This window comes from Pseudomonas sp. AL03 (genome assembly GCF_029960815.1).
Lineage (GTDB): Bacteria > Pseudomonadota > Gammaproteobacteria > Pseudomonadales > Pseudomonadaceae > Aquipseudomonas.
On sequence record NZ_JASBRE010000006.1, the window covers coordinates 57,672 to 115,342 of the forward strand.

Annotated in this window: 48 protein-coding genes, 2 tRNA genes and 1 pseudogene (2 of these 51 cut by a window edge); 31 read left to right on the top strand and 20 right to left on the bottom strand. The window is 59.1% G+C overall.

The window, feature by feature from the left end; all coding sequences use genetic code 11:
- The 3 genes from QK293_RS08285 to QK293_RS08295 all read right to left on the bottom strand — a co-directional run.
- Positions 1-582, bottom strand: partial view of an extracellular solute-binding protein gene (locus QK293_RS08285; RefSeq protein ID WP_282376699.1) — the 5' portion only. Its footprint begins 429 nt before the window's first position; 582 of the gene's 1,011 nt are visible here — the first part of the coding sequence; its start codon is at positions 580-582; its stop codon lies off the left edge, out of view.
- 191 nt (positions 583-773) lie between these two features.
- Positions 774-860, bottom strand: a tRNA-Leu gene (locus QK293_RS08290).
- A gap of 166 nt (positions 861-1,026) precedes the next feature.
- A tRNA-Leu gene (locus tag QK293_RS08295) sits at positions 1,027-1,113 on the bottom strand.
- A 224-nt stretch (positions 1,114-1,337) separates the two neighbouring features.
- On the opposite strand from QK293_RS08295, the gene rnr reads away from it, so the two are divergent.
- The 13 genes from rnr (at position 1,338) to QK293_RS08360 (ending at position 19,506) form a co-directional block, all read left to right on the top strand.
- Positions 1,338-3,977 carry a ribonuclease R gene (rnr, locus tag QK293_RS08300; protein WP_282376700.1) on the top strand — a complete coding sequence of 880 codons (2,640 nt, stop codon included), beginning with the start codon at positions 1,338-1,340 and terminating at the stop codon, positions 3,975-3,977.
- Complete coding sequence (gene rlmB, locus QK293_RS08305; protein ID WP_282376701.1) at positions 3,974-4,741, top strand: 23S rRNA (guanosine(2251)-2'-O)-methyltransferase RlmB; 768 nt, start codon at positions 3,974-3,976, stop codon at positions 4,739-4,741. The genes rnr and rlmB overlap by 4 nt, the downstream gene beginning before the upstream one ends.
- 245 nt (positions 4,742-4,986) lie before the next feature.
- On the top strand, positions 4,987-5,409 hold the full coding sequence (gene rpsF, locus QK293_RS08310) for a 30S ribosomal protein S6 (RefSeq protein ID WP_003217491.1): 423 nt from the start codon (positions 4,987-4,989) through the stop codon (positions 5,407-5,409).
- 28 nt (positions 5,410-5,437) lie between these two features.
- Positions 5,438-5,668: a 30S ribosomal protein S18 gene (gene rpsR, locus QK293_RS08315; RefSeq protein WP_002551829.1), complete on the top strand. Its 231-nt coding sequence runs from the start codon at positions 5,438-5,440 to the stop codon at positions 5,666-5,668.
- Between the two features lie 36 nt (positions 5,669-5,704).
- Entirely contained in the window at positions 5,705-6,598 is an 894-nt protein-coding gene (locus tag QK293_RS08320) for a hypothetical protein (protein ID WP_282376702.1), read from the top strand.
- Positions 6,599-6,617: 19 nt separating this feature from the next.
- A complete protein-coding gene (rplI, locus tag QK293_RS08325; protein ID WP_003197251.1) occupies positions 6,618-7,064 on the top strand; it encodes a 50S ribosomal protein L9 in 447 nt (148 codons plus the stop codon).
- Positions 7,065-7,184: 120 nt separating this feature from the next.
- Complete coding sequence (gene dnaB / locus QK293_RS08330; RefSeq protein ID WP_282376703.1) at positions 7,185-8,579, top strand: replicative DNA helicase; 1,395 nt, start codon at positions 7,185-7,187, stop codon at positions 8,577-8,579.
- A 101-nt stretch (positions 8,580-8,680) separates the two neighbouring features.
- Positions 8,681-10,996: a YgiQ family radical SAM protein gene (locus QK293_RS08335; protein WP_282376704.1), complete on the top strand. Its 2,316-nt coding sequence runs from the start codon at positions 8,681-8,683 to the stop codon at positions 10,994-10,996.
- Between the two features lie 215 nt (positions 10,997-11,211).
- Positions 11,212-12,132 carry an NAD synthetase gene (locus tag QK293_RS08340; RefSeq protein ID WP_282376705.1) on the top strand — a complete coding sequence of 307 codons (921 nt, stop codon included), beginning with the start codon at positions 11,212-11,214 and terminating at the stop codon, positions 12,130-12,132.
- Positions 12,129-12,590, top strand: a complete 462-nt coding sequence (locus QK293_RS08345; RefSeq protein ID WP_282376706.1) for a hypothetical protein — start codon at positions 12,129-12,131, stop codon at positions 12,588-12,590. Before QK293_RS08340 ends, QK293_RS08345 begins: the two co-directional genes overlap by 4 nt.
- A 175-nt stretch (positions 12,591-12,765) precedes the next feature.
- A complete protein-coding gene (locus tag QK293_RS08350) occupies positions 12,766-16,041 on the top strand; it encodes a transglutaminase family protein (RefSeq protein ID WP_282376707.1) in 3,276 nt (1,091 codons plus the stop codon).
- Between the two features lie 88 nt (positions 16,042-16,129).
- Positions 16,130-18,616 (top strand): circularly permuted type 2 ATP-grasp protein, encoded by a 2,487-nt coding sequence (locus tag QK293_RS08355; protein WP_282376708.1) that lies wholly within the window; start codon positions 16,130-16,132, stop codon positions 18,614-18,616.
- Positions 18,616-19,506: a transglutaminase family protein gene (locus tag QK293_RS08360; RefSeq protein ID WP_282376709.1), complete on the top strand. Its 891-nt coding sequence runs from the start codon at positions 18,616-18,618 to the stop codon at positions 19,504-19,506. Before QK293_RS08355 ends, QK293_RS08360 begins: the two co-directional genes overlap by 1 nt.
- Positions 19,507-19,632: 126 nt before the next feature.
- Here the strand turns inward: QK293_RS08360 and QK293_RS08365 are convergent, their stop codons facing one another.
- Positions 19,633-19,824: a hypothetical protein gene (locus QK293_RS08365; RefSeq protein WP_046044817.1), complete on the bottom strand. Its 192-nt coding sequence runs from the start codon at positions 19,822-19,824 to the stop codon at positions 19,633-19,635.
- Positions 19,825-19,892: 68 nt separating this feature from the next.
- Entirely contained in the window at positions 19,893-20,480 is a 588-nt protein-coding gene (locus QK293_RS08370) for a TIGR00730 family Rossman fold protein (protein WP_282376710.1), read from the bottom strand.
- Between the two features lie 340 nt (positions 20,481-20,820).
- On the opposite strand from QK293_RS08370, the gene azu reads away from it, so the two are divergent.
- Entirely contained in the window at positions 20,821-21,267 is a 447-nt protein-coding gene (azu, locus tag QK293_RS08375; RefSeq protein ID WP_282376711.1) for an azurin, read from the top strand.
- A 63-nt stretch (positions 21,268-21,330) separates the two neighbouring features.
- On the opposite strand, the gene nadE is transcribed toward azu, so the two are convergent.
- From nadE to QK293_RS08390, 3 genes are all read right to left on the bottom strand, one after another.
- Complete coding sequence (gene nadE, locus QK293_RS08380) at positions 21,331-22,158, bottom strand: ammonia-dependent NAD(+) synthetase (protein WP_282376712.1); 828 nt, start codon at positions 22,156-22,158, stop codon at positions 21,331-21,333.
- Between the two features lie 4 nt (positions 22,159-22,162).
- Positions 22,163-23,398 (bottom strand): nicotinate phosphoribosyltransferase, encoded by a 1,236-nt coding sequence (gene pncB, locus QK293_RS08385; protein ID WP_282376713.1) that lies wholly within the window; start codon positions 23,396-23,398, stop codon positions 22,163-22,165.
- Positions 23,399-23,677: 279 nt separating this feature from the next.
- Entirely contained in the window at positions 23,678-24,583 is a 906-nt protein-coding gene (locus QK293_RS08390) for a LysR substrate-binding domain-containing protein (RefSeq protein WP_282376714.1), read from the bottom strand.
- A gap of 174 nt (positions 24,584-24,757) precedes the next feature.
- On the opposite strand from QK293_RS08390, the gene QK293_RS08395 reads away from it, so the two are divergent.
- The 8 genes from QK293_RS08395 to QK293_RS08430 all read left to right on the top strand — a co-directional run bounded on the left by QK293_RS08395 (position 24,758) and on the right by QK293_RS08430 (position 34,617).
- Complete coding sequence (locus QK293_RS08395) at positions 24,758-26,248, top strand: aldehyde dehydrogenase family protein (protein WP_282376715.1); 1,491 nt, start codon at positions 24,758-24,760, stop codon at positions 26,246-26,248.
- 132 nt (positions 26,249-26,380) lie between these two features.
- A complete protein-coding gene (locus QK293_RS08400) occupies positions 26,381-27,664 on the top strand; it encodes an FAD-binding oxidoreductase (protein WP_282376716.1) in 1,284 nt (427 codons plus the stop codon).
- Positions 27,665-28,029: 365 nt separating this feature from the next.
- A complete protein-coding gene (locus QK293_RS08405; RefSeq protein WP_282376717.1) occupies positions 28,030-29,163 on the top strand; it encodes an ABC transporter substrate-binding protein in 1,134 nt (377 codons plus the stop codon).
- 170 nt (positions 29,164-29,333) lie between these two features.
- On the top strand, positions 29,334-30,248 hold the full coding sequence (locus QK293_RS08410; RefSeq protein WP_282376718.1) for a branched-chain amino acid ABC transporter permease LivH: 915 nt from the start codon (positions 29,334-29,336) through the stop codon (positions 30,246-30,248).
- A gap of 3 nt (positions 30,249-30,251) precedes the next feature.
- The gene (livM, locus tag QK293_RS08415; RefSeq protein ID WP_282376719.1) at positions 30,252-31,535 is read left to right on the top strand and encodes a high-affinity branched-chain amino acid ABC transporter permease LivM; all 1,284 of its coding nucleotides are present in this window, start codon (positions 30,252-30,254) and stop codon (positions 31,533-31,535) included.
- Positions 31,532-32,407, top strand: a complete 876-nt coding sequence (locus tag QK293_RS08420) for an ATP-binding cassette domain-containing protein (protein WP_282376720.1) — start codon at positions 31,532-31,534, stop codon at positions 32,405-32,407. Before livM ends, QK293_RS08420 begins: the two co-directional genes overlap by 4 nt.
- A complete protein-coding gene (locus QK293_RS08425) occupies positions 32,404-33,120 on the top strand; it encodes an ABC transporter ATP-binding protein (RefSeq protein ID WP_282376721.1) in 717 nt (238 codons plus the stop codon). Before QK293_RS08420 ends, QK293_RS08425 begins: the two co-directional genes overlap by 4 nt.
- A gap of 729 nt (positions 33,121-33,849) precedes the next feature.
- Entirely contained in the window at positions 33,850-34,617 is a 768-nt protein-coding gene (locus tag QK293_RS08430; RefSeq protein WP_282376722.1) for an SDR family oxidoreductase, read from the top strand.
- A 93-nt stretch (positions 34,618-34,710) separates the two neighbouring features.
- On the opposite strand, the gene QK293_RS08435 is transcribed toward QK293_RS08430, so the two are convergent.
- The 7 genes from QK293_RS08435 to QK293_RS08465 form a co-directional block, all read right to left on the bottom strand.
- Complete coding sequence (locus tag QK293_RS08435) at positions 34,711-35,838, bottom strand: AGE family epimerase/isomerase (protein ID WP_282376723.1); 1,128 nt, start codon at positions 35,836-35,838, stop codon at positions 34,711-34,713.
- Positions 35,839-36,028: 190 nt separating this feature from the next.
- Positions 36,029-36,601 (bottom strand): HupE/UreJ family protein, encoded by a 573-nt coding sequence (locus QK293_RS08440; protein ID WP_282376724.1) that lies wholly within the window; start codon positions 36,599-36,601, stop codon positions 36,029-36,031.
- Positions 36,602-36,636: 35 nt separating this feature from the next.
- Complete coding sequence (gene ureG / locus QK293_RS08445; RefSeq protein ID WP_282376725.1) at positions 36,637-37,251, bottom strand: urease accessory protein UreG; 615 nt, start codon at positions 37,249-37,251, stop codon at positions 36,637-36,639.
- Positions 37,252-37,274: 23 nt separating this feature from the next.
- Positions 37,275-37,949, bottom strand: coding sequence for an urease accessory protein UreF (locus QK293_RS08450; RefSeq protein WP_282376726.1), 675 nt, complete (start codon positions 37,947-37,949; stop codon positions 37,275-37,277).
- Positions 37,946-38,446, bottom strand: a complete 501-nt coding sequence (ureE, locus tag QK293_RS08455) for an urease accessory protein UreE (RefSeq protein WP_282376727.1) — start codon at positions 38,444-38,446, stop codon at positions 37,946-37,948. The genes QK293_RS08450 and ureE overlap by 4 nt, the downstream gene beginning before the upstream one ends.
- A gap of 301 nt (positions 38,447-38,747) precedes the next feature.
- Positions 38,748-39,380, bottom strand: a complete 633-nt coding sequence (locus tag QK293_RS08460) for a TetR family transcriptional regulator (protein WP_046044801.1) — start codon at positions 39,378-39,380, stop codon at positions 38,748-38,750.
- A 157-nt stretch (positions 39,381-39,537) separates the two neighbouring features.
- A complete protein-coding gene (locus tag QK293_RS08465; protein ID WP_282376729.1) occupies positions 39,538-39,966 on the bottom strand; it encodes a hypothetical protein in 429 nt (142 codons plus the stop codon).
- 386 nt (positions 39,967-40,352) lie between these two features.
- On the opposite strand from QK293_RS08465, the gene QK293_RS08470 reads away from it, so the two are divergent.
- Positions 40,353-42,428: an AsmA family protein gene (locus QK293_RS08470; protein ID WP_282376730.1), complete on the top strand. Its 2,076-nt coding sequence runs from the start codon at positions 40,353-40,355 to the stop codon at positions 42,426-42,428.
- 130 nt (positions 42,429-42,558) lie between these two features.
- Here the strand turns inward: QK293_RS08470 and QK293_RS08475 are convergent, their stop codons facing one another.
- Both QK293_RS08475 and QK293_RS08480 read right to left on the bottom strand, forming a co-directional pair.
- On the bottom strand, positions 42,559-43,089 hold the full coding sequence (locus QK293_RS08475; protein ID WP_282376731.1) for a ferritin-like domain-containing protein: 531 nt from the start codon (positions 43,087-43,089) through the stop codon (positions 42,559-42,561).
- 128 nt (positions 43,090-43,217) lie between these two features.
- Positions 43,218-44,120, bottom strand: coding sequence for a LysR substrate-binding domain-containing protein (locus QK293_RS08480; protein ID WP_282376732.1), 903 nt, complete (start codon positions 44,118-44,120; stop codon positions 43,218-43,220).
- Positions 44,121-44,167: 47 nt separating this feature from the next.
- Here QK293_RS08480 and QK293_RS08485 point away from each other — a divergent pair.
- Both QK293_RS08485 and QK293_RS08490 read left to right on the top strand, forming a co-directional pair.
- Positions 44,168-44,359, top strand: a pseudogene (locus QK293_RS08485) (FMN-dependent NADH-azoreductase); the annotation flags it as partial.
- A gap of 135 nt (positions 44,360-44,494) precedes the next feature.
- Positions 44,495-45,385: a triacylglycerol lipase gene (locus tag QK293_RS08490; RefSeq protein WP_282376733.1), complete on the top strand. Its 891-nt coding sequence runs from the start codon at positions 44,495-44,497 to the stop codon at positions 45,383-45,385.
- 91 nt (positions 45,386-45,476) lie between these two features.
- Here the strand turns inward: QK293_RS08490 and QK293_RS08495 are convergent, their stop codons facing one another.
- Positions 45,477-46,364 (bottom strand): DMT family transporter, encoded by an 888-nt coding sequence (locus tag QK293_RS08495; protein ID WP_282376734.1) that lies wholly within the window; start codon positions 46,362-46,364, stop codon positions 45,477-45,479.
- A gap of 95 nt (positions 46,365-46,459) precedes the next feature.
- On the opposite strand from QK293_RS08495, the gene QK293_RS08500 reads away from it, so the two are divergent.
- The 3 genes from QK293_RS08500 to QK293_RS08510 all read left to right on the top strand — a co-directional run bounded on the left by QK293_RS08500 (position 46,460) and on the right by QK293_RS08510 (position 48,730).
- Entirely contained in the window at positions 46,460-47,254 is a 795-nt protein-coding gene (locus QK293_RS08500; RefSeq protein WP_282376735.1) for a helix-turn-helix transcriptional regulator, read from the top strand.
- A gap of 64 nt (positions 47,255-47,318) precedes the next feature.
- Positions 47,319-47,624: a PsiF family protein gene (locus tag QK293_RS08505; protein WP_282376736.1), complete on the top strand. Its 306-nt coding sequence runs from the start codon at positions 47,319-47,321 to the stop codon at positions 47,622-47,624.
- 92 nt (positions 47,625-47,716) lie between these two features.
- Complete coding sequence (locus tag QK293_RS08510) at positions 47,717-48,730, top strand: hypothetical protein (RefSeq protein ID WP_282376737.1); 1,014 nt, start codon at positions 47,717-47,719, stop codon at positions 48,728-48,730.
- A 55-nt stretch (positions 48,731-48,785) separates the two neighbouring features.
- Here the strand turns inward: QK293_RS08510 and QK293_RS08515 are convergent, their stop codons facing one another.
- A complete protein-coding gene (locus tag QK293_RS08515; RefSeq protein WP_282376739.1) occupies positions 48,786-50,060 on the bottom strand; it encodes an Hsp70 family protein in 1,275 nt (424 codons plus the stop codon).
- Between the two features lie 297 nt (positions 50,061-50,357).
- Here QK293_RS08515 and QK293_RS08520 point away from each other — a divergent pair, with 297 nt between their 5' ends.
- Together QK293_RS08520 and QK293_RS08525 are read left to right on the top strand one after the other, a co-directional pair.
- Positions 50,358-51,305 carry a DnaJ C-terminal domain-containing protein gene (locus QK293_RS08520; protein WP_282376740.1) on the top strand — a complete coding sequence of 316 codons (948 nt, stop codon included), beginning with the start codon at positions 50,358-50,360 and terminating at the stop codon, positions 51,303-51,305.
- 23 nt (positions 51,306-51,328) lie between these two features.
- A complete protein-coding gene (locus QK293_RS08525) occupies positions 51,329-51,637 on the top strand; it encodes a chaperone modulator CbpM (RefSeq protein WP_282376741.1) in 309 nt (102 codons plus the stop codon).
- 11 nt (positions 51,638-51,648) lie between these two features.
- On the opposite strand, the gene QK293_RS08530 is transcribed toward QK293_RS08525, so the two are convergent.
- Positions 51,649-52,776 (bottom strand): HAMP domain-containing sensor histidine kinase, encoded by a 1,128-nt coding sequence (locus QK293_RS08530; RefSeq protein ID WP_282376742.1) that lies wholly within the window; start codon positions 52,774-52,776, stop codon positions 51,649-51,651.
- Positions 52,777-53,025: 249 nt separating this feature from the next.
- Between QK293_RS08530 and QK293_RS08535 the strand changes: the two genes are divergently transcribed.
- Positions 53,026-57,671, top strand: the 5' portion of a protein-coding gene (locus QK293_RS08535; RefSeq protein WP_282376743.1) for a DUF6543 domain-containing protein. It continues 457 nt past the right edge of the window; only the first 4,646 of its 5,103 coding nucleotides appear in the window; its start codon is at positions 53,026-53,028; the stop codon falls past the right edge of the window.

Below are 57,671 nucleotides of genomic sequence, written 5' to 3' on the forward strand. Positions count from 1 at the left end.
CAGGCCGGTCAGCCATTCTTCCGCAGCGTCCATGCCGTGTACTTTGATGATTGCCACAGCCTGTTCCTGGAAGGCGCCGCTGGTAGGCACAAAGCCGACCTTGCCTTGCCATTTCGGGTCGGAGAACTCCATCACCGACTTCGGCAGATCTTTCTCGTCAATCAGCTTGGGGTTGTAGGCGACGACGCGGACTCGCGCGGTGATGCCGATCCAGGTGCCATTGCCAGCGACATAGTCTTTCGGCAGAACGGCGAGGGTGGCGACATCGGTCTGGGCCAGCAGGCCTTGTTCGCCGAGTTTGTTCAGTGGGGGCGACTCTTCGGTATAAATCATGTCGGCGGGCGAGCGATCACCTTCTTCGACGACCTGGCTGGCGAGCTGGTTGCTGCTGCCTTTACGCACATTGACGTGAATGCCGGTCTTGGCTTCGAAGGCTTTGGCAATTGCGTCGCCGACTTCCTTGTGTTGGCCGTTATAGAGTGTCAGGGAAACGGCATCGGCGGCCTGGGTGAGGGGAGTAGCGAGTGCCAGGCCGAGCAGGGTGAAGGTCAGGCCGCGGCGCAGGGTATTTCGAAACATCATTCGCAGGGTTCCTCACTGTCGCATTGCAAAATCTTGCAACAATGATAAACGATATTACTTCTCAAGTGCGCCTTGCGGGGCGGAGAAGGGTTTGCTAGAACGTTCAGGACTTACTTTTCAAACCCCGGAAACGCAAAAACCCGCTTTCGCGGGTTTCTGTGAAATTCAAGATCGTGATCTTGAATTTGAATTGGTGCCCAGAAGAAGACTCGAACTTCCACGACCTTGCGGTCACCAGCACCTGAAGCTGGCGTGTCTACCAATTTCACCATCTGGGCATCATCGCAAGCGTTGCCGCTGTTGATGTGGCGCACTATACGGAGAGCTTTTTGATCTGTAAACCCCTGATTTAGTATTAATAAATCAGAAGCTTAGAATGCAAAAAACCCGCTTTCGCGGGGTTTTGTGTGAGCCTTGAAATTGATCTAATCTCAAGCTCGAAATTGGTGCCCAGAAGAAGACTCGAACTTCCACGACCTTGCGGTCACCAGCACCTGAAGCTGGCGTGTCTACCAATTTCACCATCTGGGCAGTATCGGCAACGTCTCCGTCGTCGATGGCGCGCACTATACGGAGCGTCTTTTTAACTGTAAACCCCTGACATCAAAAAAACCTGGAAAATTTTACCAGTGGCATTCAAATCAGCTTTGCAGTGTCGATAAAGGGCTTTAGATCGGCTGTCATAGCCTGAAATTTCCCGTTTCATTACGCCTATGCCAAACTAACCCGCATATAGACAAGGTGAAAACTCTCTAATGGCCGATTGGCAGTCCCTCGATCCCGAGGCCGCTCGTGAAGCGGAAAAATATGAAAACCCTATTCCTAGCCGCGAACTGATCCTTCAGCACCTTGCTGATCGGGGTTCGCCTGCTAACCGCGAGCAACTGGTCGAAGAGTTTGGTCTGACCACAGAAGACCAGATCGAAGCCCTGCGTCGCCGCCTGCGCGCCATGGAACGCGACGCTCAGCTCATCTATACCCGTCGCGGCACCTATGCGCCGGTGGACAAGCTCGACCTGATCCTGGGCCGCATCAGCGGTCACCGTGACGGCTTTGGCTTCCTGGTCCCGGACGACGGCAGTGACGACCTGTTCATGAGCCCGGCGCAAATGCGTCTGGTGTTCGATGGCGACCGTGCGCTGGCCCGTGTTTCCGGCCTCGACCGTCGCGGTCGCCGCGAAGGCATGATCGTCGAAGTGGTGTCCCGTGCCCACGAGACCATCGTCGGTCGTTACTTCGAAGAGGGCGGTATCGGCTTCGTCGTCGCGGACAATCCGAAGATCCAGCAAGAAGTGCTGGTCACGCCGGGCCGTAACGCCAACGCCAAAATCGGTCAGTTCGTCGAAGTGAAGATTACTCACTGGCCGACGCCACGCTTCCAGCCGCAAGGCGACGTGGTCGAAGTCGTGGGCAACTATATGGCGCCGGGCATGGAAATCGATGTCGCCCTGCGTACCTACGATATTCCTCACGTCTGGCCTGAGGCGGTGCTGAAAGAAGCCGCCAAGCTCAAGCCTGAAGTCGAAGAGAAAGACAAAGAGAAGCGCATCGACCTGCGCCATCTGCCGTTCGTGACCATTGACGGCGAAGATGCTCGCGACTTCGATGACGCGGTCTACTGCGAAGCCAAACCGGGCAAGCTGCGCCTGTTCTCCGGCGGCTGGAAGTTGTACGTGGCCATTGCCGACGTCTCCAGCTACGTGAAAATCGGTTCGGCGCTGGACAATGAATCTCAGGTTCGCGGCAACTCGGTGTACTTCCCCGAGCGCGTGGTGCCGATGCTGCCTGAGCAACTGTCCAACGGCCTGTGCTCGCTGAACCCTCACGTCGATCGCCTGGCCATGGTTTGCGAGATGACCATCTCCAAATCCGGCGAGATGACCGACTACTGTTTCTACGAAGCGGTGATTCACTCCCACGCTCGCCTGACCTACAACAAGGTCAGCGCCATGCTGGAGACGCCGAAAGTCACCGAAGCGCGTCAGCTTCGTGGCGAATACAACGACGTTCTGCCGCACCTCAAACAGCTGTACGCGTTGTACAAGGTTCTGCTGGCGGCCCGTCACGTGCGCGGCGCAATCGATTTCGAAACGCAGGAAACCCGGATCATCTTCGGGACCGAGCGCAAGATTGCCGAAATCCGTCCGACCGTTCGTAACGACGCTCACAAGCTGATCGAGGAATGCATGCTGGCGGCCAACGTGGCCACCGCTGAATTCCTGAAAAAGCACGAAATCCCTGCGCTGTATCGCGTCCACGATGGCCCGCCACCGGAGCGTCTGGAAAAACTGCGCGCCTTCCTCGGTGAGCTCGGCCTGTCCCTGCACAAAGGCAAGGACGGTCCGTCGCCGAAGGATTACCAGGCACTGCTGGCCAGCATCAAGGACCGTCCGGATTTCCACCTGATCCAGACCGTTATGCTGCGTTCGTTGAGCCAGGCGGTGTACAGCGCCGATAACCAGGGCCACTTCGGCCTGAATTACGAAGCCTATACCCACTTCACCTCGCCGATCCGCCGCTACCCGGACTTGCTCACGCACCGGGCGATTCGCAGCGTCATCCATTCGAAAATGGACACGCCGCACGTTCGCCGTGCTGGCGCGATGACCATTCCGAAAGCGCGCATCTATCCGTACGACGAAGCGATCCTGGAACAGCTCGGCGAGCAGTGCTCGATGAGTGAGCGCCGTGCCGACGAAGCAACCCGTGACGTTGTGAACTGGCTCAAGTGCGAGTTCATGAAGGATCGCGTGGGCGAGTCGTTCCCGGGTGTGATCACCGCCGTGACCGGTTTTGGTCTGTTCGTCGAGCTTACAGACATTTATGTCGAAGGCCTGGTGCACGTCACCGCGCTGCCGGGCGATTACTACCACTTCGACCCTGTACATCACCGCTTGGCCGGTGAGCGTACCGGTCGCAGTTTCCGTCTTGGCGATACCGTTGAGGTGCGCGTGATGCGCGTCGACCTCGACGAACGCAAGATCGACTTCGAGATGGCTGAAAAAACCATCAGCGCGCCGATCGGTCGCAAGAAGCGCGGGACTGAAGCGACTGTACCGGCTGCCGCTTCTACAAAAACAGCGGCAGAACCGGTCCCGGCTAAAACCGGTCGTCGTCCTGCCAAGGAAAAGGCTGTCGAAGCCTATCGCCCGAGCGATGCCGCGGCGAAAAATGCCGAGCTGCGTAAAAGCCGCGAAATGAAGCAGGCGTTGCTGTCCGAAGCGAAAAGCGGCGGTAAAGCGGCGTCTGGGGGAAAGGCCGGACGGTCGGCGCCTGACAAGGCTCCCGGCGGCAAGCCAGCCAAACCGAGTAAACACCGTAAAGGCCCGCCAAAAGCGGGTTCCGCTCCTGCTGCCAAAAGTGGCGGGGCGCGTAAACCTAAGGCCAAGTCATGAGTCAGTTGGAAAAGATCTACGGCGTGCACGCAGTAGAAGCGTTGCTGCGTCACCACCCGAAACGCGTCAAGCAGATCTGGCTGGCTGAAGGCCGCAGCGATCCGCGGGTCCAGACGCTGATCCAGCTGGCGAACGAAAATCGCGTAGCCGTCGGCAACGCCGAGCGTCGCGAGCTGGATGCCTGGGTCGAAGGCGTGCACCAGGGCGTGGTTGCGGAGGTGAGTCCGAGCCAGGTCTGGGGCGAAGCAATGCTCGACGAGCTGCTCGATCGAACCGAAGGCGCGCCGCTGCTGCTGGTGCTCGACGGCGTGACCGATCCGCACAACCTCGGTGCCTGCCTGCGTTCTGCCGATGCGGCGGGTGCACTGGCGGTGATCGTTCCGAAGGACAAGTCAGCCACGCTGACCCCGACGGTACGGAAAGTTGCCTGTGGCGCAGCGGAAGTGATTCCGTTGGTCGCCGTGACCAACCTGGCGCGCACCCTGGAAAAACTCAAGCAGCGTGGCTTGTGGGTCGTCGGCACGGCGGGCGAGGCTGAGCAGAGTCTGTATCAGCAAGACATGACCGGCCCGACCATCCTGATCATGGGTGCAGAAGGCAGCGGCATGCGTCGCCTGACTCGCGATCTGTGCGACTACCTGGTGCACCTGCCGATGACCGGCAGCGTCAGCAGTCTCAACGTCTCCGTGGCGACCGGCGTGTGCTTGTTCGAGGCTCAGCGCCAACGCAGCGTCAAGGCTGCCGGAACCGCCAAAAAGTCCTGATCCTGCTCAATAGATCGTTCCCACGCTCCGCGTGGGAATGCATCCATCGACGCTCCGCGTCATCCAATGGCTGATTGTTCAAATAATCACCAATTGCCTTGCACCTCTTCTGTCCCTTCTCTACAATTGCGCCCCTTGCTGTGACGGCAGGCACGCATGTGTCTATCGCAAGCAAGTCCATAAGTGTCATTCACTCCTTGTCTGACCGCTTTTGAGCGGCAGGCTACAACCCGTAAGGAGCATTCATGCGTCATTACGAAATCATCTTTTTGGTCCACCCGGATCAAAGCGAGCAAGTCGGCGGCATGGTAGAGCGTTACACCAAGCTGATCGAAGAAGACGGCGGCAAAATCCACCGTCTGGAAGATTGGGGCCGTCGTCAACTGGCCTACGCAATCAACAATGTTCACAAGGCTCACTACGTGATGCTGAACGTTGAGTGCACTGGCAAGGCCCTGGCCGAGCTGGAAGACAACTTCCGCTACAACGATGCAGTGATCCGTAACCTGGTCATCCGTCGCGAAGAAGCCGTTACTGGCCAATCCGAGATGCTCAAGGCTGAAGAAAACCGCAGTGAGCGCCGTGAGCGTCGCGACCGTCCTGAGCACGAAGGCGCTGAAAGCGCTGATAGTGATGACAGCGACAACAGCGATAACGCTGACGAGTAATCCACGGACCTTTTAAGGAGCCTATCAAATGGCACGTTTCTTCCGTCGTCGTAAATTCTGCCGCTTCACCGCTGAAGACGTGAAAGAGATCGATTACAAAGATCTCAACACTCTGAAAGCTTATGTATCCGAGACCGGCAAAATCGTTCCAAGCCGCATCACCGGTACCAAAGCACGTTATCAGCGTCAGCTGGCCACCGCTATCAAGCGCGCCCGCTTCCTGGCCCTGCTGGCCTACACCGACAGCCACGGCCGCTGAGATCGGGCAGTCGACACGTAGCAAAGGATTGAATGCATGCGAGCCATAGCTGAGTTCATCATGCGCGGCCGTATGCAGGCCACTCTGGTAGTGGCTGGATGCGCGGCATTGCCGTTGTTGTATTGGTTGGGTGCTGCCGCTGGATGCTTTGTGCTCCTGCGGCGCGGATTGAAGGACGCCTCGAGCGTTCTTGCTCTGGGACTGCTGCCGGCATTGATCTGGTGGCTTTACGCCGATGACCCACGCTCACTTCTGGTGTTGCTGGGGTCTTGGAGCCTTGCGTTGGTTTTGCGCGCAAGTGAGTCCTGGAACCGCGTGCTGCTGGTCAGCATAGCGATGGGAGTGGTGTTTGCAGTGGTGCTGGGGACAGTTTTTGCTCCCCAAATCGAGATGCTGGCGCAGGCTTTGATAAAAGTCATGCCGTCGCTACTCGGTGATGTCTACCAGAAGTTGTCGGTAGACGAGCAAGCGCATTTTGCGTCCCTGATTGCACCGGTCCTGACCGGCCTGATTGCGGCCTTGTTGCAAATCGTCAGTGTGCTGAGCCTGCTTGTCGGGCGCTACTGGCAGGCGTTGTTGTACAACCCGGGTGGTTTTGGTCGCGAGTTTCGCGCCATCCGACTCCCGCTTCTACCAGCGATGTTGCTGCTGGCGTGCATGCTTCTGGGGCCGAACATCGGTCCACAGATGGCCATGTTGACGCCGTTGTGCAGTGTACCGCTGGTGTTCGCCGGGCTGGCCCTGATTCACGGGCTGGTGGCGCAAAAGCGACTGGCCAGATTCTGGCTGGTGGGGTTGTACGTGACGCTGTTGCTGTTCATGCAGCTGATCTATCCGTTGCTGGTGGTCTTGGCCATCGTCGACAGCCTGATTGATTTTCGCGGTCGTTCGGCGCCGAAAGACGCCGATAGCGCGAACGGTGAAGGTTAAAAGTTAAGAGGATTTTCACATGCAACTGATCCTTCTGGAAAAAGTCACCAACCTGGGCAACCTGGGTGACAAAGTGAACGTTAAGGCTGGTTACGGTCGTAACTACCTGCTGCCTTACGGCAAAGCTACCGCTGCGACCGCTGCCAACCTGGCTGCGTTCGAAGAGCGTCGCGCTGAGCTGGAAAAAGCCGCAGCAGACCGTAAAACTTCGGCTGAAAGCCGTGCCGCCCAACTGGCTGAGCTGGAAGTGACTATCACTGCCACTGCCGGTGACGAAGGCAAGCTGTTCGGTTCGATCGGCACCCACGACATCGCTGATGCACTGACCGCCTCTGGCGTTGAAGTCGCAAAAAGCGAAGTTCGTCTGCCGAACGGCACCATCCGCAACGTAGGCGAATTCGACGTAGCCGTGCACCTGCACGCCGAAGTTGAAGCCACCGTACGCGTTGTCGTGGTAGCAGCTTAAGCAGCACTTGTCGGCTGGTACCCTCGGGTGCTTGCCGGTAACATCGGGCACGATCCTGTTTACAGGTCGTGCCCTTTGTCTTTCTGTAACCCCTGCTTTTCTTAAATAAACCAAGTGGCCATGAACGATATCTCCGCTCCCGAGCAATACGATCTGCAAACCGCTTCCCTGAAGGTGCCGCCGCATTCCATCGAGGCCGAACAGGCCGTGCTCGGTGGTCTGATGCTGGACAACAACGCCTGGGAACGCGTGCTCGATCAAGTCTCCGACGGCGATTTCTATCGGCATGACCACCGTCTGATCTTCCGCGCGATCGCCAAGCTCGCGGACCAGAACTCGCCGATCGACGTCGTGACCCTTGCCGAGCAATTGGACAAGGAAGGTCAGACCTCGCAGGTCGGCGGCCTTGGTTACCTGGGTGAACTGGCGAAAAACACGCCGTCCGTCGCCAACATCAAGGCCTATGCGCAGATCGTTCGCGCACGAGCAACGTTGCGGCAGTTGATCGGCATCGCCACCGAAATCGCCGACAGCGCCTTCAACCCGGAAGGCCGCTCGGCTGAAGAGATTCTCGACGAAGCCGAACGCCAGATTTTCCAGATCGCCGAGGCCCGGCCAAAAACCGGCGGCCCGGTGAGCGTGAATGACCTGTTGACCAAGGCCATCGACCGTATCGATACGCTGTTCAACACTGACAACGCGATTACGGGCCTCTCCACCGGTTATACCGATCTCGACGGCATGACCAGCGGCTTGCAGCCGTCCGACCTGATCATCGTCGCCGGCCGTCCATCCATGGGTAAAACCACCTTTGCGATGAACCTGGTGGAAAACGCCGTATTACGCAGCGACAAGTGCGTACTGGTTTATTCGCTGGAGATGCCAGGCGAATCGCTGATCATGCGTATGTTGTCGTCCCTCGGTCGGATCGATCAAACCAAGGTTCGTGCCGGCCGCCTGGACGACGACGATTGGCCGCGCCTGACCTCGGCGGTCAACTTGCTCAACGATCGCAAGCTGTTCATCGACGATACGGCCGGTATCAGCCCCTCGGAAATGCGAGCGCGGACTCGGCGTCTGGTGCGTGAGCACGGCGATGTCGGCCTGATCATGATCGACTACCTGCAATTGATGCAGATCCCGGGTTCGAGCGGCGACAACCGGACCAACGAGATTTCTGAAATCTCCCGTTCCTTGAAGGCCCTGGCCAAGGAATTCAACTGCCCGGTGGTGGCGCTGTCCCAGCTCAACCGCTCCCTGGAGCAACGTCCGAACAAACGCCCGATCAACTCCGACTTGCGTGAATCCGGAGCGATCGAGCAGGATGCTGACGTGATCATGTTCGTGTACCGGGACGAGGTTTACCACCCGGAAACCGAGCACAAAGGCATCGCCGAGATCATCATCGGCAAGCAGCGGAACGGCCCGATCGGTACGTCACGACTGGCGTTCATCGGTAAGTACACCCGCTTCGAAAACCTGGCGCCGGGCAGCTATAACTTCGACGACGAGTAAGTTGCCGAGAGTTGCAATTTCCGACCATAGCCGTCGGAATTGGTTATTTTTTGTGCTATATTCCGCGCCCGCGATTTTTCATCTCAACACCGGTCATCGTCATGCAAACAGCCAAGCCGTTATTTGACTATCCCAAGTACTGGGCCGAATGTTTCGGCCCAGCGCCATTCCTGCCGATGAGCAGGGAGGAGATGGATCAGCTTGGCTGGGATTCCTGCGACATCATCATCGTCACTGGTGATGCGTACGTTGACCATCCGTCGTTTGGCATGGCGATCATCGGCCGGCTGCTGGAGTCTCAGGGCTTTCGCGTCGGGATCATCGCTCAGCCAAACTGGCAGTCCAAAGACGACTTCATGAAGCTCGGTGAGCCGAACCTGTTCTTCGGCGTCGCGGCCGGCAACATGGACTCGATGATCAACCGCTACACCGCCGACAAAAAAATCCGTTCCGATGACGCCTACACTCCCGGTGGCCTGGCGGGCAAACGTCCGGACCGCGCGAGCCTGGTTTACAGCCAGCGCTGCAAGGAAGCCTACAAGAACGTGCCGATCGTTCTTGGCGGCATCGAAGCTTCCCTGCGCCGCATCGCCCACTACGATTACTGGCAGGACCGGGTGCGCAACTCGATCCTGATCGACGCCTGCGCCGACATCCTGCTCTACGGCAACGCCGAGCGCGCGATCGTCGAAGTCGCCCAGCGCCTGTCCTACGGTCACAAGATCGAAGACATCACCGACGTTCGCGGTACCGCATTCATCCGTCGCGATACGCCGAAAGACTGGTACGAAGTCGATTCCACGCGTATCGACCGTCCGGGCAAGATCGACAAGATCATCAACCCGTATGTGAACACTCAGGACACTGCGGCTTGCACCATCGAGCAGGAAAAGGGCGCGACTTTTTCAAGTGCAGAAGACCCGAGCGAAGCCAAAGTCGTGCAGATTCTGGCCAGCCCGAAAATGACTCGCGACAAGACTGTGATTCGTCTGCCGTCGGTTGAGAAAGTCCGTGGCGACGCGGTGCTTTATGCTCACGCCAACCGCGTGCTTCACCTGGAAACCAACCCGGGCAACGCCCGTGCATTGGTTCAGAAGCACGGCGAAGTCGACGTCTGGTTCAACCCGCCTCCGATTCCGATGACCACCGAAGAAATGGACTACGTGTTCGGCATGCCCTATGCGCGCATTCCGCACCCGGCGTACGGCAAGGAAAAGATCCCTGCCTATGACATGATCCGTTTCTCGGTGAACATCATGCGTGGCTGCTTCGGCGGCTGCACCTTCTGCTCGATCACCGAGCACGAAGGCCGGATCATCCAGAACCGTTCCGAAGAGTCGATCATTCGCGAAATCGAAGAGATCCGCGACAAGGTTCCAGGCTTTACCGGCGTCATTTCCGATCTCGGTGGTCCGACCGCGAACATGTACCGCATCGCCTGCAAGAGCCCGGAAATCGAATCCGCGTGCCGCAAGCCTTCGTGCGTATTCCCCGGTATTTGCCCGAACCTGAACACCGACCACTCGTCGCTGATCCAGCTGTATCGCAGCGCTCGTGCCTTGCCGGGTGTGAAGAAGATTTTGATCGCGTCTGGCCTGCGTTACGACCTCGCGGTCGAGTCGCCGGAATACGTCAAAGAGCTGGTGACCCACCACGTTGGTGGTTACCTGAAGATCGCCCCGGAACATACCGAGGAAGGTCCGCTCAACCAGATGATGAAGCCGGGCATTGGCAGCTATGACAAGTTCAAGCGCATGTTCGAGAAGTACTCCAAGGAAGCCGGGAAAGAGCAGTACCTGATTCCGTACTTCATCGCCGCGCACCCGGGCACCACCGACGAAGACATGATGAACCTGGCCTTGTGGCTCAAGGGCAACGGCTTCCGTGCCGACCAAGTGCAGGCGTTCTACCCGTCGCCGATGGCCACCGCCACCGCGATGTACCACTCGGGCAAGAACCCGCTGCGTAAGGTCACTTACAAGAGCGACGCCGTGACCATCGTCAAGAGCGAAGAGCAGCGTCGTCTGCACAAAGCGTTCTTGCGTTATCACGACCCGAAAGGCTGGCCGATGCTGCGTGAAGCGCTGACCCGCATGGGTCGCGCCGACCTGATCGGGCCGGGCAAGAATCAGTTGATCCCGCTGCACCAGCCGGCGACCGACAGCTACCAGAGCGCCCGTCGCAAGAACTCGACACCCGCCGGCAGCCATAAAGTGGCAGGGGAAAAGACCACCAAGATCCTGACCCAGCACACTGGCTTGCCACCGCGCGCCAGCGATGGCGGCAACTCGTGGGACAAGCGCGAACAGGCCAAGGCTGCGGCATTCGCCCGCAACCAGCAGGCGGCGAAGGACCGTAAGGATGCGGCCAAAGGCAAGGGGCCAAAGCCTGCGCGCAAACCTGTCGTGCCGCGTTAATTGCCGTACCGCATCGCAAGACGCCAGCCTCAGTGCTGGCGTTTTGCTTTCTAGCGAGGGGACGGCCTGTTTGCTAAGGTGACGCGCACTTCAGTGGCCACCAGGAAAACCGGTTCCCCCGGTACAACGCCAAACCCTGTGGGAGCCGGGCTCGCCCGCGATGACGGCGGCACAGGCAATAAAGATCTCACCCCCAATTCTCAAGGACGATTCACATGAACAACCCCTTACCGGGTATCGGCATGGACTACAGCCCCTCCCAGTTCATGGCCCGCCAACGCATCGAAAACCAGATCAACCTGCCACGCCTGTTCGCCGCCATCGACGCCGATCCCGGAATCGTCGGCGCGGGCGTGGTGTACATCGATGCCGAGTTCAACGTAGTCACCCTGCGCGAGTTCAAGCCGATTTGCAGCATCAAGCCCAAGCGGATCATTTTGCGGGAGGCGCAGAAGTACATTGCGCCTGCGCAATTCGCCGATCAGGTGCAGAACAATCCGCGGGAATCGCGATTGGTAGCAGAGGCGGTGAATACCACGCTGTCGTGCGCCGGGGCAGTGATCAGTTGGGCTGTCATTGCCAGCGGAACGATCCTGGTTCCGTTCAGCGCGGGTGCGAGTTCGGTCGTTGTCGCTATTGCTTATACCGCCGCCGGGGCAAGCAGTCTTCAGTGCCTCAATGGCATCGCACGAACCACCCTTGAAGTGGCCAAGCCTGAAGTGAACGATTGGCTGGACAGCGAGGCGTGGTACCAGAACGCATCTATCGGATTGGATGCCACTTCCCTGGTGGGTGTTGGGGCATCTGCTCTGGCCACCATCAAACTGGTCAGGGTCGCCAAGGCTACTACCGGGAAAAGCCTGCGCGATGTGCTTCGTGGGTTGAACAGGCAGGAACGGGCGAAGCTGACCAAGGAACTTCTGAGCATCAATGATCCAAGACTGACATCGAAAATGCTCAAACTGAAGCAATTGGCGGGAGAACTGCCTAAACGCTTCACGCCAACTCAACTCAAGCATGGCACGGTCACCCAGATCAAGGATTCGTTAGGGGCTGCGATCGGCCTTACTGGAAGTGCCTTGTCAGGCAATGTCAAAACTGTTGCGATCGGCCTGTACGAGGAAATCGACGAGTGAGCGAACAACTAACACTCAAGGCATTTTTCAGACGTTACTTTCTGGCATTTCTTGGCGGGATCTTTGCCGCCTACTTTTCACTCGCCTTTGCAGTTGCGCTGTCGTTCGTCACCTATTTCCAGAATGCGCCGCTTGCTGACAGCGGGTTTTATATTTTTCTGGCAGGCGCAGCACTGACGCTTCTGATTGTTCATAGCAATTTCATGATTGTGCGTGGAAGGCCGCGGTGGGTGTGGATGGTGGCCGGGGTTTTTGTGGCATGCCTGCTGTTCGTGTTGCCGATGATCCAGTACACCCCCCCCAGAGTGATTTATGTGTTGGCCTTGCTGTCCCCTTTACTGGGGCTGCTTTTTCTCAATAGCAACGGACAACGAGAAATGCGCACCCGGCTGGTTGAAATCCGTCGCCAGCGCGAGTTGATCAGGCACGCTTCCAAGGCATCGCGCACGCAACGTTGAGTCGACGGGCCCACCGATCCGCCACATTTATGTGCGCTCCTGCGCGCACGAAAGCGAGCAATGCGCGCTTTTAGTGCTCTACTGCCTTGAGTAACCGAAGAAAGGGTCCGACCTGCCTGCATGGCATAAGTCTTGCGCCGCTTTCGATTACGTCCAGGCTCGCAGGAGGCACGCCGTGTCGATCCATGTCGCATTGCACCACGTCACGCATTACCGCTACGACCGCGCCGTCGAGCTCGGTCCGCAGATCGTTCGTCTGCGCCCGGCGGCCCACAGTCGCACGCGGATACTTTCTTACGCGCTGAAAGTCTCTCCCGAGCAGCACTTCATCAACTGGCAGCAGGATCCGCAGGGCAATTACCTGGCGCGGTTGGTGTTCCCGGAGAAAACCGATGAACTGCGGATCGAAGTCGATCTGCTGGCGGAGATGGCGGTCTTCAATCCATTCGACTTCTTCCTTGAGCCCTACGCCGAAAAGATCCCTTTCGATTACGCCGTGGATGAGCGCAAAGAGCTGGCGCCGTACCTGGAAACCTTGCCCCTGACGCCAAAGTTCAAGGCTTACCTGGACGGTATCGACCGCACGCCTCTGCCCAGTGTCGATTTCCTCGTCGCGCTCAATCAGCGCCTGAGCGAAGACATCGGCTACCTGATCCGCATGGAGCCGGGTGTGCAAACCCCCGAACACACCTTGGAACATGCCTCCGGTTCTTGCCGCGACTCCGCGTGGTTGCTGATGCAACTGCTGCGCAACCTCGGTCTGGCGGCGCGTTTCGTCTCCGGTTACCTGATTCAGCTCACCGCTGATGTCAAAAGCCTCGACGGCCCGTCGGGCACTGACGTGGACTTCACCGACCTGCACGCCTGGTGCGAGGTCTATTTGCCCGGTGCTGGCTGGATCGGCCTGGACGCGACGTCAGGGCTGTTTGCCGGTGAAGGACACATTCCGTTGGCCTGTAGCCCCGATCCGGGCTCTGCGGCACCGGTCAGTGGCTTGGTTGAACCGTGCGAGTGCGAATTCACCCACGAAATGTCGGTGGAGCGGATTTGGGAAGCACCGCGGGTGACAAAGCCCTACACCGAAGACCAGTGGCTGGCGATCCAGGCCTTGGGTCGGCAGATCGATGCCGACCTGCTCGAGGGTGACGTACGCCTGACCATGGGCGGTGAACCGACCTTCGTATCCATCGATGATCCGGACGGTGCCGAATGGAACACCGCTGCGCTCGGGCCGGACAAGCGGCGTCTGTCCGCTGAATTGTTCCAGCGCCTGCGTAAGCACTACGCGCCAAAGGGACTGGTGCATTTCGGTCAGGGCAAGTGGTACCCCGGCGAGCAATTGCCGCGCTGGTCGCTGAACTGTTATTGGCGCCGCGACGATGTGCCGATCTGGCACAACAGCGCGTTGATTGCCGATGAGCAGCAAGACTACGAGGCCAATGACGAGTTGGCCGGGCGTTTTCTGGCAAGTGTCGCCGAGCGCCTGAAAATTCCCACACGGTTTGTATTTCCGGCCTACGAAGACAATTTCTATTACCTCTGGCGCGAAGGCGCTTTGCCGCAGAACGTCAGCGCCGAAGACTCACGTCTTGAAGAGCCTTTGGAGCGTGCGCGCCTGCGCAAAGTCTTCAGCCAGGGCCTGGACAAGGTCATCGGTCAGGTCCTGCCGCTGGCGCGCACCGCCAAGGGTGATCAATGGCAGAGTGGTCGATGGTATCTGCGCGACGAACACTGCCGACTGGTACCGGGGGACTCGCCGCTGGGCTATCGCTTGCCGCTCGGCTCGCAGCCTTGGGTGAAGGCGTCGGAGTACCCGTTCATTCATTCTGTGGACCCGAATCAGGATTTCCCCGCACTGCCCGACACTGCGCAGCTTCAGAGCCAAGGCGAGCCTGCGGTGGCTGATGAACGCACGCCAAAGATCGACGAATCTGCCGACTGGCTGACCCGCACAGCCTTCTGCGCGCAAGCACGAGAAGGACGGTTGTACCTGTTCATGCCGCCGCTGGAGCGGGTCGAGGACTACCTGGAACTGGTCAGCGTCATCGAAGCCACCGCCGAGGAGTTGCATTGCCCGGTGTTGCTGGAAGGCTATGAGCCGCCGAGCGATCCGCGCCTGAGCAACTTCCGCATCACGCCCGACCCGGGTGTGATCGAGGTCAACGTGCAGCCGTCTGCCACGTGGGATGAACTGGTCGAGCGCACCGAATTTCTTTACGAAGAAGCGCGCCAGACCCGACTCACCACCGAGAAATTCATGATCGATGGCCGGCATACCGGCACCGGCGGCGGCAACCATTTCGTACTGGGAGGCGCGACACCGGCTGACTCACCGTTTCTGCGCCGTCCGGATTTGCTGCGCAGCCTGATCAGCTACTGGCATAACCACCCGTCCTTGTCCTACCTGTTTTCGGGATTATTCATCGGCCCGACGTCTCAGGCGCCACGGGTCGACGAAGCACGCAACGATGCGTTGTATGAACTGGAAATCGCCTTCGCCCAGATGCCTGAGCCGGGCGAGGAGTGCGCGCCGTGGCGGGTGGATCGGTTGCTGCGCAACCTGCTGATCGACGTGACCGGCAACACCCATCGTGCCGAGTTTTGCATCGACAAACTGTATTCACCGGACGGTGCTACCGGCCGTCTTGGTTTGCTCGAATTGCGCGCATTTGAAATGCCGCCCCATGCGCGCATGAGCCTGGCTCAGCAGTTGTTGCTGCGGGCGCTGGTGGCTCGGTTCTGGCGTGAGCCCTATGCACCGCCGAAGTTGGCGCGCTGGGGTACCGAATTGCACGACCGGTTCTTGTTGCCGCACTTCATCGAACAGGATTTCGCCGACGTTATCGTCGACCTTAATGCCGCCGGTTATCCGGTACGGGCCGAGTGGTTTGCGGCGCATCTGGAGTTTCGTTTCCCCAAGGTCGGCGATTACGCGGTCAGCGGCATAGAACTGCAATTGCGCCAGGCGCTGGAGCCTTGGCATGTGCTGGGAGAGGAGGGCGCGGTCGGCGGCACGGTGCGTTACGTGGATTCGTCGCTTGAACGCTTGCAGGTCAAACTCATGGGCTTGCCACCCCAGCGTTACGTGCTGACCTGCAACGGCATTGCGGTGCCCTTGCAGCCCACCGGACGGGTTGGCGAATTTGTGGCAGGCGTACGATTTCGTGCCTGGCAACCGGCCAACTGCCTGCAACCGACCATCCCGGTCCATGCGCCGCTGGTATTCGACCTGCTCGACACCTGGATGCAGCGCTCGCTGGGTGGGTGTCAGTACCACGTTGCCCATCCGGGCGGACGCAACTACGACAGCTTGCCGGTGAACGCCAATGAGGCGGAGAGCCGCCGAATGGCGCGCTTCTTCCGCATCGGACATACGCCGGGGAAACTTCCTATACCCAATATGGAAATTAACGACGAGCTACCGATGACTCTCGATTTACGACGTTTCTAAACCGTACGCGACGCTCGGATTTTTCGTATATCCGGGCGTCATGAGCCTGCGTTAGTCTGACCGTTCTTTGCTGTCTGCCGAGCTTTCCATGCCTGACCTGCTTGACCGCTACCCGCTGACGGCGGGCACTTATCACGAAATGCTCGACGACAGCGGCGCCGTGCGTCCGCATTGGCGTCGGTTGTTCGACCAATTGCAGCGCAGCACGCCAACACAATTGGTGCAGCGTCAGGCCCTGCTGACACGGCAGATCCAGGAAAACGGCGTGACCTATAACGTCTACGCCGATCTCAAGGGGGCCGATCGGCCGTGGGAGCTCGATTTGCTACCGCACGTGATTGCGGCTGATGAATGGCAGCAGTTATCGGCCGGAATCGCTCAGCGGGCACGCTTGCTCAATACGGTGCTGGCAGATTTGTACGGGCCGCAGCGGTTAATCGCCGAAGGTTTGCTGCCTGCCGAGCTGGTTTTCGGTCACAACAACTTCCTCTGGCCCTGTCAGGGCATCACGCCGCCCGAAGGGGCTTTTCTGCATTTGTATGCCGTGGATCTGGCGCGTACGCCTGACGGTCGCTGGTGGGTCACGGCGGACCGGACTCAAGCGCCGTCCGGTGCCGGTTACGCCTTGGAAAACCGTACCATTGTGTCCCGGGCCTTTCCCGAGCTGTACCGCGACCTGAAAGTGCAGCACCTGGCCGGGTTCTTCCGCACGCTTCAGGAAACCCTGGCACGTCAGGCACCGAGCGATGACGACGCGCCGCTGATCGTGCTGCTGACACCGGGACGTTTCAACGAAAGCTATTTCGAACACCTCTATCTGGCGCGCCAGCTCGGTTATCCACTGGTAGAGGGCGGTGACCTGACGGTGCGCGACGCTACGGTCTACCTGAAAACCCTGAGCGGATTGCGCCGGGTCCACGCGATCATGCGGCGGCTCGACGATGACTTCTGCGACCCGCTTGAGCTGCGCACCGATTCGGCCCTTGGCGTGCCGGGGTTGTTGGAGGCGGTACGCCAAGGGCGAGTGCTGGTGGCCAATGCCCTCGGCAGCGGCGTGCTGGAGTCGCCGGGATTGCTGGGCTTCCTGCCGAGGATCAATCAATTCCTGTTCGGCGAAGAATTGATCCTGCCCTCCATCGCAACCTGGTGGTGCGGTGAAGCGCCGGTGCTGGCTCAGGCCCTGGAAAAATTGCCGGAGTTGTTGATCAAGCCGGCTTTTCCGTCACAGAGCTTCGCTCCGGTGTTTGGTCGCGACTTGAGTGAAAAACAGCGTGAGGCACTGGCCGAGCGCATGCAGGCTCGGCCTTATGCCTATGTCGCGCAAGAATTGGCCCAGCTCTCTCAAGCCCCGATCTGGCAGGCTGAAGAGGGTCATCTGCAACCCCGGGCCATCGGCATGCGCGTGTACGCAGTGGCCAGCCGTGATGGCTATCGGGTGCTGCCCGGCGGCCTCACCCGCGTTGCGGCCGAGGCTGACGCCGAAGTGGTGTCGATGCAGCGCGGTGGTGCGAGCAAAGACACCTGGGTGTTGGGCGATCGCCCGCCGAGCGGTGAGCAATGGAAAACCCAGCGCCCGATCGGCGTGCACGACCTGGTGAGACGCGATCCGTATCTGCCGTCGCGGGTGGTGGAAAATCTGTTCTGGTTCGGGCGTTACTGCGAGCGCTGTGATGACAGTGCGCGGTTATTGCGGATCATGCTGGCGCGTTATGTCGATGGCGATGACCCGCAAGCCTTGGAGGCGGCGGTGGATCTGGGCGAACGGTTGATGTTGTTGCCCGATGAAGGCGAGTTGCCGGAACGCTTGCTGGCCGCATTGCTCGGCGACGACTGGCCTTTCAGCCTGCGCTCCAACCTGCAACGTTTGCAGTGGGCTGCTTCGCAAGTGCGCGGCAAGCTCTCGCGGGAAAACTGGCAGGCGCTGGTGGAGTTGCAACGCGAGGCCATGGAGCTGGAAACGGAAGAGCCGGATTTCGGCGAATTGCTGGATTTCCTCAACCGTCTGGTGATGTCCCTGGCGGCGTTATCCGGTTTCGCCCTCGACGACATGACCCGGGATGAAGGCTGGCGCTTCCTGATGATCGGCCGCCGGATCGAACGTCTGCAATTTCTCAGCGCCAGCCTGGCGGCATTTCTGCGCGGTGCCGGTACTTTCGATCAGGCCGGACTGGAATGGCTGCTGGAGCTGGGCAACAGCAGCATCACTTACCGTTCGCGGTATCTGGCGGTGGCGCAACTGATTCCGGTGCTCGACCTGTTGCTGCTCGACGAGCAGAACCCCCACGCCGTGTTGTTCCAGTTGAAACTGGTGACTCGTACCTTGAAGCGCTTGAATGATGACTTCGGCGCGCCTCGTGAAGTGGGGTTGCCACAGTGGGTGGAACGCTTGGCACAGTTCGATCTGGGATGCCTGGACAACCCGCTGTTCGGCGCAGCCAGCGTTCGGGCGGCCATTGAGGGGCTGGCCGACCTGTTGCAAGAAATCGCCGACGCCAGCGGGCAAGTGTCGGATCGTCTGGCCTTGCGCCATTTCGCCCATGTCGATGACGTTAGCCAGCGCACGGTGTCCGTATAATGAGCGCCCACTACCAGATTCTCCACGACACCCATTATCACTACGACAGCCCGGTGTCCCTGGCCCAGCAACTCGCGCACCTTTGGCCACGGGCCTGTGCCTGGCAGCGTTGCACCGAGCAGCAACTGCAGATCAGTCCCGACCCGACTTCGCGCCGCGATGAGCTGGATGTGTTCGGCAATCCGCTGACCCGGTTGGCGTTCGAGCGGCCGCACGATGAATTGCTGGTCAATGCCCGGCTCACCGTCGAAGTGCTGGCTCGGCCGGCGCTGGATTTCAATCAATCCCCCGCGTGGGAAGAAACCCGCAACGCGCTGACCTACAGCAGTCAGCCGCTTTCCCCGCAATTGCTGGAAGCGTGTCGTTACCGGTTCGAATCGCCCTATGTGCATTTGAAGCGCAACTTCGTCGAGTTCTCGCAAAGCTGCTTTCCACTGGGTCGGCCACTGATGCTGGGTGTACAGGCGCTGATGGAGAAAATCTTCAGCGAGTTCACGTTCGATGCCGAAGCGACTCAGGTGGCGACGCCGCTGGTGGAAGTGCTGGAGCGCCGGCGCGGCGTTTGTCAGGACTTCGCTCACCTGATGCTCGCCTGCGTACGCTCCCGTGGGTTGGCGGCGCGGTACATCAGTGGCTACCTGCTGACCCAGCCACCACCGGGCCAGCCGCGGCTGATCGGCGCCGATGCTTCACATGCCTGGGTTTCAGTCTTTTGTCCGGTGCTCGGCTGGGTGGATTTCGACCCGACCAACAACGTGCGACCAGCGCTGGAACACATCACGTTGGCCTGGGGCCGGGATTTCTCCGATGTCTCGCCGTTGCGTGGGGTGATTTTGGGCGGCGGCAACCATGACCCCGAAGTCCGTGTCACCGTAATGCCACTGGATTAACTAGGGATGTGCAATTAGTTTCTGGACTGGAGGTATTTCAGATTGGCCTGTGAGGGTCAGCAGCGTGACTGCTGACCCTGGACACAGATCCGGTGGGCCTGATCAGATCATCGGGCCCTGAGGGTCTCAGGCGTCGGGCGCCTGATCTTTCGGTGTTTCAACATCATCTTCTGCGGCCACTTCACCTTCTGCATCCGGGTTCAGTGCGGCGGCTTCTTCTTCAGCTGTAGCTTTCTTGCGCTGAAGCTTTTCCTCTTTCTTCTGCTCCTTGGCCAAGTCTCTCTGACGTTTGGCGAAGGAATAATTGGGTTTAGCCATGGGCGATCCTCTGGGGTCGAAGGTGAGGTTGAGCGGCGCATATTCTGCCCTGTATCGATGCCCAGCGGTTAGCTGGGTTTTTGCTCGGCCCATTTTGGCGGTACCGAGGGTTGCCAGGCGTCCAGTGCATCAAGCAGGGTTTGCGGCGATTCGCTCATTTGCAGCATGTCACGGTGCGGTTCGCGAACGAAGCCTTCGCCGACGATATGATCGAGAAAATCTGTCAATTTGCTATAGAAACCGTTCACCTCCAGCAGCCCCAGCGGTTTGCCGTGGTAACCGAGCTGGCCCCAGGTCCAGATTTCGAACAGTTCCTCCAGCGTGCCCAGGCCGCCGGGCAGGGCGATAAAGGCGTCACTGAGCTCGGCCATCCGCGCCTTGCGCGCATGCATGCCGTCGACCACTTCCAGACGAGTCAGGCCGCTGTGACCGATTTCCTTGTCTTTGAGGCTTTGCGGGATGATCCCGATCACTTCACCGCCGGCCGCCAGCGCAGCATCGGCGACGATGCCCATCAGCCCGACGGCACCGCCGCCATAGACCAGGGTCAGCTTGCGCTCGGCCAATGCTCGCCCCAGGGCGACAGCCGCTTCACGATAAGCCGGGTGGGTGCCGGTGCTGGCACCGCAAAATACACAAACGGACGCTAAAGACATGCCTTACTCCACGGTCAGTATGGCCACAGAGTAAAGGCAGGCACGCGGCGTTCCAAGGTCTAAACTTCGCGTTTAGGTGTTTCATAGGTACCGCTGGCGCCACAGGCGTAGGCGGCGAGCAAACTGCACAACAGGCTATTAAGGGACATGACAGTTCCAGATGAGTGATGACGACCTGATGATAGGGCCGCCCCAGACGTCTGGCTGGTAGATTGTTTCGATAGGTGTCATAGCCCGAAAGTTGTATACAATTTATGATTCAGGTCATAGGAACTTGCGAGGTTTTCAGGCAGTCTTCTGTCCATTCGCACTGTTGTTAACCCTGCCTTGGAGATTCACCATGTTTGCCAAACTTGTTGCGGTATCCCTGCTGACACTGGCCAGCAGCCAATTGATGGCTGCCGAGTGCAAAGTCACCGTTGACTCCACTGACCAGATGTCCTTCGATACCAAGGAAATCAGTATCGACAAGAGCTGCAAGACGTTCACCGTGGAGTTGAAACACTCCGGCAATCTGCCGAAAAACGTCATGGGTCATAACTGGGTCCTGAGCAAAGAAGCCGATATGCAGCCGATCGCCACCGCTGGCCTGGCCGCAGGCATCGAGAAGAGTTACCTGCCTGAAGGCGACGCACGCGTCATCGCCCACACCAAAATCATCGGCGCCAAGGAAACCGACTCGGTGACCTTCGACGTGTCGAAGCTCGATGCTGGCGAGAAGTACGGCTTCTTCTGCTCGTTCCCAGGCCACATCTCGATGATGAAAGGCACTGTTGTCCTGAAATAATCAAATTGAACTCATAAAAAAAGCGTCCACTGGACGCTTTTTTTGTGCCTGTTGTTCGCTCAATCAAGGCGCAAACGGCATCACCCGCTTGTGATGAGTCTTTTTGTACGTGTCGCAGATGATCTTGAATGCTTCATCGCGCACCGGCTCGCCGTGCAGGAAGGCGTCGATCTCGGCGTAGGTCACCCCGTGGGACGCTTCGTCCGGCTTGCCCGGCGACAGGTCTTCAAGGTCGGCAGTCGGGATTTTTTCCACCAACGACTCCGGCGCGCCGAAGCTGCGGGCGATGTCCCTGACCTGGTTTTTCACCAGACCGCTCAGGGGCGCGAGGTCGCAAGCGCCGTCACCGAATTTGGTGAAGAAGCCCATCACGGCTTCCGCCGCGTGGTCGGTGCCGATCACCAGGCCCTGGGCCGCGCCGGCGATGGTGTATTGGGCGACCATGCGCATCCGCGCCTTGGTGTTGCCCAGCACGAAATCCACCGAGACCGCATGCTTGCCTTCAAACACCGCTACTTCGTTCGCCAGGGCTTTTACCGCCGGGCCGATGTTCACGGTGTGGCGCTCATCCGGGGCGATGAAGTCCACCGAGGCCTGGGCGTCGTGTTCGTCGAACTGGGTTTCGTACGGCAGGCGCACGGCGATGAACGTGTAGCTGTTGTCGCCGGTGCGCGTGCGCAGTTCGCGCAGGGCACGCTGGGCCAGCAGGCCGGCGGTCAGGGAGTCGACGCCGCCGCTGATGCCGAGTACCAGGGTCTTGAGCCCGGAATTGACCAGGCAATCCTGGATGAAGGTAATCCGCCGGGCGACTTCAGCCTCGAGGGCGGCCTGGTCGGCGAACGGCGGCTGGACCTTGAGCTGTTCAGCAATCTCACGCTGTTCGGCTTGCATGAATTCACTCCTTGCTAGAAATGCTGGATGTACTGGAAAGGGCGGCAGGTACTTTGAAAACGTGTCGCAAATAGGCGACGAAATTCGGGTCTTTGCAGTGAGTCTTGCCAGGCTCATCGGAAATTTTTGCCACGGGCTGGCCGTTGCAGGCGGCCATTTTAAGCACGATGCTCATCGGTTCGACACCCGGAATATCGCACGTCAGGTTGGTGCCGATGCCAAAGCTGACATTGATCCGACCGCGCAATGCCCGAAAAATCTCCAGGGACTTGGGCAGCGTCAGGCTGTCGGAGAACACCAGCGTCTTGCTCATTGGATCGATGCCCAGCTTGTGATAGTGAGCGATGGCCTTTTCAGCCCAGAGCACCGGATCACCGGAATCATGACGCAAACCGTCAAAGAGCTTGGCGAAGTACAGGTCGAAATCGCTGAGAAAGGCATCCGTGGTAATGCAGTCGGTGAGGGCGATCCCCAATAGGCCGCGGTACTCGCGGACCCAGCAATCGAGGGCGGCAATCTGACTGTCGATCAGCCGCGGACCGAGTTGCTGATGGGCCATGATCCATTCGTGGGCCATGGTGCCCAACGGCTTCATGTCCAGCTCCCGTGAAAGGTGCACATTGCTGGTGCCGACGAAGCGTCCGGGGAAATCGTGCTTGAGCACGTTCACCACTTCTTCCTGCACGCGGTACGAGAAGCGACGACGAGTGCCGAAATCGGCTACCTGCAGTTCAGACAATTCGTCTGCGCTGGCGTTGGCAGTCAACCAGTCGAACTTGCGATAGAGCTGCTCGCGCGCCTGTTCGAGCACGACCTCACGGTAGCGATAGCGGTTGCGCACCTCGCTGACGATGGACAACAGCGGCACTTCGAACAGGATCACGTGCAGCCATGGCCCGCGCAGGCGGATGAACAGCTCGCCGTTTTCGATGCCGGTGTGGACGTAGCGCAGATTGAAACGGAACAATCCGAGAAAGCGCAGGAAGTCCGGCTTCATGAAGCTGATGCGCTCCATGAAACTCAACTGGTCGGCGCTCAGGCTCAACTCGGCGAGGCGTTCGATCTGGAAACGAATCTCCGCCAGGTACGGGCGCAAATCTTCGCTGTTACGGCAACGAAATTCCCATTCGACTTCCACGTTCGGGTAGTTGTGGAGCACCGCCTGCATCATCGTCAGTTTGTAGAAGTCGGTGTCGAGCAGGTTCTGCACGATGCGATCGCCAAACACGCTCTCGCTCATAACGGGGTTCTCCAGGCTGGCCGCGGCCTGTGGTAGCGACGTTGCAGCTGTTTCAATGAATGGGGCTAGTGGCGCATATCAGAGGTGGGGATTGCCAGCGTTTTTTGACCAGGGCTTAGCGGTATCGCAATTTGTAGCAGCTGCCGAAGGCTGCGTTCGAGTGCGCAGCACTCGCAAAAAACAGTCGAATCGTTTCTTAAGGTGGACCTTGTTGTTCTTTGGCGACCGCTTCGCGGCCGAACGCAGGCTTCGCCAGCTGCTACAGAAATTGCGGTGCTCTTAAGTTGCCGCAGGACTATCAATCTGCTCCAGCATCCACTTCACAAAATCCCGCACTTTCGGCACTTCTGCTGAATGCTCCGGATACGCCAGGTAGTAGGCATCGGTGCTGGGCATCGCGTGCTTCCAGGGTATGACCAGTTTGCCGTCGGCCAATTCCTCTTCCACCAGAAATCGCGGCAACAGCGCCACTCCGCAGCCGACCTGGGCTGCACGGATGCACATATAAAAGGTTTCGAAACGCGGGCCGTGGTAGCTGTGTTCGGTGTGATAGCCCTGACTGTCGAACCAGTCGTGCCAGGCCTGGGGTCGGGAGGCGTTTTGCAGCAGGACCAGGTCGGTGAGTTGCGTAGGATCGGTGAACGGCGTGTCCGGCAGGCTGCCCGGTGCGCAGACCGGCACCAGCTCTTCGCCGAACAGCTTCAGGCACTCAGTGCCGGGTCGAGAGCCCTGGCCGAAGTAGAACGCCAGGTCGCTGCGACCTTGCAGCAGATCGTCGGCTTCGTGCTCGCTGCACAAGTCCAGATGGATCGAGGGATGGCGCAGACGCCAACCCTTCAAGCGTGGCACTAGCCAGCGAGCGCCGAAGGTCGGAGGCGTGGAGACGCGCAGGACCTCGGTATCACCGCCGTAGGAGCGCAGGTAGTGAGTCGACATCTCGACCTGTGTGAGGATTTTTCGTACCTCCACCAGGTACAAGTCACCGGCCGGAGTCATTTGCAAGCGTCGACGCACCCGGCGGAACAGCAGGTGCTGCAACAATTCTTCGAGTTGCGCGACCTGTTTGCTGACGGCGCTCTGGGTCAGGTTCAGCTCTTCGGCGGCCCGAGTGAAGCTCAAATGCCGGGTTACTGCCTCGAAACACTGCAGTGCGGTGATCGATGGCAGGTAGCGTTTATTCAGCATGGGTTGTCCTTTTTCTTGTTTCTTTCTTATCAGCAATTCGCAGCATGAATAAACGGAATGATATCTCTCTTAAAGGTCGTTTGTTGGGTAACCTCCGGAGCGCTAAAACTACAGGTCTGATCAGTCGTGATTTTCCGGCTGCACACATTCTGTTTTTCGCTTGAGGAGTGACCCATGGTTGCCGCATTGCTTGATCGTCTTGGTGTGAACCCGGCCCTGTACCAGAACGGCAAAGTGCCGGTGCATTCGCCGATCGATGGCAGCCAGATTGCCGCCGTGAACTGGGAAGGTGCCGCTGAAGTCGAGCAGCACATCAGTCGTGCAGATCATGCGTTCGAACTGTGGCGCAAGGTCCCGGCGCCGCGTCGTGGTGAACTGGTTCGTCAACTGGGCGATATCCTGCGTGAATACAAGGCCGACCTCGGCGAGCTGGTGTCCTGGGAAGCCGGCAAAATCACTCAGGAAGGTCTGGGTGAAGTTCAGGAAATGATCGACATCTGCGATTTCGCTGTCGGCTTGTCCCGTCAGCTGTACGGGTTGACCATCGCTTCTGAGCGTCCTGGCCACCACATGCGCGAAACCTGGCATCCGCTGGGCATCGTTGGCGTCATTAGCGCCTTTAACTTCCCGGTCGCGGTCTGGGCCTGGAACACCACACTGGCGCTGGTCTGCGGCAACCCGGTGATCTGGAAACCGTCAGAAAAAACCCCGCTGACCGCACTGGCCTGCCAGGCGCTGTTCGACCGCGTACTGAAGAACTTCAGCGACGCGCCACCGCACCTGAGCCAAGTCATCATCGGCGGTCGCGATGCCGGCGAAGCCCTGGTCGATGACCCGCGTGTCGCGCTGATCAGCGCTACCGGCAGCACCCGCATGGGCCGCGAAGTGGCGCCGAAAATCGCCGCACGTTTCGCTCGCAGCATTCTGGAACTGGGCGGTAACAACGCAATGATCCTCGGCCCAAGCGCCGACCTGGACATGGCCGTACGGGCAATCCTGTTCAGCGCCGTCGGCACCGCCGGTCAGCGTTGCACCACGCTGCGCCGTCTGATTGCCCATGAATCGGTGAAAGAAGAAATCGTCACCCGCCTGAAAGCCGCTTACTCTAAAGTGCGCATCGGCAACCCACTGGAAGGCAACCTGATTGGTCCGCTGATCGACAAGCACAGCTTCGAAAACATGCAGGATGCGCTTGAGCAGGCCTTGAGCGAAGGCGGCCGGGTGTTCGGCGGCAAGCGCCAACTGGAAGACCAATTTCCTAACGCTTATTACGTCTCGCCGGCCATCGTTGAAATGCCGGAGCAGAGCGATGTGGTCTGCAGCGAAACCTTCGCACCCATTCTATACGTGGTCGGTTACAAGGATTTCGACGAGGCCTTGCGCCTGAACAACGCCGTGCCACAAGGCTTGTCGTCGTGCATTTTCACCACTGACGTGCGTGAAGCCGAGCAGTTCATGTCGGCGGTGGGCAGCGACTGCGGCATCGCCAACGTCAACATCGGCCCAAGCGGCGCGGAAATCGGCGGGGCGTTTGGCGGTGAGAAAGAAACGGGCGGCGGTCGTGAATCCGGCTCCGATGCATGGCGCGGCTACATGCGCCGTCAGACGAACACCGTGAACTATTCGCTGGAGTTGCCGTTGGCTCAGGGCATTACGTTTGACTGAAGGGCCTCTTCGCGGGCAAGTCGGATCGCCGCACCGCTCGCTCCTACATGGACAGCACGACCCTGTAGGAGCGAGGCTTGCCCGCGAAGCTTTTGCTTTGTTGTTTGTTAGGTTTCTGATTGGAGTCTGGCAATGCCGTTACGCGAAGAGTGTCTGTGGGAAAAACTGACGCCGCAAAGGCCTGACAACGGGTTGCTCAACGGCGAGTTTAAGGCTGATGTCTGCGTCATCGGCGCCGGTTTCACCGGTCTGTCGGCGGCGGTGCATCTGCTGGAAAAAGGCAAAAGCGTCTGCGTACTGGAAGCCCATCGCGCCGGTCATGGCGGTTCGGGGCGCAACGTCGGGCTGGTCAATGCCGGAATGTGGATTCCACCGGACGAGATCGAAGCCGGTTTCGGTGAGGCGATCGGCAGCCAGCTCAATCGCATGCTGGGTGCGGCACCGTCCCTGGTGTTCAGCCTGATCGACAAATACAACATCGATTGCCAATTACGTCGCGAAGGCACGCTGCACATGGCGCACAACGCCCGTGGCGAAGCGGACTTGCGCAGTCGTGAGGAACAATGGAAGCGTCGCGGCGCGCCGGTCGAACTGCTGACCGGTCAGGCATGCGAACAGGCAACGGGCACCCAAAAGATTGCCGCTGCACTGCTCGATCGACGTGCTGGCACGATCAACCCCATGGCTTACACGACGGGGCTGGCCAAAGCGGCCATCGGGCTCGGCGGTCAGGTGTTCGATCATTCCCCGGTGACCCGGCTCGAACGTCAGGGCCAACGCTGGTCGGTACAAACCGCTCAGGGCTCGGTGCTTGCCGAGCAAGTCGTGATTGCCTCGAATGCTTACACCGAAGGTGACTGGACAGAGTTGCGGCGCAATTTCTTCCCCGGTTACTACTATCAAGTGGCCTCGGTCCCGCTGACCGAAGAGGCTGCGCAGCAAATTCTCCCCGGTGGCCAAGGCTCCTGGGACACCCGTCAGGTCCTCAGCAGTATTCGTCGAGATAAAGACGGTCGTCTGCTGCTGGGCAGTCTCGGTAATGGCAATCAGAAGCCGACCTGGTTCCTCAAGGCCTGGGCCGACCGGGTTCAGCAGCACTATTTCCCCTACCTCAAACCGGTGGAATGGGAGTGCACCTGGACCGGTTGCATTGCCTTCACTCCCGATCATTTGATGCGTTTGTTCGAGCCGGCGCCCGGTTTAGTGGCAGTCACCGGTTACAACGGCCGGGGCGTCACGACGGGCACTGTGGTCGGCAAAGCCTTCGCCGATTATTTGTGTGACGGTAATCCTCAAGCGCTACCGATTCCCTTTGCACCCATGCAGCCATTGGCGGGCGCGGGATTGCGCAGCTGTTTGTACGAGGCCGGATTCTCGCTGTATCACGCAGGCCAGTGCTTGCGGATCGTTATTTGATTGTTGAAATTTGTTGCTGAAAGCGGCGCTTTTTCGCGCAGCGACTAGCCTGTAAAAGGTGCGGGTTGTAGCAGTCCCGCACCAGGAGTGTGCACTTCGGTGACGCACGTTGTTACAGGCTGGTTGCACGTCGTTTGGCGCCGCGGTTGCAATGATGGCGCGCCGGGGTTGCGCCTTTAAAAATAAATGGTTTCACCTTCCGCGGTTTAGACGGTTGCACGCCCAATGAAAATGGGATCAAAACAGTCGAAATAACAATAAAGCAGCGACTTTTTTCAGAATAAAAAACCGATGGCACGGCCCTTGCTCTGAGCATTCAGTGAAGTCGCAGTGCCAACTAAAAAAAAACCTTGGAGCACCACCTCATGTCCCAGACGTTTTACAAGAAAGGCTTTTTGGCCCTCGCAGTGGCAACTGCGTTGGGTGTGTCTGCGTTTGCACAGGCTGAAGTGAAAATCGGTGTGGCGGGGCCGATGACAGGCGCCAACGCGGCATTTGGCGAGCAGTACATGAAGGGTGCACAGGCTGCGGCCGATGCGGTCAACGCCGCGGGCGGCGTGAACGGGGAAAAAATCGTACTGGTCAAGGGCGATGACGCCTGCGAACCGAAACAGGCTGTGACGGTCGCCAAGGACCTGACCAACCAGAAAGTCGCTGGCGTAGTCGGTCACTTCTGCTCCTCCTCGACGATCCCGGCTTCGGAGATCTACGACGAAGCGGGCATTATCGCGATCACTCCGGGTTCCACCAACCCTGCGGTTACCGAGCGCGGCCTGAGTGCCATGTTCCGTATGTGCGGGCGTGACGACCAGCAAGGCATCGTGGCCGGTGACTACATCGTCGACGTGCTCAAGGGCAAGAAAGTCGTCGTCCTGCATGACAAGGACACCTACGGCCAAGGCCTGGCGGACGCGACCAAGGCCCAGCTGGAAAAACGCGGCGTGAAGCCGGTGCTGTACGAAGGCCTGACCCGTGGCGAAAAAGACTTCAGCACCATCGTGACCAAAATTCGCGGCGCTGGCGCCGACGTCGTCTACTTCGGCGGTCTGCACCCGGAAGCCGGTCCTCTGGTTCGCCAACTGCGTGAGCAAGGCCTCAAAGACGTCAAGTTCATGTCCGATGACGGCATCGTGACCGACGAACTGGTGACCACCGCGGGTGGCCCGCAATTCGTCGACGGCGTACTGATGACCTTCGGCGCTGACCCGCGCATGCTGCCAGACAGCAAGACCGTGGTTGACGCGTTCCGTAAAGCCGGTACCGAGCCTGAAGGCTACACCCTGTACGCCTACGCTTCGGTTCAGACCCTGGCAGCTGCCTTCAATGGCGCCAAGTCCAACAAAGGCGAAGAAGCTGCCAAATGGCTGAAAGCCAACACGGTCAAAACCGTGATGGGCGAGAAGGCCTGGGATTCCAAGGGCGACCTGAAAGTCTCCGACTACGTGGTTTACCAGTGGGACAAGGATGGCAAATACCACCAACTGGAAAAACAGAAGTGATATGAACAGCTGATTGCCGGGCGCCTTGTGCGCCGGGCAATCAAACAACATGTCCGTGCAGTACCTGTCTTTTCTCGTAGAGCTGCACACAACCGTGTTACGCCGGCGGCTGAACCCCGGTCCGTCGTACCCGGCTTCTGTGCAGTCTCTCAAATGCGTGAGATTGCGTTATGGATGGTATTTTCCTGCAGCAACTGGTCAACGGCCTGACCCTCGGGTCGGTCTATGGCCTGATCGCCATCGGCTACACAATGGTCTATGGCATCATCGGCATGATCAACTTCGCCCATGGCGAGGTTTACATGATCTCTGCTTACCTAGCGGCGATCAGTCTGGCTCTGCTGGCATACTTCGGTATTGAATCCTTCCCTCTGCTGATGCTTGGCACACTGATCTTTACCATCATCGTCACGGCGGTGTATGGCTGGGTCATCGAACGGGTTGCCTATAAACCCCTGCGTAACTCCACCCGACTGGCACCGCTGATCAGCGCCATCGGCATTTCGCTGATCCTGCAAAACTATGCACAGATCGCCCAAGGCGCGAAGCAACAAGGGGTTCCCACACTGCTGACCGGTGCATGGCGAGTTGAAGTCGGGACCGGCTTCGTGCAGCTCACCTACACCAAGATCTTCATTCTGATCGCAGCGTTTGCCGGGATGGCCCTGCTGACCTACGTCATCAAGTACACCAAGCTCGGCCGTATGTGCCGTGCGACCCAGCAAGACCGCAAGATGGCCTCGATCCTGGGGATCAACACCGATCGGGTGATTTCCTACGTGTTCATCATCGGTGCCGCGATGGCGGCGCTGGCCGGCGTGCTGATCACCATGAACTACGGCACATTCGACTTCTACGCCGGCTTCATCATCGGGATCAAAGCGTTCACCGCAGCGGTACTCGGCGGGATTGGCTCGCTACCCGGTGCGATGCTCGGCGGGATCATTCTCGGGATTTCCGAGTCGTTGTTCTCAGGTCTGGTGAACTCGGACTACAAAGACGTTTTCAGCTTCTCGCTGCTCGTTCTCGTTCTGGTCTTTCGGCCCCAAGGCCTGCTCGGCCGTCCTCTTGTGTCGAAGGTGTAAGCGATGTCTTCAACCACTAAAAAAACCATTGATCTCAAAAGAAGCCTGGTTGACGCGATTCTTGCCGGCCTTGTCGCCCTGATTGTGTTCGGCCCGATTGTCGGCGTGGTCCTCGATGGCTATGGCTTCAACCTGGAAACGACCCGTGTGGCGGCGATTGTCGCCATCGTCATGGCGGGCCGCTTCGCCCTGAGCCTGTTCCTGCAAACCCCCAAGGGCCTGAGAATTCTCGAAGGCTTTGAAAGCACCGGTTCCGGGGTGCATGTATTGCCGCCTGACCACAAATCCCGGTTGCGCTGGATCATTCCGGTGTTGATCGTCGTAGCCGTGGTGTTCCCGTTTTTCTCCAACTCCTACCTGCTGGGCGTGGTCATCCTCGGGCTGATCTACGTGCTGCTGGGCCTGGGACTGAACATCGTGGTCGGTCTGGCCGGCCTGCTCGACCTGGGTTACGTGGCGTTCTACGCCATCGGTGCTTATGGGTTGGCGCTCGGTTACCAATACCTTGGCTTGGGCTTCTGGACGGTGCTGCCGCTGGCGGCGATCATCGCTGGCCTTGCCGGCTGCATTCTCGGTTTTCCGGTGTTGCGCCTGCACGGTGACTACCTGGCAATCGTGACCCTGGGCTTCGGTGAAATCATCCGGTTGATCCTCAATAACTGGCTGTCCCTGACCGGTGGCCCGAATGGTATGGCGGCTCCTTTGCCGACCTTCTTCGGCCTCGAGTTCGGCAAAAGGGCTAAAGAGGGCGGGGTGCCGTTTCATGAGTTTTTCGGCATCGCCTATAACCCGGACGTGAAGTACTTCTTCATCTACGCGGTGTTGTTCCTGGTGGTGCTGGCCGTGCTGTACGTCAAGCACCGTTTGACCCGCATGCCGGTCGGTCGCGCCTGGGAAGCCTTGCGTGAAGACGAAATCGCTTGCCGCTCCATGGGCCTTAACCACGTTCTGGTCAAGCTCTCGGCATTTACCATTGGAGCATCGACTGCCGGTCTGGCCGGTGTGTTCTTCGCCACCTATCAAGGCTTCGTCAACCCGACCTCGTTCACTTTTTTCGAATCGGCCCTGATTCTCGCCATCGTTGTACTCGGCGGCATGGGCTCGACCATCGGCGTGGTGATTGCGGCATTCGTGCTGACCGTCGCTCCGGAACTGCTGCGCGGCTTCGCTGAATATCGCGTGCTGTTGTTCGGCATCCTGATGGTGTTGATGATGATCTGGCGACCGCGCGGCCTGATTCGGATCAGCCGTACCGGTGTGACACCGCGTAAAGGAGTAGCGCCATGAGCGAAGTCGTACTCTCGGTAGAGAAGCTGATGATGCACTTCGGCGGCATCAAGGCGTTGAGCGATGTCAGCCTGAAGGTGCATCGCAACTCGATCTTCGCCCTGATCGGCCCCAACGGCGCCGGCAAGACCACCGTGTTCAACTGCCTGACCGGGTTCTACAAGGCCTCCGGCGGCAAGATCGAACTCAATGTGCGGGGCGAGCAGACCAACGTCATCCAACTGCTGGGCGAATCGTTCAAGCCGATCGATTTCGTTTCACCGAAAAGCTTCATCACCCGGCTCCGCTACAAAATGTTCGGCGGCACCCATCTGGTGAACCGCGCCGGGCTGGCGCGGACGTTCCAGAACATTCGCCTGTTCAAGGAAATGTCGGTGCTGGAAAACCTGCTGGTGGCCCAACACATGTGGGTCAACCGCAACCTGCTGGCCGGTATCCTCAACACCAAGGGCTACCGCAAGGCCGAAAGCGATGCGCTGGACCACGCTTTCTACTGGCTGGAAGTCGTGGACCTGGTGGACTGCGCCAACCGTCTGGCCGGTGAACTGTCCTACGGCCAACAGCGCCGTCTGGAAATCGCCCGGGCGATGTGCACCCGGCCGCAGATCATTTGCCTCGACGAACCGGCCGCCGGCCTCAATCCTCAGGAAACCGAAGCGCTGAGCGCGATGATCCGGCTGCTGCGCGACGAGCACGATCTGACCGTGGTGCTGATCGAACACGACATGGGCATGGTAATGAGCATTTCCGACCACATCGTTGTGCTGGACCACGGCATCGTCATCGCCGAGGGCGGCCCCGACGAAATACGCCACGATCCGAAGGTGATTGCGGCCTACCTGGGCGCCGACGAAGAGGAAGTGGTGCTATGAGCCAACCCATCCTCGAACTCAAGGAGCTGGACGTGTTTTACGGGCCGATCCAGGCCCTGAAGAAAGTCTCGCTGCACATCAACGAAGGCGAAACCGTCAGCCTGATCGGCTCCAACGGTGCCGGCAAATCTACCCTGCTGATGTCGATTTTCGGCCAGCCTCGGGCGGCGGACGGGCAGATCATTTATCAGGGTGTGGATATCACCCATAAGTCGTCCCACTACATCGCCTCCCACGGTATCGCTCAATCGCCGGAAGGCCGGCGGGTATTCCCCGACATGACCGTCGAGGAAAACCTGTTGATGGGTACCATCCCTATCGGTGACAAGTACGCCACCGAGGACATGCAGCGCATGTTCGAGCTGTTTCCGCGGCTCAAAGAACGGCGTACCCAGCGGGCCATGACCATGTCCGGCGGCGAACAGCAAATGCTCGCCATTGCCCGTGCGCTGATGAGCCGGCCCAAATTGCTGTTACTCGATGAGCCGAGCCTGGGGCTGGCACCGATTGTGGTGAAACAGATCTTCGCGACCCTGCGGGAACTGGCGAGTACCGGCATGACCATCTTTCTGGTGGAGCAGAATGCCAACCACGCCCTCAAACTGTCGGACCGGGCGTATGTGATGGTCAACGGCGAGATCCGCCTCACTGGCACCGGCAAGGAACTGCTGGTTAACGAGGAAGTGCGTAACGCTTATCTCGGCGGCCACTAAACTGCTGAGCGCATAAAAAACGCCCTGACGAATCCACGTCAGGGCGTTTTTTTATGCCGGTCGTAAAGGTTTTTTGAAATTGTGGAAAACAATATTCACAAGCTCTCAAAGCGCGACATAAAGCCGCTGCAAATAGTTGTTTTGTCACGGTTTTGACTTGTCCCCGTTTGCTGTGGAGCTGGCTGTGAATAACGTGGGAGTAGCTGGCTGAAAGCCTTTTAAACCGTGGCTTGCAGAGTTGTGGTTGTTTTTTGATCAGGCGTTTTTGCGGGACCTTGAGCGGGCTTTGTCAACCTTTTTGTTGGTGACGAAAGTAGGCTGAAATGTGCGGGAGCTACCTGTGGATAAGTCTGTGGTTAAACTCTGGAAGGACTCGGCTGAAGGCCGTAGTCACTGGCTTGGCGCCATCGTCGGTGGGGCCGCCAATCGTGCAAAATGCCATGGGCAACACAGGCGGCGTTCCAGGGTCAAGCAAAAAAATTTCCAATTTGCCTGCAAAGCCTTGTGCACTGCGGCTTACAGCTTTTCCACTGGCCCCCGGAAACTGTGGACCGGCCTGTGGATAAGGTGCGCGCACATAGCTGAAAGCCACGGTGTGTAAGGTGTGGCAAGGTTTGATCGTTTTTTGTACAGCTACTACAGTGGTTGCCGCTGTGGGCAAGGCCGGGCATGCTGCCTGCTGATTTTCTATTCCAGTGGCTGCCGATCAGCCGAAGCAAGGAGAACACGATGTCCAACACCCTGTTTATTACCGGCGCGACCTCCGGTTTTGGTGAAGCCTGCGCCCGTCGTTTTGCCGAGGCTGGCTGGAAACTGGTGCTGACCGGCCGTCGTGAAGAGCGCCTCAATGCGCTGTGCGCCGAGTTGTCGAAGCAGACCGAGGTCCATGGCCTGGTGCTCGACGTGCGTGATCGCAAGGCCATGGAGGAGGCGATTGCCAACCTGCCGCCGTCCTTCGCCAAGCTGCGCGGGCTGATCAACAACGCCGGCCTGGCCCTGGGCGTTGACCCGGCGCCGAAGTGCGACCTCGACGATTGGGACACCATGGTCGACACCAACATCAAAGGCCTGATGTACAGCACTCGTCTGTTGTTGCCACGCCTGATCGCTCACGGTCGCGGCGCCGGCATCGTCAACCTTGGCTCCATCGCCGGCAACTACCCGTACCCGGGCAGCCACGTGTATGGCGCGAGCAAAGCGTTCGTCAAACAGTTCTCCCTGAACCTGCGCTGCGACCTGCAAGGTACGGGCGTGCGGGTCAGCAATATCGAGCCGGGCCTGTGCGAAAGCGAGTTCTCGCTGGTGCGTTTCGCCGGTGATCAGGAACGTTACAACGCCACCTACGCCGGTGCCGAGCCGATTCAGCCGCAAGACATCGCCGACACCATTTTCTGGGTGCTCAATGCCCCGGCGCACATCAACATCAACAGCCTGGAACTGATGCCGGTGAGCCAGACGTGGAGCGGGTTTGCGATTGAGCGTGATGCCAAGGCTTAAGACCGCGTAACGGCCATCGCGGGCAAGCCACGCTCCTACATGTCCACGGTGATTCTGTAGGAGCGAGGCTTGCCCGCGAAGGAGATTTCTCGGTCAGCGAAGATAGTCGACCAGCCCGCGATAGCAGGTTGCCAAGTGATAAGGCGTGGTCGATGGCATGTCCCGACGGGTCACGTCACCGTTCTCGTCACGACACTCATACCAGCCCCCGGCATGCAGAGAATGTTGCTGCAACGCCTGCAATTGGCGCAGAACAGCGGCCTCGCTGTCCGGTCGCAAGGTCAGTGCCCGCAGGTACTCGGCTTGAGCCCAGATTCTTTGGGTGCCGTCCTTGGAACGGCCATCCAGATCGAGCATCGCCCGCACAGCACCTGTCTGTGGATCGACGCCCAGTTGCTCGGTGAACGCAAAGGCGCGTTCCAGTGAGGCATGCAGCGCCGAACCGCGCAGCAACGGCGAAGATTCCAGCAGGAAATACCACTCAAACTGATGCCCCGGTTCAAACCAGTTATCCACAGCACCCAGCGGTTTCTCCATCAACACACCGTGTTGCGGGTCGATAAAACGCTTCTGCAGGGCTGTGCATAACTCGACGAGCGCGTCTTGCACGGCGACGTCTTCTCGCACCGACAGCGTGGCGAGGAAGGCTTCGGCCAAATGCATCAGAGGATTTTGCAACGGCCCAGACTTGAGCGAGGACCCGTCACGGTCGAGGCTGGCTTCGTACAGGCCGTCGCCTGTGGCAAAGCGCTGTGCGATCACTTCCAGTGCGGCGTTGAGCGCCGACTCCACCAGCGGCTCGCGGACTTTGTCCCAGTAATGGGCGCAGGCGAACAGGATGAAAGCGTGGGTATAGAGGTCTTTGCGCTGATCCAGCGGCGCGCCCTGTGGGTCGATGCTGTAGAACCAGCCGCCATGCTCGGCATCATGGAAATGCTGCTGCAAGGAACGGAACAGCGCTGCGGCGCGCTCTTCGGCGGCGGGTACCTGGCCGATCAGGCTGGAAAACAGGTAGAGCTGCCGCGCGCAGGCCATGGCCCGGTAGCGTTGGGGGGGCAACGGTTGATGCTCGGCGTCCAGCGCTTCATAGGGCAGCGCCATGTCGGCATTCCATCCGGGGCCTTGCCAGAGCGGCACGATCACGTCCAAAAAGTGCTGTTGCACCGAGGCAAACAGAGCGGTCAATTCAGGCTGGGAAGCGGAGCGGGAAACAGGCGGCATTGGCTGGCGTCGTCACGGCAGGGTTAATTGCGCGACATGTTAGCAGAGAGGCCGGCCGGAGAGACGCGGTGTCTGTCAGGCCGCCTTCGCGAGCAAGCTTCGCTCCTACATGGACATCACCAAACCGTAGGAGCAGGGGGGGGCGCCTAGCCCTTGCCCGCGAAGGGGCCATAACTGACTGAAAAGAAAATCAGCCCGCCAGCAACCACGCGCCAGTCGCCGCCGAAGCTGCACCCGCCAGTCGAACCAACGGCGCCGCCGCTTGAGGCAACATTCGCACTACGGCGTAACCCAACCCATGCAACGCAGCTGTCGCCGCCACAAACCCTGCGGCGTACGCCCAGGGGCTAGACATGTCCGGCAATTCCAAACCATGGGCCACGCCGTGGAACAGCGCAAACAACGCCGTCGCCGCAACCGCGAGGCTCAACGGCGGACGCACTGCCAACGCCACCGCCAGACCCAGCGCCAGCACCGACGCCGCAATCCCACTCTCCAGCGCCGGCAGGTTCAACCCTTCAAACCCCAGCAACCCGCCGGTCAGCATGATGCCGACGAACGTACATGGCAGCGCCCAGCGTGCAGCGCCTTTCTGCTGCGCGGCCCACAAACCGACCGCAACCATCGCCAGCAAGTGATCAAGGCCACCGATCGGGTGGCTGATGCCGGCGATCAAACCGTTGTCGCCGTGCCCCGGGTGGGCGAAAGCGATGGCCGGGGTCAGCAGCAGGGCCATGGCGCCCAGAATGCGTTTAAGTGTCATGGATAAGCGTCCTTGTTGATAAAAGTTGATCGTATTCACGCCGCTGTCAGCAGGCCCTGGCGTTCGATGAAGGTGATGATTTCTTCCAGGCCGAGGCCGGTCTTCTGGTTGCTGAAAACGAATGGCTTGCCGTTGCGCATGCGTTGGGTGTCGCTGTCCATCAACGCCAGCGACGCACCCACCAGCGGCGCGAGGTCGACTTTATTGATCACCAGCAGATCCGATTTGCAGATGCCCGGCCCACCCTTGCGCGGCAGCTTGTCGCCGGCCGAGACGTCGATCACGTAAATAGTCAGGTCGGACAGTTCCGGGCTGAAGGTCGCCGACAGGTTGTCTCCACCGGACTCCACGAGGATCAGGTCCAGTCCCGGAAAGCGGCGGTTCAGTTGATCCACGGCTTCGAGGTTGATCGAGGCGTCTTCGCGAATCGCCGTGTGCGGGCAGCCGCCGGTTTCCACACCGATGATTCGCTCCGGCGCCAAGGCTTCGTTGCGCACTAGAAAGTCGGCGTCTTCGCGGGTGTAGATGTCATTGGTGACCACCGCCAGGTTGTAGCGGTCGCGCAGCGCCAGGCACAGGGCCAACGTCAGAGCGGTTTTGCCGGAACCGACCGGGCCGCCGATACCGATGCGCAGAGGTTGTGTGTTCATGTGATTCTCCAAAATAAAAGGCCCTAGGAACGGAACAGACGGCTGTACTGGCGCTCATGGGCCATGCACGCCAGGGACAGGCCGAAAGCGGCGCTGCCATAGTGTTCGGGATTGATTCGGGTGGCGTTCTGCTGAGCTTCTTGCAGCAGCGGCAGCAGTTCGCTGGTCAGGCGTTGAGCGGCTTGCTGGCCCAGCGGCAGGGTTTTCATCAGCACCGCCAGTTGGTTTTCCAGCCAACTCCAGAGCCACGCCGCCAGCGCGTCCTGCGGGCTGATCGTCCAGGCGCGAGCGGCCAGTGCCCAGCCGAGGGCCAGGTGCGGCTCGGGGCGTTGTTCAAGAAAGGCACGGGCCGGCGCATCAAGCTCCGGCAAACCATTGAGCAGTTGTTTCAAGGAATAGCCCATCTGCCGACTCTCCTGATGCAGCTCGCGGGTTTCCCGGCTGGCGCGATGTTCTTCGCAGCGTTGCAGCAATTCGCCCCAGTTTTCCTCGGCTGCGGCCACGCAATGAGCGAGCAGCAGTGGCGCGTCGAAGCGTGCCAGGTTCAACAGCAACTGATCGCTGATCCAGCGTCGCGCGCTGTCGGAATCGCTGACGCGGCCGTTATCCACCGCCATTTCCAGGCCCTGGGAATAGCTGTAGCCGCCAATCGGCAGCTGTGGGCTGGCCAGACGCAACAGCGCCCAGGCTGGGTTCATATACGTACGCCGAACTGGTGCAGTTTCGGCGGGTAGTTGAAGTCTTCATCGCCGTGGCGCGAATGGTGATGGCCGCCGCCATAGGCGCCATGTTCCGGCTGGAACGGCGCTTCGATGTTTTCGACCTTGGCATCAAGCTGTTCGAGCATGGCCTTGAGCACGTAGTCGTCGAGCAGGCGCAACCAGCCATCACCGACTTGCAGGGCGACGTGGCGGTTGCCGAGGTGATAGGCCGCGCGAGTCAGTTCCAAAGCATTGGCGCAGGTGACGTGCAGCAGTTGTTCGGCTCGGGCGCAGACGCGAACGATGCGCCCGTCTTCGGCTTGCAGGCACTCGCCGTCGTACAGCGGTGGCTGACCGCGCTCCAAAAACAACCCGACGTCTTCACCCTCGGCACTGAAACAGCGCAAACGACTTTTGCTCCGGGCTTCGAAGATCAGGTGCAACTCGGCGGCCCAGACGGGTTGAGGGTCGATTCTGCGATGAATCACCAGCATCGGAAAGCTTCCAGCAATGGACAATGTTTAGGCTAGAGCAAGGGGCTTGCCAACCGGCTGATGCGTAGGAAATAGCCGTCGGAGCTCGGCAAGTGCTTCAGGACGCTGCGGCGATTTGGATGAATTTGGTGCGTACCTTTTTCGGCTGCACCAAGTTGAGGCTAGGGTTTCAAGATCGTTCCCACGCTCTGCGTGGGAATGCAGCCAGTGACGCTCCGCGTCACATACCGGAGCGGACGCAGAGCGTCCATTGAGGCGTTACCACGCGGAGCGTGGGAACGATCATCATCTTTTGATTGGCTTACTCGGTGCTGCCGAGGCCCTGCCAATGCTTCAACCCGATAAAGATGAAGCGCAACTGCTGAGTGATTTTCGCCTGCGGCGTCAAATGCTCAGGCAATGCCTGCGCCGGTGGATCAATGATGTCGGGCAAGGTCGCGAACACGCTTTTAACAATCAGATCGGCCATGACGCTGAGGCCGGCGATGTCCAGGTGTTGCAGTTTCGGCATCAACGACAAGTCGGCCGCCAGGTCCGAGCTGATATCTTCGCGCAAACGGCCGATGGCCAACCGCACTGGCAGCGAACCACCGTACTGCTCGCGGGCGAGGAACAGGAACTGCGAGCGATTGGCCGTGACCACGTCGAGAAAGATCCGCACCGAGGCGTCGATGATGCCGCCCATGACGAATTCGTTGTGGCGCACCAGGCGAATGGTTTCGCGGAAGGTCTGACCGACTTCACTCACCAGTACCAGGCCCAGTTCATCCATGTCGGCGAAATGCCGGTAGAAACCGGTGGGTACGATCCCGGCGGTTCTGGCGACTTCGCGCAGGCTCAGGCTGCCGAATCCTCGGCCGCATTCCATCAAGTGGCGGGCAGCGTCCATCAGGGCGTTGCGGGTCTGTTGTTTCTGTTCGGCGCGGGGCAGCATCGCAAGAGTGTTTTCTGGATAAGACAGCGGCGCACTCTAGCAAATCGGCTTTGCCTGCGTCGAACGACTATCGGGGGACCAAGCGAGGAAGTGAGGCATCTATAACGTCAAAAGCCCAATCCGGGGATTGGGCTTTTTTTCAGGGCCACCATTGGGCTTAGCTCAAACCGCTGTTGCGTTCGATGACACGGTCACCACCACCTTCAGCCAGAGTCTGACCTTGTGGGGTGCGGTCGGAACCGTCAGCGGCCAGGGTTTGGCCTTGTGGGGTGCGGTCGGAACCGTCAGCGGCCAGGGTTTGACCTTGTGGGGTGCGGTCGGAACCGTCAGCCGCCAGGGTTTGACCTTGTGGGGTGCGGTCGGAACCGTCAGCCGCCAGGGTTTGGCCTTGTGGCGTGCGGTCAGAACCATCTTGGGTGATCAGGCCTTTTTCTTTCAAGCGATCATTGCCACCTTCGGCGACGGTTTGGCTGAACACTGAGTGGGTGGATTTGACTTGTGGGGTAGCCTGGTCAGCAGCCGGCAGGGCAAAAGCAGTGCTGGCCAGCATTGAGAGTGTAAGGCTAAGCAGTAATTGGCGTTTCATGATCAGGTGCTCCGTAGGAGGGCGGTAAAGTGGGTACGAGGGCAATGCTACTCTCGATAAGTCGATATAAAAGTTCATAAACGCAATGGTAATAATCAACGGAATTGATTGTTCCGCCGAAGCGCTCTAGAACGGGCGTTTCCGGCGGACTTTTTTGCACTGAGGTGGGTATTTTCGACCCACTCTCGCCTCGCAAAAGTGCGGGGTCGGTAACGCCGGATGAGGGGGCAGTGTGTCCCCGACCGATTATTTGAGGGTTAAACGGCTATTCGGTTAAACCTGCGTGCCATTTCCCAGTCCTAGATGTCATGGCATGCCGGTTCTGGCCTAACGTTTCAAACGTGCGTCGCAGTCAGGGCGCTCAGACGTATCAGGAGCCCTGTGCAATGACGCGCACTCGTAAAGTGTTTACCTGGACCTTCGCCAGCCTCGTTGTCCTGCTGGCCGTACTGGTTCTCATGATCGTGTTCTTCGATTGGAACCGGATCAAACCACCGCTTAACGCCAAAGTTTCCGAAGAGCTACACCGCCCGTTCGCCATCAACGGCAACCTCGCGGTGGTCTGGCAACGTGAGCCCGACGAGGGCGGCTGGCGTGCCTGGGTGCCGTGGCCGCATGTCGTGGCGCAAGACTTGAGCCTGGGTAATCCGGACTGGTCGAAGACACCGCAGATGGTCACCCTCAAACGCGTCGAGTTGCGCATCTCGCCCCTGGCCTTGCTGGCGCAGCGCGTGGTGATCCCGCGTATCGACCTCACCGAACCGAATGCCGACCTCCAGCGCCTGGCCGACGGTCGCGCCAACTGGACCTTCAAGTTCGATCCTAAGGACCCGAACGCCGAGCCTTCAAACTGGGTGGTGGATATCGGTGCGATCGGCTTCGACAAGGGCCACGTCACCCTCGACGACCAGAGCCTGAAAACTCAGCTCGATGTGCTGATCGACCCGCTGGGCAAGCCAATTCCGTTCAGCGAAATCGTCGGCGACAAAGCGGCGAAAAGCGCGCAGGAGAAGGGCGCTGCGCCCCAGGATTACGCGTTCGCCCTGAAGGTCAAAGGCCAGTACCACGACCAGAAACTCGCGGGCGAAGGCAAGATCGGCGGCCTGCTTGCCTTGCAGGACGCGGCCAGACCGTTCCCGCTTCAGGCTCAAGTGAAGATTGCCGACACCAGCGTCGAACTGGCCGGCACCCTCACCGATCCACTGAGCCTAGGTGCCTTGGATTTGCGCTTGAAACTGGCCGGCACCAGCCTGGGAAACCTCTACCCGCTGACCGGTGTGACCCTGCCGGACACACCGCCGTACGCCACGGACGGGCACTTGATCGCCAAGCTTCATGAGGTGGGCGGCGCAGTGTTCCGTTACGAAGAATTCAACGGCAAGATCGGTCAGAGCGACATTCATGGCAGCCTGGCCTATGTCGCCAGTCAGCCACGGCCGAAGCTCAGCGGCTCATTGCTATCCAATCAACTGCTGTTTACCGACCTGGCCCCGCTGATCGGTGCCGATTCCAACGCCAAGCAAAAGGCCCGCGGCGGCGAAAGCAAGCAGCCGGCTGACAAGGTGTTGCCGGTCGAAGAGTTCAAAACCGAGCGCTGGCGCGATATGGACGCTGACGTCGAGTTCACCGGCAAGCGCATCGTCCACAGCGAAAAACTGCCATTCAACGATCTTTACACTCACTTGGTGCTCACCGACGGCGTCCTCAGTCTCGAACCCCTGCGTTTCGGCGTGGCCGGCGGCAACCTGGATGCTCAGATTCGCCTCAATGGCCGAACCGAACCGTTGGAAGGCAAGGCCAAACTCACCGCGCGCAAATTCAAACTCAAGCAGCTGTTCCCGACCTTTAAACCGATGAAAACCAGTTTCGGCGAGCTCAATGGTGATGCCGACATCACCGGTCGTGGCAACTCGGTGGCCAAACTGCTGGGCACCGCCAATGGCAATCTGAAAATGCTGATCAACGACGGCGCCATCAGCCGTGAGTTGATGGAACTGGCGGTACTCAACGTCGGCAACTATGTGGTGGGCAAGATCTTTGGCGACAAGGAAGTGAAGATCAACTGCGCCGCCGCCGACTTCGACATCAAGACTGGGCTGGCGACCACACGTCTGTTCGTCTTCGATACCGAAAACGCGATCATCTACATCGATGGCACGGCGAACATGGCGACTGAGCAACTGGACCTGACCATCACCCCGGAATCCAAGGGCTGGCGATTGATTTCGCTGCGTTCGCCGCTGTATGTGCGGGGCAAATTCATCAAGCCTGATGCGGGTGTGAAGGCGGTGCCGCTGATTTTGCGTGGGGCGGGAATGGTGGCGTTGGGTGTGATTGCCGCACCGGCGGCAGGATTGCTGGCGCTGGTGGCGCCGAGCGGTGGCGAACCGAATCAGTGTGCGCCGTTGCTTGAGCAGATGAAGGCGGGCAAGGCGCCCGTGACCGTTAAACCAACCAAGTAATTCGTTGGTGGAGATCGTTCCCACGCTCTGCGTGGGAATGCCTCAATGGACGCTCCGCGTCCGCTCTTGGGACGCAGAGCGTCCCGGGCTGCATTCCCACGCAGAGCGTGGGAACGATCAGTCACAGGGACTAAAGGCCTTTCAGAAGGTCGGCCATGTCATCGGCATGCTCTTCTTCCTGGGCCAGGATGTCTTCGAAGATGCGTCGGGTGGTCGGGTCCTTTCCGCCGATGTACTGAATGATCTCGCGATAGCTGTCGATGGCAATTCGCTCGGCAACCAGGTCTTCGTAGACCATCTCTTTAAGTGAATGACCGGCCACGTATTGAGCGTGGGAGTTTTTCGACAACAGGTCAGGGTTGAACTCCGGCTCACCGCCCAGTTGCACGATACGCTCGGCCAGACGGTCGGCGTGTTGGGCTTCCTGGGTCGCGTGTTCGAGGAATTCGTCGGCGGCGACCTGGGCTTTCAGGCCGCTGGCCATAAAGTAGTGGCGCTTATAGCGCAACACACAGACCAGTTCGGTGGCCAGCGATTCGTTGAGCAGGCGCAGCACTTCTTCACGGTCGGCGCTGTAGCTTTCGGTCACCGCGCCGTTCTCGACGTTCTTGCGGGCACGTTCGCGAAGGGTGGTTACATCAGACAAATGCATGTCGCTCATCTCGATCTCCTGGAGGCTAATCCGGTTTGCGTCACCCTCTATAGAAGTGATCGCTACCTAGGGTGTGAGTGATGAGCGCGGCGAAAAGTTTTATGTCATTTGGCAATCGCCAGAATGGCGCGAAGCAATCACGCCAGGGCATGCCCGGACAGCAACGCCTCCTCGCGCAGCCAGGCAAAAAACGCCCGGACCGGCGGGTGTCGTTCACGTCCCGGCACACAGAGGGCGCTGTATCCGGCGCCTTCAACCTGGATTTCGCCCCGATACGCCACCAGCAAACCGCTGGCCACGCTCTCGGACACCAGAATATTGCTCGCCAGCACCAGGCCTTGCCCGGCAATCGCCGCTTGCAGGGCGTAATGTTCCTCGTCGTATTCACGGACCGCTGGCTGCCCCGCAAGCCAGGTCTCGCCGGACTGCGCGCACCAGGCCTTCCAGCCATGGGCGTACAGCTTTGAGTTGTGCCAGCGCACGCTGATCAGCGTCGGCGCTCGACTGGCGGCGAGGGTAACTTGCTCGGGTGAGCCATAGACACCGAAGGATTCGTCGAACAGACACAAGCCATAAAGGTTCGGGTAATCATCGAGGCTGTAGCGCAGCACCAGATCGACGCTGGCGTCCTGATGCAAATCGATGACTTCGCAATGGGTATCGAGCCGCAGGCTGATGTTCGAGTGCCGGGCGTAGAACCGTCCCAGCCGCGGCACCAGCCATAACGCGGCGAAAGCGGCGGTCGTGGAAATCGTCAGGCTCGCGCCGCTGCGTTGCGGGCGCAAGGTGTCGACACTTTGCGCCACTTCAAGCAAAGCACCGTGCAAGCTGTGGAACAGCCGTTCACCACAGTCCGTCAGGCGAACTTGCCGTGGTAACCGCTCGAATAACGGCACACCGAGCCAGGTCTCCAGCGAACGAATCTGATGGGAAACCGCCGTCGGCGTCACCGAGAGCTCTTCGGCGGCTGCCTTGAAACTCAGCAGGCGCGAGGCGGATTCAAAGGCGCGCAGGGCAGTCAGCGGCAGCGAGGCAAACATTGAAAAACTCCATGGATGAAACTAATTCATCCAGACTGATTTTTGCTCATTTCGGGCCCGGTGGAGAACTGGAGGCGATGAATCATGCCGATCCATTGTTGCGAACGGCGCTGGGGTTCATCGGCATCACCGACATCACGGTCGTGGCCGCCGAAGGCGAAGAATCCGAGGCGCGCACCTTCCAGATCTCCGCAGCCGAGGCCGAGCAGCGTTTGCGGGCGCTGGCCAAGGAGTTCTAGATGGCGGGGGTGGTGGGACTGAAGTAGGGCGGATGTCATAGACTGGTCGTCGAGTTGTCATCTTCGATGCCGATGCTTGGCTGATGTCTTGCATTCAGCCTTGCGTCACCTCACCGATCACAAGGAAGTTCGCCCATGTCACAAGGTTCCGCCACGCGTTACCCGTTGGTGCTGGTCCCGGGAATGCTCGGGTTTATCCGTCTGCTGCTCTACCCGTACTGGTTCGGGATCATTTCGGCGCTGCGCCGCGGTGGGGCGACAGTGATTGCAGTGCAGGTCTCGCCGCTCAATTCAAACGAGGTACGTGGCGAGCAGTTGCTGGCGCGGATCGAGGAGATTCTGCGCGAAACCGGGGCCGAGAAGGTCAACCTGATCGGCCATAGCCAGGGCTCGCTCACCGCCCGTTACGCCGCCGCCAAGCGCCCGGATCGGGTCGCCTCAGTCACCTCGGTGGCCGGGCCCAATCACGGTTCGGAGCTGGCGGATTACCTGCACAAACACTATCCGGGAGACACCGCCAAGGGGCGTTTGCTCACCGTTCTGCTGCGGTGGATCAGTGCGCTGATGAGCGTGCTGGAGACCGGTTATCGCGGGCCGAAATTGCCGGTAGATATCCATGCCTCCCATCATTCACTGACGACTGAAGGCGTGGCGCTGTTCAACCAGCGTTATCCACAGGGCTTGCCTGACACCTGGGGCGGACATGGACCGGAGGAGGTCAACGGCGTGCGGTATTACTCCTGGTCCGGGACCTTGCAGCCGGGGAAAACTGATCGGGGGCGTAACCTGTTCGATGGGACTAATCGCAGTTGCCGGTTGTTTGCCAGGACCTTCGTTCGAGAAGTCGGGTATTGCGACGGGATGGTCGGGCGTTACAGCTCGCATCTGGGGACGGTGATTGGTGATGAGTATCCGATGGATCACTTCGATATCGTCAATCAGTCACTGGGTTTGGTGGGGAAGGGCGCGGAGCCGGTTCGGTTGTTTGTCGAGCATGCTGCGCGGCTGAAAGCGGCCGGGGTTTAGACCGCGTTATCGTTCTTCGCGGGCAAGCCTCGCTCCTACAAATTGACATCGATCCCTTGTAGGAGCGAGGCTTGCCCGCGAAGGCGTCGTCTCAGGCAACACTAACCTTACGACCGAGCACGGTGGTCCAGCGCTCGGAAAGAATCACCCCACCCAGCGTCAACATCCCACCCACCAAGTGATATGTCGCCAACTGCTCATGCAGCACCACCGCCGCAATCAGCGCAGTCATCAACGGCAGCAGATTGAAAAACACCGTGGTCCGGCTCGGCCCCAGGCGGATCACGGCCTGCATCCACGCCAATGGCGCGAGCATCGAGGCCAGCAGGCAGGCGTAAAGCACCAGCGGAATGTTCTGCAACGTCGGGCCGATCTTCGGTGAAGCGAGGAACAGCGGAAACAGCACCAACACGGCCACCCATACCTGCAAATACAGCAACACCAGCGGCGGTAACCGCAGCTGCCATTTTTTCAGCAGCGTGCTGTAGATCGCGTAGGCCAGGGTGGCGATCAGCATCATGGCGTCACCCAGGTTCACCCCGTGCTCGAGCAGTGCGCCGAGGCTGCCGGACGAGACGACCACCAAAACCCCCGCCAACGACAGCACGGCACCGGCCAGTGCTCCGGCGGTCAGGCGCTGGCCGAGGCTGACAATGGCCATGGTCAGCGACATCAACGGCATCAGCGACAGGATGATCCCCATGTTGGTGGCCGAGGTCAGGGTCGCGGCGAAATACGCCAGGCTTTGATAAACCGCCATGCCCAGCACGCCAAGGATGAAAATCTTGCCCAGATTCGGGCGGATTCCCGGCCAATGGGCGATCACCGGTTTGAGCATGAACGGTGTGAACAGTAATCCGGCCAGTAGCCAGCGGTAAAAACCGATCTCGGCGGGGAAGATTGCCCCAGCTGACATTTTGGTGATCACGGTGTTGCCGGCCCAGATGAAAATGGCCAGCAGGGGATAAGCGTATTGCATGGGAAAAACCAGAGCATTAATGAGGGGTGATTATCGCCTGTCTGGATGCAAGCCTATACTTCGATCCAGACAACCTGCCCCTGATGACGGACAGCATGAACAGTAAACACATCGACCTGCTGGATTTCAGCGAACTGCCTGCCCCGGTGTATTTCCGCTATGCCGACTTTGATGCGCACCGCTATGCCTCAGCGCACCGTCATCCATGGGGCACGCTGGAGTATTCGGCCCACGGCGTCTTGCACATGGAGATCGGCGGTAGCCGCTTCATGTCACCGCCGCACTACGCGGTGTGGGTGCCACAGCAGACCGAGCACAGTTTCTACAGCCATCAGCCGATCAACTATCGTGCGGTCTGTCTGGCTCCGCTGATGTGCCACGATCTGCCTCAACAGGCTTGCACCCTGGCGATCAGCGACATCCTCAAAGCCATTCTCAAAGACTTTGCCGCCCGCGATGTGAAGATTCCCGCGCACGAAGCCGACAAACGTCTGGCCCAAGTGCTCGTGGATCAACTGCAACAGGCACCGGTGCATGAGTGTTACTTGCCCTACGCCAGCAGCCCCGGCTTGCTCGCAATACTGGAAGCCTTGCAGGCCGAGCCCGGTGATAACCGTCCCTTGTCGGAGTGGGCCGCGCAGATCCATATCAGCGAACGCACGCTGGCGCGGCGGTTCGTGCGTGAACTGGGCATGAGTTTTGGCGAGTGGCGGCAGCGGTTGCGGTATCTGGCAGCCATCGAAGCACTGGACAGCCACCGCAGCATTCAGGACATCGCTTTCGACACGGGTTACAGCACCGGTTCAGCGTTTATTGCGATGTTTCAACGCCAGGCAGGGTGCACGCCGGAACAGTATCGACGCAGCCACCTTGAGCGCAGGAAGGTGTAACAGGCGTTGTCTACACTCCAGAGCGAGGCCGTGCTCCTCGGTGCGGCAACAAGGAGAAAACTCCATGAAGATGTTGCGTGTCCCTTTGTTAATGATGGGTTTGCTGCTTGGCTCCCAGGGCTTCGCCGCCACCGCCCAACAGAACAAAATGACCACCTGCAATGCCGACGCCACCGCAAAAAGCCTCAAGGGCGATGAACGTAAAGCCTTCATGAGCACGTGCTTGAAAGCGGCGCCGGCCGCAGAGGCTGCAAAACCCATGACCCCTCAGCAAGAAAAGATGAAAACCTGTAACGCCGATGCCGCCACTCAAGCCCTCAAAGGCGACGCGCGCAAAACCTTCATGAGCGACTGCCTGAAGAAAAAATAATCAAGCGTCTGCGGGGCGGAGGCATCTGCTCGCTTCGCCGCCGGAACGCTGGCAGACTGCCAATCCTTTTACGCCGTTCGTTTTGAGGCTGTATGCCAACGTTTTCTCAACGCCAAGTCTTGCTGTTAATCAGTTGGGTCATCATTTTCGGCGGTTTGTTGCTGGTGATACCGCTGCGGTTGCTGCCCAGTCTGCTGGCTGGGCTGCTGGTGTTCGAATTGGTCAACATGCTCACCCCGCAATTGCAGCGGCTGATCGAAGGTCGGCGGGCGCGCTGGCTGGCGGTGGCGTTGTTGGGGACGCTAGTGGTCAGTGTGTTGACGCTGATCTTTGCCGGCGCCATCAGTTTTTTGCTGCACGAAGCGGAAAACCCCGGCGCATCTCTCGACAAATTCATGGTTGTGGTCGACCGTGCGCGCGGGCAATTGCCGCCGTTCATCGACGTCTATCTGCCCGCCAGCGCCGCCGAATTCCGCGTGGCGATTGGCGAGTGGATGAGCAAGCACCTCAGCGACTTGCAACTGGTCGGCAAGGATGCGGCGCACATGTTTGTGACGCTGCTGATCGGCATGGTGTTGGGGGCGATCATTGCCTTGCAGCGCGTGCCGGACTTGACCAAGCGCAAGCCATTGGCCGCCGCGCTGTTCGACCGTTTGCACCTGCTGGTCCAGGCGTTTCGCAACATCGTGTTCGCGCAGATCAAGATTTCCCTGCTCAACACCTTCTTCACCGGGATTTTCCTGGCGGTGGTCCTGCCGATGTTCGGGATCAAGCTGCCGCTGACCAAAACCCTGATCGTGCTGACCTTCCTGCTCGGCCTGCTGCCGGTGATCGGCAACCTGATATCGAACACCTTGATCACCATCGTCGGTTTGTCGCTGTCGATCTGGGTGGCGGTGGCGGCGCTGGGTTACCTGATTGTTATCCACAAGCTCGAATACTTCCTCAACGCGCGCATCGTTGGCGGGCAGATCAGTGCCAAGTCGTGGGAGTTGCTGCTGGCGATGCTGGTGTTCGAGGCCGCATTCGGCCTGCCGGGGGTGGTGGCAGGGCCGATTTATTACGCGTACCTGAAGAGTGAGTTGAAGCAGGTGGGGATGGTTTGATCCGCTATTGATCTACTGTGGCGAGGGGAAAATCCCCTCGCCACAGGGTTTCGGATCAGTCCATCGTGCCGTAACGCTTCATCGCCTCGATCGCCAACCCACTACCGATGCTACCGAAGATGTTCCCTTCCACATGCCGCGCATTCGGCAACATCGCCGAGACGCTGTTGCGCAGTGCCGGAATGCCGCTCGAACCACCGGTGAAAAACACCGTGTCCACCTGATCAACGCGTACGTTAGCGTCGTTCAGCATTTGCGTGACGCTGTTGCGCACGCGCTCCAGCAGGTTGTCGATGGCCGATTCGAACAGTGCCCGGCTCAACTCCACGCTCAAACCCGGTTCGATGCGGTCCAGCGGCACATGGCGGCTGTCGGCGTGGGTCAGCTGGATCTTGGTTTCTTCCACTTCCATGGCCAGCCAGTGGCCGGCGCGCTGGTCGATCAGCTTGAACAGGCGATCGATGCCGCCGGTGTCTTCGATGTCGTAGCGCATGCTGCCCAGCGACAGGGTCGACTTTTGCGAGTACACCGAGTTGATGGTGTGCCAGGTCGCCAGGTTCATGTGGTGGCTGGTCGGCATGTACGCGCCGCTCTTCATCCGGCTGCCGTAGCCGAACAGCGGCATCAGGCCTTGCAGGCTCAGCTGCTTGTCGAAATCGGTCCCGCCAATGTGCACGCCACCGGTGGCGAGGATGTCATCGTGGCGGTTGTCGAGGGTACGGCGTTCAGGGGACAGGCGCACCAGCGAGAAGTCGGACGTACCACCGCCGATGTCGACGATCAGTACCAGCTCTTCTTTTTCGATGGTCGACTCATAGTCGAATGCGGCCGCAATCGGTTCGTACTGGAACGAAACGTCCTTGAAGCCGATGGCACGGGCCACGTCCACCAGGGTGTTTTCGGCTTCCTGGTCGGCCAGTTCGTCGTCGTCGACGAAGAACACCGGGCGACCCAGCACCACTTCCTCGAATTCGCGGCCAGCGGCGGTTTCGGCGCGCTTCTTCAACTGACCGATAAACAACCCGAGCAGGTCCTTGAACGGCATCGCGGTGCCGAGGACGCTGGTGTCGTGCTTGATCAGCTTGGAACCCAGCAGGCTCTTGAGCGAGCGCATCAACCGGCCTTCATAGCCTTCCAGGTACTCGTGCAGCGCCAGGCGGCCGTACACCGGGCGGCGTTCTTCCATATTGAAGAAGACCACCGAAGGCAGGGTGATCTTGTCGTCCTCCAGCGCGATCAGCGTTTCCATGCCGGGGCGCAGCCAGCCGACGGTGGAGTTGGACGTGCCGAAGTCGATACCACAGGCACGGGCTGGAGATGCGTTTTTCATGTCTTTCGAGTTCCGGTTAAAAAACGGCCGCGCAGTGTATGTCAGTGCGGCGCAGATTCGAAGGCCGACTATCCGCTAAATCTCAGCTATTAGCGCCTTGAAAGACTATCCTTCGCCCCAAACTTGTCTGCATTGGGCCTGGCAGCCACAGGACGGTCGCAAGAACCGCCCACCGCTGCCGATAAACTTCTGATGCGCTGCCCGGTCTCAAGCTTGAGATCGGTCAACCTGGCGGCGGGCAATGAGCGCATGCTGCCAGTGGTGGCGTGATTTTGATAACGGATGGTGATTCCCGCGATGGACTTCAAAGACTATTACAAGATTCTCGGTGTGGAGCCGACCGCGGACGATAAGGCGATCAAGGCCGCCTATCGCAAGCTGGCGCGCAAATACCACCCCGACGTCAGCAAGGAAAAGGACGCCGAGTCCAAGTTCAAGGACGCTTCGGAAGCCTATGAAGCATTGAAAAACGCCGACAAGCGCGCCGAATACGACGACTTGCGCAAATACGGCCAGCACGGCCAACCGTTTCAGGGCCCGCCGGGTTGGCAGGGGCGTGGTGCAGGCGGTTTCGGTGGTGGTCAGGACACGGGCGATTTTTCGGACTTCTTCAGTTCGATCTTCGGCAACCGTGGCCCTGGTTTTGGTGGTGGACAGTCGGGCCGTAGCGCTGGACGACGAGGGCAAGACGTGGAAATGGAACTCGGGACTTTTCTGGAAGAAACCCTCTCGAACGAATCGAAGAAGGTCACCTTCCAGGTGCCGCAGTACAACGCTGCCGGCCAACACGTCAGCAACACCAGCAAAAGCCTGAACGTGAAAATCCCGGCCGGCGTGTCCGACGGCGAACGCATCCGCCTCAAGGGCCAGGGTGCACCGGGTGTTGGTGGCGGGGCCAATGGCGACCTGTTCCTGATCATTCGCTTTGCGCCGCACCCCAAGTTCGACGTCGAAGGCGAAAACCTGATCATTACCTTGCCGTTGGCTCCGTGGGAATTGGCGTTGGGCGCCGAAGTTGCAGTGCCGACACTTACGGGCAAGATCAACCTCAAGGTTCCGGCCGGCAGTCAGAATGGCCAACGCATGCGTGCCAAGGGCCATGGATTGCTGAACAAGGCCGGTCATCGCGGTTATTTGTTTGTACAGCTCAAGGCCGTCATGCCCAAAGCCCCGGACGATGAGGTCAAGGCGTTGTGGCAGGAGCTGGCCAAAAAAGCGGCTTTCAACCCGAGAGAACACTTCTGATCCCAGAGACGGAGTAGCCCATCATGAGCAACCCCCTGATCGTTCAACTGGACATGGCAGAATTCTGTGAGGCGACCGACCTGTCGGACGTCTACGTGATCGAAATCGTCGAACACGGCATCCTCGAACCTCAGGGCAACCAGCCCAAGGATTGGCGTTTCAACGATTATGAGCTGGCACTGGCCAAGCGCGCCGCCAAGCTGCGTCGCGAACTGGAACTGGAGTGGGAAGGCGTCGCCCTGGCGCTGGACCTGCTTGAGGAAGTCCAGCAACTGCGGGCCGAGAACCGCATGCTCAAGCAGCGGCTGGGGCGGTTGGTGGTGGACCTGTAGGGGCTTTGATTTCAGATCTTGCGTGGCAACACCACGGTAAACAGCGTGCCGTCAGCCTCACTGGAACTGACCTCGATCGTCCCGCCATGGGCGTTGACCACTTCCTTGATGATAAACAACCCCAGACCAAGGCTGGTCGTCGGTTGGCCAAGCTGCTCGTCGGCGCTGCGCACCAGCGGATCGAAGATCGTGCCGATAGCTTCCTCGGGAATCGGCGTTCCGTAGTTATGCACCGTGAGGCGAACCGCGTCGGGTTCGCCCGTCAGGCTCAGTGTCACATCGCGCTTGTTCATACCATGCTGTAGCGCATTGCCGATCAGATTCTGCAACAGTTGATCAAGCCGTCCGGCATCCCAGACGCCTCGGGTATCTCCCTGCACGTTCACTGTCGGATCGCACTCCGGGTTGCCGGCGCACGCTTCAGCTATCGCGGCATGCGCCGCATCGGCCAGGTCCATGGGCGCCGGTTCAATTGGCAGGCTCTTGCCCAGGCGACTGCGCACAAGCTCCAGCAAATCGCTGACCATCACCGCCATGTGCCGCGCACCGCGCTTGACATTGATCGCGCAGGTCAGCGCATCGCCTTCGAGCGGCGCTTTGCGCAGCAGCAACTCTGTGGACATGCTGATCGCTTGCAGCGGCGCGCGCAGATCGTGGCCCAGGATGGCCAGGAAAATATCCCGTGAGCGATTGACTTGTTCGGCATAGGCCGCCGTTGATTCGGCGAGGGCTTCATCAATCGCTTCGTTGAAACGGATCATGTCCTGGAAGTACGTCAGGTTCGGCGAGTCCAGGCTGTTGACCCACAGACGAATCACACAAGCCCGCAGGTGGCGGAATTCGCTGGTCATCTGCACCAGGTCGAAGCCCACGGTATGCCGCAGCTCGCCATGGCTCGCGCTGGCCTCATCCAGACTCGGGGTTTTTTCCAGGCCTTCACCCTTGGCCTTGGCGAGCTGTTCGCTGGCGGTTTGCGAGGTGCTCATGTCCCGCGCGGCGGCCAACAGAATCGCCTTGGCATGATCGCGCAAGGCGGCTTGATCCATATTCTCGGCCGCTGGGGTGATCGTTCTGGCGAACTGCTCCCATTCATCGACGATACGATCTACATGTTGCCTGATGAATTCGGGTAAGCGCATGACCGGGTTCCTGGGCATTTTGGAGGCTAGACGTGTCGCATAGTAGCGTCTTTGGGGCGGAAAAAAACTACCGCTGACGCAAAGGCATACCCAAGGTTTTCAGGGGCTGTATATATGTATTGTTAGTACTTTGATTTTCGAAAGAGAGGCGCCTGTTCAGATGTTTAACCAACAGATATTTAGTCTTTTGTTTTTTGAGCGTGTGCATAGTCTAGTGGGTCTCAAAATTAATTTTAAGGTTGTTGAGCCATGTCTGATTTGCAAGGAGGCCAGAGGCCTGAATCTTCATCTGTTTCAAGTGCGGGGGATAAAGGTGTTCATTATCAACGAGTGATGCAGGTCATTCCCCAGGCCATACGTAACGCCTCGCCGACACGACTCAAATCGCTCATGAATCTCAAGGCAGATATACCCGAGTGGTACATGAGCGCGCGGGATATTGACCGTGATTATCTAAAGGAACTGCTAAAAGACCGTTGGCGTTTGCAGGGTGAGCTGGATCAGGTCCTGAATGATCTACAGCACGATATCAATGCCTTTGCCCAGCCTCTGCTCAGGTCCGCATTGAAATCAAACGTCGACATTGACGAAGACCCGAATACCCTTTCGCTGCATCTGAATGTACCGAGCAAAATTATTTTTGATATCGATACCGGTGCCAGTGTTATCAGGCGTTCGTCGTTGCTTGTGGCAGCGCTGCACAATTTCGATGAGGCAGAGACCAAGGAAGGGGCTTTTCGAAGCGATTCGGGTGTTTACCGCGAAGATTCGCGCGGGGTACTTGTACAGGACAACGCCATAACGCCGCAAAAGTTTGCGTCGCTGTGTCGCACCCTGGACATCGGCGCGCACTATCAAACCCATATTAAAGCGCGACTGCGGCCGCAGGACCCCAATGCCAGGCGCGTACTCCAGGAACGCTCAATCGCCAGTGAAAAAGCGGCCTTCAAGTTATCTGCCCTCGTTTCCCATTTAAAAGGTGATCTCAATGCTAGCGCCTATGGTTGCCTTCGCGAAGTTGTGGAGGGTAACCGAACGGTCAAATTATACGGTCGTCCCCTGCTGAGTCATCGTGTGTCCCTGATGGGTTTCAAGTTGACGGGGATTGTATTGTTCAGTGCCGTGAGCGAACCCTCTGAAATAAAGAAAGCGATAGAGGCGCTGACGCCGCAGAGTTTGAAGTTCTGGACTGACTGGTCTCGTCGACTACCTGTTTTGCCGGGACACGTGTATGAGCAATACACATTACTTCAGTGCTTTTTTGCCAACGGACCTCAAGGCGTCATTGATGAAACTTTGCGTAACGAAGATATTTATCAACAGAGCCGTTTGAGCGGTCCGTTGATTGCCTACCTACCCGACGATCCGAACCATCCGCTGAAAGAGTACGCTTCGTTGGCGGACTTTATGACGACGCTGATCAGCCAGCTGCGCACTTCGGACTACCAGGCGTTTTTCAGCCGGTTCGTGGAGCAGAAGGACAAGGGGCGATTTTTCGCTCGGGTCAACGAGCGTCTCAGGACCTTCACCTGGCAGCAACGTGAGCCTTTGGACATGGGGCCATGGTGGCGGGAAACTGCGATCGAAAACCCCAACGCAGAGCCCATCACCAACCTCATTGCCGACGAACTGTGGGGTACGTTGTTCCGGCAGCGGCGGGACAAGGCAATAGCCGACGCCCGGCTGATTGCAGTGCCGACCGGCGACGAAGACGCAGCAGCGCGCTGGAAGCGCTTGACCAGCGTTCTGGATATCGCCTGGAACATCTTCAACTTTGCCGCGATGCTGGTGCCCGGTTTCGGCGAAGCGATGCTGGGCATCATGGTCGGGCAAATGCTTGTGGAGCTGGCCGAGGGCATCGAGGACTGGAGCAATGGCGACAAGGAGCAAGCATCGGCCTACATCAATGGCGTATTGATCAACTTCGCCCAGCTGGCGTTGATGGGTACTGGGCATGTGTTACCGGCGAAAGTCATGCCGATCAAAACATCTTCTTTCGTCGATCAGCTTAAGCCCGTGCAAATCAACGGTAAGGAACGGCTCTGGCATCCGGACCTGACGGCTTACGAACATCCCGCGATATTGCCGCAAACAGCTCAGGCGAACGATTCGGGTATTTATCGTCATCAAGGTCAGGATTTGCTGCCGCTGGATGGCAAAAATTATGCAATGACCCAAGACGCTGACACCGGGCAATATCGCTTGCGACATCCAACCCGGCCCGGGGCTTATCAGCCAGTAGTTGAACAGAATGGCGCGGGGGCCTGGAAAACCGAGTTCGACCAACCGCTCGCCTGGGACAAAACACGCTTGATGCGCCGACTGGGGGCTTCAGCACGGGATTGGCCGGATGAGACGCTGGAGCAAATCCTGACCGTGGCTGGCGTTTCGGAGGAGGCCTTGCGACGGTTGCATGTCGAGCTCGACGCGCCGCCGGTCATGCTGGCCGATACGCTCAAACGTTACAGGCTGTATGCCGAAGCAGGTGAGGTGGGTCAGCAAATACTGGCCAATCAGGTGCCCGAGGCGTTGATGAGAGAAATAACGAGCCTGATGACCGATTTGCCTCGCTGGCCAGAGCAGAGGGCCGTGGAGATCTTCGATGGCCCTGAGTTGAAAGGCGCATCGACCGTCGTTGGCAACATTGAGGCAGCGAGCGCGGACCGCATCAAGCTGACCCGTGCCGAGTTCCGCTCCGGTCAGTTGCCCCAGCGCACCCTCGAAAGCCTGGGTGAACAGGAAATCCATGATCTGCTTGGCCAATCAATACCCAGTTCTAAAGAGGTGCGCGTCCAGGCATTGAAGGAAAGGCTGGCAAGCGAGGCTACGAAAAAACGCAAGCGACTGTTCGAATCCTTGTACAAGCAGCACGACGTCGCCGAAGGGGCGCTGGTGCATGTGTTGACCGATGCCTATCCAGAACTACCAAACGCTGCCGCTGCAAAACTGATGCTGGAGGCGACTCCGGCCGACCTTAAACATCTGACAGAGAAACAGACCCTTCCCTTGCGCTTGCGCGAACAGGCACGCCAGGCTCGACAACGTGTGCGCGTGAGTCGCGCCTATGAGGGGCTGTATCTGGAAGATTTGGAGAACAACGACACGCGACGGTTGCAACTGGCGTCGTTGGCCACCCTACCGGGCTGGTCCAACGATGTACGCATCGAAATTCGTGAGTTCTCCTTCAGCGGCAAGCTTAACGCCAGTGTCGGTCCCGAGAATGCACCCATCCGCAAAGTGTTGATTCTTGAGGATGAAGGCGGCTATCAGGCACGTGATGAGAAGAGTCAACATTTGCACGGTATCGATGATTTTTTTGCTTCTCTGCTGCATGCGTTGCCGGACACCGAGCGTACAGCGCTGGGGTATGACATTTTCGAAGGCGAGCGGCTCAGGCTTGACCTGCAGCGCTCGCCGCTTGATCGCGAGCGATTCGAGTCGGCCTTGAATGATTACCCGGTGCGTAAACCTGCTTATGACCCTGAAACGATGCGTCTGCGTGGCGGCATGCAAGGCTATCGCCAGATCGCCAATGAAGCCTTGTTGAAACGACGGGTTCAAGCGCTCTATCCGGGATTTTCCGACGAACAAATCACTTCCTTGCTCGAAGAGTTCGCCGACGCGGCCCCTTTGCGTGTCAGTGCCCTGGAAGACGAATTCGACCAGTTGAACGCCACGATGCGACACTGGCTGAACGCTTCGACGGCCTTTTTTCGCTTCAGTCCTGCAGGGATTGCAGAGTGGGATCTGCGCAACAAACTCTACAAGGCGATCAGGCAATGCTGGCAAAGGACCGGGCCCTCGGGTGTCGACGCTCCAGGCATCGTCCGCCCGCAGCACCTTGATCTGACGGGTTTGCCAATGGGCCGACACCTTGAGAGTTTTCCCAGGTTGACTGCCAATTTTGATCACGTTACGAGCCTGAGCATGCATGAAACCGGTTTGCTCAGCAGCCAGGAGCCGTTTCTCGAGCCTTTGCGCGGGCTTCGCTTTCTGGACTTGGGCGATAACCTGTTGAACCGCTTGCCACCGGTCATAGGCGACATGCGCTACCTCGATAATCTGGCGCTGGGTAACAATCAAATCGTGCTGACTCAGCAGGCGGTGGCGCACTTGAGAGGATTGACCCGACTCAGGGCACTGGGATTACGAGGAAATCCGTTAAGGCTCGCGCCTGACATCAGCCAGATGCCCAATCTGGAAATACTCAATCTTGAGCGAACAGACCTGGACCGATGGCCCGTCGGCCTGTTCGCCATGCCGCGTCCGCGCCACTTCTACTTGAATCTTCAATTCAACCGTTTGATCGACATTCCAGACGTTGCCCCCGGTTCCTTCCGTGCCGAGTTACTGGCGCGGACCCTCGTCAGTCGCGAACCTGAGTGGATGCCGGCAAGTGTTTTGGAACAGCTGAAACGTTATACGGAATCGGTAGGTCTGGACCCGGAGCGCCCTTATCCGCCGTTGGGCTTGCTGGACAGCATCAACTGGGGGCAGGGCATGCCTGAATCGTCGTTCAGAAGCAGGCTGATCTTATGGGACGAGATTGAAGATGAGTTCGGCTCCGAACCGTTCTTCAACGAGATTGGAAAGCTGACCCAGTCGGCAGACTTCACCGCAGCGGAGTCCTCCTACCGTACCGAATTGACCGCAAAGGTCTGGCGAATGCTTGAGGCCATGAACGAGAACACGGCGCTGCGCGAAGAGATTTTCACCGAAGCCTCGGCAACGACGGCCTGTTCCGATGGCGGTACCCAGCTCTTTAACGCGCTAGGGCTCAGGGTGTTGATTCATGAGGCTTACGCTTTGCAGAACCCGGCACTGGTCGAGGCCCAATTGCTGGAACTGGCCCGAGGCAAGTCTCGCCTGGATGAATTGGGCGCTATCGCACGCAG

Bases quoted from the DNA above. Each gene is read 5' to 3' on its own strand.
- rnr (WP_282376700.1), top strand. From the start codon at position 1,338: ATGGCCGATTGGCAGTCCCTCGATCCCGAGGCCGCTCGTGAAGCGGAA.
- rlmB (WP_282376701.1), top strand. From the start codon at position 3,974: ATGAGTCAGTTGGAAAAGATCTACGGCGTGCACGCAGTAGAAGCGTTG.
- rpsF (WP_003217491.1), top strand. From the start codon at position 4,987: ATGCGTCATTACGAAATCATCTTTTTGGTCCACCCGGATCAAAGCGAG.
- rpsR (WP_002551829.1), top strand. From the start codon at position 5,438: ATGGCACGTTTCTTCCGTCGTCGTAAATTCTGCCGCTTCACCGCTGAA.
- QK293_RS08320 (WP_282376702.1), top strand. From the start codon at position 5,705: ATGCGAGCCATAGCTGAGTTCATCATGCGCGGCCGTATGCAGGCCACT.
- rplI (WP_003197251.1), top strand. From the start codon at position 6,618: ATGCAACTGATCCTTCTGGAAAAAGTCACCAACCTGGGCAACCTGGGT.
- dnaB (WP_282376703.1), top strand. From the start codon at position 7,185: ATGAACGATATCTCCGCTCCCGAGCAATACGATCTGCAAACCGCTTCC.
- QK293_RS08335 (WP_282376704.1), top strand. From the start codon at position 8,681: ATGCAAACAGCCAAGCCGTTATTTGACTATCCCAAGTACTGGGCCGAA.
- QK293_RS08340 (WP_282376705.1), top strand. From the start codon at position 11,212: ATGAACAACCCCTTACCGGGTATCGGCATGGACTACAGCCCCTCCCAG.
- QK293_RS08355 (WP_282376708.1), top strand. From the start codon at position 16,130: ATGCCTGACCTGCTTGACCGCTACCCGCTGACGGCGGGCACTTATCAC.
- QK293_RS08360 (WP_282376709.1), top strand. From the start codon at position 18,616: ATGAGCGCCCACTACCAGATTCTCCACGACACCCATTATCACTACGAC.
- QK293_RS08365 (WP_046044817.1), bottom strand. From the start codon at position 19,824: ATGGCTAAACCCAATTATTCCTTCGCCAAACGTCAGAGAGACTTGGCC.
- QK293_RS08370 (WP_282376710.1), bottom strand. From the start codon at position 20,480: ATGTCTTTAGCGTCCGTTTGTGTATTTTGCGGTGCCAGCACCGGCACC.
- azu (WP_282376711.1), top strand. From the start codon at position 20,821: ATGTTTGCCAAACTTGTTGCGGTATCCCTGCTGACACTGGCCAGCAGC.
- nadE (WP_282376712.1), bottom strand. From the start codon at position 22,158: ATGCAAGCCGAACAGCGTGAGATTGCTGAACAGCTCAAGGTCCAGCCG.
- pncB (WP_282376713.1), bottom strand. From the start codon at position 23,398: ATGAGCGAGAGCGTGTTTGGCGATCGCATCGTGCAGAACCTGCTCGAC.
- QK293_RS08390 (WP_282376714.1), bottom strand. From the start codon at position 24,583: ATGCTGAATAAACGCTACCTGCCATCGATCACCGCACTGCAGTGTTTC.
- QK293_RS08395 (WP_282376715.1), top strand. From the start codon at position 24,758: ATGGTTGCCGCATTGCTTGATCGTCTTGGTGTGAACCCGGCCCTGTAC.
- QK293_RS08400 (WP_282376716.1), top strand. From the start codon at position 26,381: ATGCCGTTACGCGAAGAGTGTCTGTGGGAAAAACTGACGCCGCAAAGG.
- QK293_RS08405 (WP_282376717.1), top strand. From the start codon at position 28,030: ATGTCCCAGACGTTTTACAAGAAAGGCTTTTTGGCCCTCGCAGTGGCA.
- QK293_RS08410 (WP_282376718.1), top strand. From the start codon at position 29,334: ATGGATGGTATTTTCCTGCAGCAACTGGTCAACGGCCTGACCCTCGGG.
- livM (WP_282376719.1), top strand. From the start codon at position 30,252: ATGTCTTCAACCACTAAAAAAACCATTGATCTCAAAAGAAGCCTGGTT.
- QK293_RS08420 (WP_282376720.1), top strand. From the start codon at position 31,532: ATGAGCGAAGTCGTACTCTCGGTAGAGAAGCTGATGATGCACTTCGGC.
- QK293_RS08425 (WP_282376721.1), top strand. From the start codon at position 32,404: ATGAGCCAACCCATCCTCGAACTCAAGGAGCTGGACGTGTTTTACGGG.
- QK293_RS08430 (WP_282376722.1), top strand. From the start codon at position 33,850: ATGTCCAACACCCTGTTTATTACCGGCGCGACCTCCGGTTTTGGTGAA.
- QK293_RS08435 (WP_282376723.1), bottom strand. From the start codon at position 35,838: ATGCCGCCTGTTTCCCGCTCCGCTTCCCAGCCTGAATTGACCGCTCTG.
- QK293_RS08440 (WP_282376724.1), bottom strand. From the start codon at position 36,601: ATGACACTTAAACGCATTCTGGGCGCCATGGCCCTGCTGCTGACCCCG.
- ureG (WP_282376725.1), bottom strand. From the start codon at position 37,251: ATGAACACACAACCTCTGCGCATCGGTATCGGCGGCCCGGTCGGTTCC.
- QK293_RS08450 (WP_282376726.1), bottom strand. From the start codon at position 37,949: ATGAACCCAGCCTGGGCGCTGTTGCGTCTGGCCAGCCCACAGCTGCCG.
- ureE (WP_282376727.1), bottom strand. From the start codon at position 38,446: ATGCTGGTGATTCATCGCAGAATCGACCCTCAACCCGTCTGGGCCGCC.
- QK293_RS08460 (WP_046044801.1), bottom strand. From the start codon at position 39,380: ATGCTGCCCCGCGCCGAACAGAAACAACAGACCCGCAACGCCCTGATG.
- QK293_RS08465 (WP_282376729.1), bottom strand. From the start codon at position 39,966: ATGAAACGCCAATTACTGCTTAGCCTTACACTCTCAATGCTGGCCAGC.
- QK293_RS08470 (WP_282376730.1), top strand. From the start codon at position 40,353: ATGACGCGCACTCGTAAAGTGTTTACCTGGACCTTCGCCAGCCTCGTT.
- QK293_RS08475 (WP_282376731.1), bottom strand. From the start codon at position 43,089: ATGAGCGACATGCATTTGTCTGATGTAACCACCCTTCGCGAACGTGCC.
- QK293_RS08480 (WP_282376732.1), bottom strand. From the start codon at position 44,120: ATGTTTGCCTCGCTGCCGCTGACTGCCCTGCGCGCCTTTGAATCCGCC.
- QK293_RS08490 (WP_282376733.1), top strand. From the start codon at position 44,495: ATGTCACAAGGTTCCGCCACGCGTTACCCGTTGGTGCTGGTCCCGGGA.
- QK293_RS08495 (WP_282376734.1), bottom strand. From the start codon at position 46,364: ATGCAATACGCTTATCCCCTGCTGGCCATTTTCATCTGGGCCGGCAAC.
- QK293_RS08500 (WP_282376735.1), top strand. From the start codon at position 46,460: ATGAACAGTAAACACATCGACCTGCTGGATTTCAGCGAACTGCCTGCC.
- QK293_RS08505 (WP_282376736.1), top strand. From the start codon at position 47,319: ATGAAGATGTTGCGTGTCCCTTTGTTAATGATGGGTTTGCTGCTTGGC.
- QK293_RS08510 (WP_282376737.1), top strand. From the start codon at position 47,717: ATGCCAACGTTTTCTCAACGCCAAGTCTTGCTGTTAATCAGTTGGGTC.
- QK293_RS08515 (WP_282376739.1), bottom strand. From the start codon at position 50,060: ATGAAAAACGCATCTCCAGCCCGTGCCTGTGGTATCGACTTCGGCACG.
- QK293_RS08520 (WP_282376740.1), top strand. From the start codon at position 50,358: ATGGACTTCAAAGACTATTACAAGATTCTCGGTGTGGAGCCGACCGCG.
- QK293_RS08525 (WP_282376741.1), top strand. From the start codon at position 51,329: ATGAGCAACCCCCTGATCGTTCAACTGGACATGGCAGAATTCTGTGAG.
- QK293_RS08530 (WP_282376742.1), bottom strand. From the start codon at position 52,776: ATGCGCTTACCCGAATTCATCAGGCAACATGTAGATCGTATCGTCGAT.